This window comes from Parcubacteria group bacterium, assembly GCA_041660065.1.
Lineage (GTDB): Bacteria > Patescibacteriota > Minisyncoccia > Moranbacterales.
This window is the reverse complement of sequence record JBAZXC010000007.1, coordinates 1-46,976: the sequence shown is the minus strand read 5'-3', so window position 1 is coordinate 46,976 and position 46,976 is coordinate 1. Positions and strand designations below refer to the sequence as shown.

Annotated in this window: 44 protein-coding genes and 1 tRNA gene; 5 read left to right on the top strand and 40 right to left on the bottom strand. The window is 43.4% G+C overall.

Annotation, left to right across the window (positions count from 1 at the left end; translation table 11 throughout):
• The 5 genes from WC819_06190 to secG form a co-directional block, all read right to left on the bottom strand.
• Nucleotides 1–2,388 (bottom strand): hypothetical protein (locus WC819_06190; GenBank protein MFA5986906.1); only part of this gene is annotated, 2,388 nt, incomplete at its 3' end.
• 305 nt (nt 2,389–2,693) lie between these two features.
• The gene (locus WC819_06185) at nt 2,694–4,697 is read right to left on the bottom strand and encodes a ribonuclease J (protein ID MFA5986905.1); all 2,004 of its coding nucleotides are present in this window, start codon (nt 4,695–4,697) and stop codon (nt 2,694–2,696) included.
• 322 nt (nt 4,698–5,019) lie between these two features.
• A complete protein-coding gene (locus WC819_06180) occupies nt 5,020–6,048 on the bottom strand; it encodes a bifunctional phosphoglucose/phosphomannose isomerase (GenBank protein MFA5986904.1) in 1,029 nt (342 codons plus the stop codon).
• A gap of 14 nt (nt 6,049–6,062) precedes the next feature.
• Nucleotides 6,063–7,679 carry a peptide ABC transporter substrate-binding protein gene (locus WC819_06175; GenBank protein ID MFA5986903.1) on the bottom strand — a complete coding sequence of 539 codons (1,617 nt, stop codon included), beginning with the start codon at nt 7,677–7,679 and terminating at the stop codon, nt 6,063–6,065.
• A gap of 149 nt (nt 7,680–7,828) precedes the next feature.
• Nucleotides 7,829–8,044 (bottom strand): preprotein translocase subunit SecG, encoded by a 216-nt coding sequence (gene secG, locus WC819_06170; protein MFA5986902.1) that lies wholly within the window; start codon nt 8,042–8,044, stop codon nt 7,829–7,831.
• Nucleotides 8,045–8,297: 253 nt separating this feature from the next.
• On the opposite strand from secG, the gene WC819_06165 reads away from it, so the two are divergent.
• Nucleotides 8,298–8,546: a hypothetical protein gene (locus WC819_06165; protein ID MFA5986901.1), complete on the top strand. Its 249-nt coding sequence runs from the start codon at nt 8,298–8,300 to the stop codon at nt 8,544–8,546.
• 130 nt (nt 8,547–8,676) lie between these two features.
• Here WC819_06165 and rpsI read toward each other — a convergent pair whose 3' ends face one another.
• The 19 genes from rpsI to WC819_06070 form a co-directional block, all read right to left on the bottom strand.
• Nucleotides 8,677–9,126, bottom strand: a complete 450-nt coding sequence (rpsI, locus tag WC819_06160) for a 30S ribosomal protein S9 (GenBank protein MFA5986900.1) — start codon at nt 9,124–9,126, stop codon at nt 8,677–8,679.
• 32 nt (nt 9,127–9,158) lie between these two features.
• Nucleotides 9,159–9,548, bottom strand: coding sequence for a 50S ribosomal protein L13 (rplM, locus tag WC819_06155; protein MFA5986899.1), 390 nt, complete (start codon nt 9,546–9,548; stop codon nt 9,159–9,161).
• A gap of 30 nt (nt 9,549–9,578) precedes the next feature.
• Nucleotides 9,579–10,004, bottom strand: coding sequence for a 50S ribosomal protein L17 (gene rplQ, locus WC819_06150; protein ID MFA5986898.1), 426 nt, complete (start codon nt 10,002–10,004; stop codon nt 9,579–9,581).
• Between the two features lie 19 nt (nt 10,005–10,023).
• Nucleotides 10,024–10,731 (bottom strand): DNA-directed RNA polymerase subunit alpha, encoded by a 708-nt coding sequence (locus WC819_06145; GenBank protein ID MFA5986897.1) that lies wholly within the window; start codon nt 10,729–10,731, stop codon nt 10,024–10,026.
• 37 nt (nt 10,732–10,768) lie between these two features.
• Nucleotides 10,769–11,389: a 30S ribosomal protein S4 gene (gene rpsD, locus WC819_06140; protein ID MFA5986896.1), complete on the bottom strand. Its 621-nt coding sequence runs from the start codon at nt 11,387–11,389 to the stop codon at nt 10,769–10,771.
• A gap of 45 nt (nt 11,390–11,434) precedes the next feature.
• Nucleotides 11,435–11,917 carry a 30S ribosomal protein S11 gene (gene rpsK, locus WC819_06135; GenBank protein MFA5986895.1) on the bottom strand — a complete coding sequence of 161 codons (483 nt, stop codon included), beginning with the start codon at nt 11,915–11,917 and terminating at the stop codon, nt 11,435–11,437.
• 73 nt (nt 11,918–11,990) lie between these two features.
• Complete coding sequence (gene rpsM, locus WC819_06130) at nt 11,991–12,380, bottom strand: 30S ribosomal protein S13 (GenBank protein ID MFA5986894.1); 390 nt, start codon at nt 12,378–12,380, stop codon at nt 11,991–11,993.
• Nucleotides 12,381–12,400: 20 nt separating this feature from the next.
• Nucleotides 12,401–12,514: a 50S ribosomal protein L36 gene (gene rpmJ, locus WC819_06125; GenBank protein ID MFA5986893.1), complete on the bottom strand. Its 114-nt coding sequence runs from the start codon at nt 12,512–12,514 to the stop codon at nt 12,401–12,403.
• Between the two features lie 20 nt (nt 12,515–12,534).
• Nucleotides 12,535–12,750 carry a translation initiation factor IF-1 gene (gene infA / locus WC819_06120; protein MFA5986892.1) on the bottom strand — a complete coding sequence of 72 codons (216 nt, stop codon included), beginning with the start codon at nt 12,748–12,750 and terminating at the stop codon, nt 12,535–12,537.
• 194 nt (nt 12,751–12,944) lie between these two features.
• Entirely contained in the window at nt 12,945–15,089 is a 2,145-nt protein-coding gene (locus tag WC819_06115) for a hypothetical protein (protein ID MFA5986891.1), read from the bottom strand.
• A gap of 11 nt (nt 15,090–15,100) precedes the next feature.
• Complete coding sequence (locus WC819_06110) at nt 15,101–16,363, bottom strand: cell division FtsA domain-containing protein (GenBank protein ID MFA5986890.1); 1,263 nt, start codon at nt 16,361–16,363, stop codon at nt 15,101–15,103.
• Between the two features lie 9 nt (nt 16,364–16,372).
• Nucleotides 16,373–17,401 (bottom strand): carbohydrate kinase family protein, encoded by a 1,029-nt coding sequence (locus WC819_06105; GenBank protein ID MFA5986889.1) that lies wholly within the window; start codon nt 17,399–17,401, stop codon nt 16,373–16,375.
• A gap of 6 nt (nt 17,402–17,407) precedes the next feature.
• Nucleotides 17,408–18,658: a phosphopyruvate hydratase gene (eno, locus tag WC819_06100; GenBank protein ID MFA5986888.1), complete on the bottom strand. Its 1,251-nt coding sequence runs from the start codon at nt 18,656–18,658 to the stop codon at nt 17,408–17,410.
• A 208-nt stretch (nt 18,659–18,866) separates the two neighbouring features.
• The gene (locus tag WC819_06095; protein MFA5986887.1) at nt 18,867–19,916 is read right to left on the bottom strand and encodes a phosphoglycerate kinase; all 1,050 of its coding nucleotides are present in this window, start codon (nt 19,914–19,916) and stop codon (nt 18,867–18,869) included.
• Nucleotides 19,917–19,958: 42 nt separating this feature from the next.
• A complete protein-coding gene (locus WC819_06090) occupies nt 19,959–21,053 on the bottom strand; it encodes a hypothetical protein (protein MFA5986886.1) in 1,095 nt (364 codons plus the stop codon).
• Nucleotides 21,054–21,229: 176 nt separating this feature from the next.
• Nucleotides 21,230–22,303, bottom strand: coding sequence for a serine hydrolase (locus tag WC819_06085; GenBank protein MFA5986885.1), 1,074 nt, complete (start codon nt 22,301–22,303; stop codon nt 21,230–21,232).
• Nucleotides 22,304–22,333: 30 nt separating this feature from the next.
• Complete coding sequence (gene scpB, locus WC819_06080) at nt 22,334–22,909, bottom strand: SMC-Scp complex subunit ScpB (GenBank protein MFA5986884.1); 576 nt, start codon at nt 22,907–22,909, stop codon at nt 22,334–22,336.
• 13 nt (nt 22,910–22,922) lie between these two features.
• Nucleotides 22,923–23,771 (bottom strand): segregation/condensation protein A, encoded by an 849-nt coding sequence (locus tag WC819_06075; protein MFA5986883.1) that lies wholly within the window; start codon nt 23,769–23,771, stop codon nt 22,923–22,925.
• A gap of 167 nt (nt 23,772–23,938) precedes the next feature.
• Nucleotides 23,939–24,760, bottom strand: a complete 822-nt coding sequence (locus tag WC819_06070; GenBank protein ID MFA5986882.1) for a hypothetical protein — start codon at nt 24,758–24,760, stop codon at nt 23,939–23,941.
• 453 nt (nt 24,761–25,213) lie between these two features.
• On the opposite strand from WC819_06070, the gene WC819_06065 reads away from it, so the two are divergent.
• Nucleotides 25,214–25,849 (top strand): hypothetical protein, encoded by a 636-nt coding sequence (locus WC819_06065; GenBank protein ID MFA5986881.1) that lies wholly within the window; start codon nt 25,214–25,216, stop codon nt 25,847–25,849.
• A gap of 54 nt (nt 25,850–25,903) precedes the next feature.
• Here the strand turns inward: WC819_06065 and WC819_06060 are convergent, their stop codons facing one another.
• A complete protein-coding gene (locus WC819_06060; GenBank protein MFA5986880.1) occupies nt 25,904–27,124 on the bottom strand; it encodes a replication-associated recombination protein A in 1,221 nt (406 codons plus the stop codon).
• Nucleotides 27,125–27,222: 98 nt separating this feature from the next.
• Between WC819_06060 and WC819_06055 the strand changes: the two genes are divergently transcribed.
• Complete coding sequence (locus WC819_06055) at nt 27,223–28,713, top strand: RelA/SpoT family protein (protein ID MFA5986879.1); 1,491 nt, start codon at nt 27,223–27,225, stop codon at nt 28,711–28,713.
• A 76-nt stretch (nt 28,714–28,789) separates the two neighbouring features.
• Here the strand turns inward: WC819_06055 and WC819_06050 are convergent, their stop codons facing one another.
• The 4 genes from WC819_06050 to WC819_06035 all read right to left on the bottom strand — a co-directional run bounded on the left by WC819_06050 (nt 28,790) and on the right by WC819_06035 (nt 31,522).
• Nucleotides 28,790–29,248 (bottom strand): hypothetical protein, encoded by a 459-nt coding sequence (locus WC819_06050; GenBank protein ID MFA5986878.1) that lies wholly within the window; start codon nt 29,246–29,248, stop codon nt 28,790–28,792.
• A 162-nt stretch (nt 29,249–29,410) separates the two neighbouring features.
• Entirely contained in the window at nt 29,411–29,764 is a 354-nt protein-coding gene (locus tag WC819_06045) for a hypothetical protein (GenBank protein ID MFA5986877.1), read from the bottom strand.
• A gap of 17 nt (nt 29,765–29,781) precedes the next feature.
• Entirely contained in the window at nt 29,782–30,750 is a 969-nt protein-coding gene (locus WC819_06040) for a ParB/RepB/Spo0J family partition protein (protein ID MFA5986876.1), read from the bottom strand.
• A gap of 7 nt (nt 30,751–30,757) precedes the next feature.
• Nucleotides 30,758–31,522 carry an AAA family ATPase gene (locus WC819_06035; GenBank protein ID MFA5986875.1) on the bottom strand — a complete coding sequence of 255 codons (765 nt, stop codon included), beginning with the start codon at nt 31,520–31,522 and terminating at the stop codon, nt 30,758–30,760.
• Nucleotides 31,523–31,704: 182 nt separating this feature from the next.
• On the opposite strand from WC819_06035, the gene WC819_06030 reads away from it, so the two are divergent.
• Both WC819_06030 and WC819_06025 read left to right on the top strand, forming a co-directional pair.
• A complete protein-coding gene (locus tag WC819_06030; protein ID MFA5986874.1) occupies nt 31,705–32,007 on the top strand; it encodes a GIY-YIG nuclease family protein in 303 nt (100 codons plus the stop codon).
• Nucleotides 32,008–32,011: 4 nt separating this feature from the next.
• A tRNA-Leu gene (locus WC819_06025) sits at nt 32,012–32,098 on the top strand.
• Nucleotides 32,099–32,192: 94 nt separating this feature from the next.
• Here the strand turns inward: WC819_06025 and WC819_06020 are convergent.
• The 11 genes from WC819_06020 to WC819_05970 form a co-directional block, all read right to left on the bottom strand.
• Entirely contained in the window at nt 32,193–32,516 is a 324-nt protein-coding gene (locus WC819_06020) for an AraC family ligand binding domain-containing protein (GenBank protein MFA5986873.1), read from the bottom strand.
• The gene (locus WC819_06015; protein MFA5986872.1) at nt 32,516–32,908 is read right to left on the bottom strand and encodes a nucleoside 2-deoxyribosyltransferase; all 393 of its coding nucleotides are present in this window, start codon (nt 32,906–32,908) and stop codon (nt 32,516–32,518) included. The genes WC819_06020 and WC819_06015 overlap by 1 nt, the downstream gene beginning before the upstream one ends.
• A gap of 29 nt (nt 32,909–32,937) precedes the next feature.
• Nucleotides 32,938–33,789, bottom strand: coding sequence for a bifunctional 5,10-methylenetetrahydrofolate dehydrogenase/5,10-methenyltetrahydrofolate cyclohydrolase (locus tag WC819_06010; protein MFA5986871.1), 852 nt, complete (start codon nt 33,787–33,789; stop codon nt 32,938–32,940).
• Complete coding sequence (gene uppP / locus WC819_06005) at nt 33,786–34,556, bottom strand: undecaprenyl-diphosphatase UppP (GenBank protein ID MFA5986870.1); 771 nt, start codon at nt 34,554–34,556, stop codon at nt 33,786–33,788. Before uppP ends, WC819_06010 begins: the two co-directional genes overlap by 4 nt.
• A gap of 295 nt (nt 34,557–34,851) precedes the next feature.
• Nucleotides 34,852–36,678 (bottom strand): glutamine--fructose-6-phosphate transaminase (isomerizing), encoded by a 1,827-nt coding sequence (glmS, locus tag WC819_06000; GenBank protein MFA5986869.1) that lies wholly within the window; start codon nt 36,676–36,678, stop codon nt 34,852–34,854.
• Nucleotides 36,679–36,758: 80 nt separating this feature from the next.
• Nucleotides 36,759–39,488, bottom strand: coding sequence for a cation-transporting P-type ATPase (locus WC819_05995; GenBank protein ID MFA5986868.1), 2,730 nt, complete (start codon nt 39,486–39,488; stop codon nt 36,759–36,761).
• Between the two features lie 199 nt (nt 39,489–39,687).
• Nucleotides 39,688–41,523, bottom strand: a complete 1,836-nt coding sequence (locus WC819_05990) for a hypothetical protein (GenBank protein MFA5986867.1) — start codon at nt 41,521–41,523, stop codon at nt 39,688–39,690.
• Between the two features lie 4 nt (nt 41,524–41,527).
• Complete coding sequence (locus WC819_05985) at nt 41,528–42,730, bottom strand: hypothetical protein (GenBank protein ID MFA5986866.1); 1,203 nt, start codon at nt 42,728–42,730, stop codon at nt 41,528–41,530.
• 92 nt (nt 42,731–42,822) lie between these two features.
• Nucleotides 42,823–44,907, bottom strand: a complete 2,085-nt coding sequence (locus tag WC819_05980; GenBank protein ID MFA5986865.1) for a PAS domain S-box protein — start codon at nt 44,905–44,907, stop codon at nt 42,823–42,825.
• A 159-nt stretch (nt 44,908–45,066) separates the two neighbouring features.
• A complete protein-coding gene (gene dnaJ / locus WC819_05975; GenBank protein ID MFA5986864.1) occupies nt 45,067–46,158 on the bottom strand; it encodes a molecular chaperone DnaJ in 1,092 nt (363 codons plus the stop codon).
• 393 nt (nt 46,159–46,551) lie between these two features.
• Nucleotides 46,552–46,976: hypothetical protein (locus tag WC819_05970; GenBank protein ID MFA5986863.1), on the bottom strand; the 425-nt coding region annotated here is incomplete at its 5' end.

The window sequence follows — 46,976 nt, the reverse complement described above, 5'->3', positions numbered from 1 at the left end:
GCATGTGGGGGTTGTGTGGGTGTACCATGTGGGATCTCCGTCGTTTTGGTAGAGGATGGCCATTTCCATGGTGTTGAATGCTGTGCCGACGTAGATCTGGAGGGTGATGTCTTCTGAGAAGTTGAGAGATTCTCCTGGGACGCCTACGTCTATAGCTACTCTGCTGGTGGGTTGTTCATCTCGCACTGCTTGTGTAACGTTTTGTGCTGTGAATTGTTGGAAATTGAAACTGCCGTCACCGGTGATTTGAGTGTTTTGTGGGAGCTCCATTTGAAAGGTGCCATCTTGTACTGTGACGTTTACTGTTGTGGTTGCTTGTGCGGTATCGGTGATGGAGCCGTTGTCTATGGTGATGTAGCCGTCTGTGACTGCATCCGATATTTTATCTGTATCCGGATCTTGAATTATGATCTCTTCTTGCAATGTGGTGAATGAAAGCTCGTCCCCATAAATAGTTCCCGCTGAGTTTGTTGCTTTCGCCCTTACGTAGTAAGTTGTGTTTGATGTGAGATTTGTTATCTGGCAACTATATGCGCCAATACTGCCTGTACCTGCAGAACATTCTTGTGCGCCCGTGTAGTTGTTGCTTGTAGTTGTATATTGAATTGCTCGCGTTGGATTTTCATTACCAGTTGATATGACTGTGGCATGTGCAGTCACTTGATCTTGTGAAATATCAGTTACTTGTTGTGTAGTTGCTCCTGGCATATCGATTGCCGCATATGAAATGGAAACGTCAGAAAGTATTGGGGTATTTTGCCCATCCATAGAACTGAGAGATACTTTGTATTGCACATATTGATCATTTGATTGATCTCTTTGTGTGTCATCAATCATTTCACCACCCATAGGATCAGTAAAATATGTGATTGAATTGCATAATCCACTCACGCCATCATCTGGTCCACACCAATTGCTCCAGCTCACACCGTTTGGCGATGTACGAATTTGGAATGCAATATCCGTATTTTGTGAAAAAACCTCAGTCCATTGAAGATCAGTGACAGTAATGCGATTTGATTGAGTATTAAATATATTTGAGGTAAGCTCTTGGATAGATGGAATGTAATGATAATTAAATGTAATATCATGTAAGATTGGCGTCACGACAGTATCTGTTGTAGAAAAATTCACACGATATTGTATATACCGATTACCAGAAAACGCACTGATATCCCCTCCGTTTACAATATTAGTCTGCCAAACCGTCCATGTTTCGTCCGGCATTATTGTGTTACCTGCACGCACATCTATTGTGATCGCTTGACCATTTAATGTTGTATTATATGCAAGTTCTGTAAATTGCGGATTTTGATTTGTATCAAGAACATCAGAGACATATGTACCTACACTTGGATATGCCGTTGACAAACCTGGAGAAGTACTGCCACTTGGAATCGTGCCAGAAAATGCATTGTATATCAACGTAATGATGCCAAATTCACCTTGAGGATACCCATTATTAGGGCTCGTTGCATCAATTAATCCATTATTAGTTATTGTCGCACTTGTTAAAACAATTTTTCCCCCAGCTCCATTGCCACCCATTTTACCAAAAACCCCTCCATTAGATGAGCCTCCCTTGGCAGTAAGCGTGCCTGTATTAGATATGACAATATTTTGATTTGAATTAATATATACCGTCCCGCCTCCGCCTCCGCCAAGGCTTCCAGATGTTGTGCCACCTCCACCGCCACCTCCTGCGGATTTTCCGCCCTGTTTGATAGCGCCTCCCGCCCCGCCTCCAGTCAATGATGCCCCTCCAGCACGATTGTATGTGCCACCATTGCCACCGCCTCCACCTCCGCCACACCAAAATTGTCCACACGCATAAACTTCATTGCCTCCCGCGAGATCCAAAACACCATCAATAGTAACATCTCCGGTAGCCTTAATTACCAAAGCATTTGAGCCGATCACTTTTACTATGGCTCCGGCAGAAATATCAAATGTTGTATAGTTGTATGTATTTGCCGTTAGGACACACGTACCCGTTGTACAAGCATAGCTACCATCGGATCCAGTACCTCCATCAATTGAGATCTCCTGTTGTAATTGTAAATTGGCATCCGTGCCCGACCCATAAATCGCCACACCAGAAAAAGCACCTGAACTGAAATCCAAGTCGCTTGTTTTTTCTATTATTGCAGAAACATCAGCAGAACTTAGCTCACTGCCGGATATGAGGTTACCATTTTTTGTACTATATTTTGTCCATCCCACACGATTAGTCTCATGCACAGCAACATCACCAGACTGTCCTCCACTCCAGTCTGTTTGTATAAATGTGTAATCAGCACTTTGTACAGTGCGTATTGTATAATAGATGCCTCCAACCACAACAAGAATTGCGATAACTGTAAGAAGTCTTTTATATTTTTTATTCATATTTTTATTTTTTATCCCGTTAAATTTGTTTTGCAACTATTTAACTAGGTTTATTTTTATTTTCTTCGAAAAAAAATCTCTTTGGTCTTGCGCCAGTTTTGCCATTCGACTCCACACACATCATGAGCAAACAATCATTTATGCTATGTGCAGATCATTGCCTCTAATTGTTGTTTTTATTATACCACACAGCACAATATTTGTATAAAAAAATATACTCCACGCAACATGGGCGTGGAGTATATTTTATCAGCAAATCTACTTGTCTAATTTGTCTACTGGTCTAGATGTCTATTCATCTAAACCTACACCTCGATCACTACAGGCAACACCATTGGACGGCGCTGTGTTTTTTGAAAGAGGTATTCACCGACACGATCGCGAATCTCATTTTCCACCTGTCGCCAATCCATTTTTGTGTCTTTGCTTGTGGATTTTTGGATCACCTTTTTGACATGCACTTTGGTTTCATTTACGAGATCAAAGTTATCTTTTACATAGATGAATCCACGCGATGTGATCTGCATATTACCTACCACTTCTTTTGTCTTGCTATCCACCAGCACCGTGATCACATACATACCATCCTCAGAAAGCATCTGTCGATCACGCAACACAACATGCCCGATATCACCGACACCCAGTCCATCGATAAAGATGTAACTTGCATCAGCCTTTTCCTTACGGATCCGTGACCCCTTCTTGCTAAACTCAATGATACTTCCATTATCAAGAATCGCGATCCTTTTTTCAGAGAATCCTACTTCCACAGCACGATTTGCCGCTTCTTTGAGCATAAAATAATTTGCATAGATCGGAATAAAATATTGCGGTTTGACCATTTTGATCACAGATTGAATGTCTTTTGCTGTCGCATGACCGCCCATGTGAATATCCATAATGTCAGAATGGATCACATGATCACATTTCCGATAGAGATTATCCTTGAGTCGCTGAATAGATCGTTCATTGCCGGGAATGATCGACGATGAAAACACGATCGTATCTGATTTTTTCAATTTGATAAATCGATGATTTCCGGTAACGATTCGATTCAAGACAGCATTGTGCTCTCCTTGTGCGCCCGTACACAGAACGATCACTTTATGGTCGGGATAACGCTCGATCTCATTGATCGGGATAAGGAGATCCTTGTGCACTTTGAGATAGCCCAGTTGCTGTGCCACTTCAACATTTGTACGCATAGAATACCCATCCAATGCCACCTTGCGACCAATTTTTTCCGCATATTGCAATAATAATTTGATCCTCTTGATCTGTGATGCAAATGTACCAATGATCATGCGACCCTTTGACTCGCGCACAAGCTGTTCCAAATTACCCTGCACGATCTTCTCACTGTGTGATTCTGTTTTGATCGAACCCAGACTCTCCAGCATCAAAATACGCGGTTCAGGAAATTTGCTCAATTGCTCATATGAAATAATCCCTCCTTCAACAGGATCATGACTGATCGTCCAATCACCCAAATGGATCGGCGTACCCACAGGCGTCACAAGAGCAACGCCCATCGAATCCATGATCGAGTGCTCCACTTCAAAGAAATTTGCCACAAATTCTCCAAGACGAATTTTTCGATCGATGTTTTTTACACTGATCGTACGGACCTTTTCCGCAGATCCCGGATCATAATCTTCCATTTTTTTCTTGATAAGTGCCAAGGTGAGATCGCGTGCGATCACCGGCGGGTATCCCAATTGTTTGAGTACGATCGGTGCAGCACCGATATGATCCAAATGACCATGTGTAAAGATCACGCCACGAATATTGCGTTCTTTCCCCTTGAGATAATTAGCGTTTGGTACGATATAATCCACGCCCGGCATATCCTCCTCCGGAAATTGCATGCCCATATCCACGATCACGATATCTTTCCCATATTCAAACACCACCATGTTGCGACCCACTTCTTCCTGTCCACCAAGTGGAATGATGCGTAATGTGTCATTTTCGATTTTTGGGACATGCGTGTTCTTTCTTTCTCCATTATTTTGTGTCGACGACACAATTCTCTCTGCATTTGTTTTTGGTCCTCCCTGCATACGATTCATCCGTTTTTTCTTCTGCTTTTTCACAGGAGTTTTATCATTGTTCTGCTCTGCAGTCTTTTTAAATTGTGTTTTCTTGTATGTACCTTTCTTCTTTGCGGAAGAGGTACGCACTTTTTCTACATTTTTTTGCGCTGTACGATTTACCACAGCATGGCCAACGCTCGCTTGTCTGCGCGCGCTACTTTTTTGATGAGGGTTTTCTTTTTGTCCTTGACCCCCTTGTTCATTGTTCATCATATAAATTTTTTATAAAGTTTCCTTGACATGATCACGAACCATATGTGTGTTTCACATCGCAGAATTGATTATTATTGTAATAGATTATTATTTTCATTGGTTACAAAACCAAAAAACTACAGTAACTGTACGTGTGTATAATAAAAAGTCCCATTTCTGCACACAAAGAAAGATCGCTTTTTATCGATCATGCGTTAACTCTTAACATGATCGGCAAGTAGTAATTCAGTCTTTCATTATAGCACGTTTTGCAAATAAATGCAAGTACCATGACTATCCCTCGCGTACCATACCTGTTTTCAAAATGTTTAGACAGCGAATATCAGCCCAAGGCTTTTTTCAGATCTTCTACCATATCTACCGGCGTAGGATCCTGCCCATATGCCAAAGCGAGATAGTACGAGATCCAATCTCCCAATGCAATTGTCGCGAAAATACGATACAAAGTGTCCCCTTCGGGAATATCAATAATCTCCGACTTTACACCTTTTTTTTTCAAAAATCGCGCCGTCACATCATATCGCAACAGATTGCGCGGATGATCTTTCTTATCACGTAGCATGAGTATATAAAATTGTGCCTGTGGATTTGTAAATCCGACAAACTCATTGTGATTCAATTCCGGAAAATAATTCCAAAAAGCCGGCACCTTGCTGTTTTCATTGATCTTGATCTTCCAGATCATTGCCAACGCTTTGAACTTTGTCGACGCATATATAACAGGTGTCTTTCCCACCAGACGCTTGGCAATTTTTTTTCCATTTTGCTCAATTTTCACGATCTCATCATGCAGTTTTTGCACCGCCGTATCAACCAACACTGCTTCTTTGGGCAATTTTCCCGCATTGACAAGCAATTGCACAAGCACTGAAATAAAATACCCCGTCGCCATCCGTGGCTGGAAATCGGCATACGGCATCGGTAATTTGATGTGTGGCACACCATGCTTTTTACACATTTTCTCCAGCGTCCCTCCTGCAGAGATGCCAATGCACGGCAATTTATTCTTTAGCACTTCCCCAAAAGATGCAATTGTTTCCTCTGTGTTTCCGGAGTGTGAACAGATGATATTCAAGCAATCATTATATGCCTCTGGTGGCAATTTATAAAATCGATTTTGATAAACAGCCAACCGCTTGTATTCCTTGTGACGATTGAAAAGGCTGTTGATATAAATACGCAAAACATTCGCCGGCCATGCACTTCCGCCCATGCCGGAAATCATCACTGCGGAAAAATCATTCTTAATGACAACGCCCTTCCCCAAGGCAAACCCTTCTGCGAATTGATCCGCACTTGATAAGATCACACGTCGTAAATTACTGCGATCGACATTTTTGTTCTTTTGCATAACTTTTTAAAAATTTATTTTTTTATACGTTTTTCTTTCACAAACCATTTATGTACATTTGTATACCGATCATACGACACGTTGACCTTGTGCACGTTGACCCCCTTGATCTTGTCACTGTGCATAAAAGAAATACGTGGCGCAAAAAGAAACACTGCCGGCACTTCTTTTTGCAATGCCTCCTGTTCCGCTGTGTAATGTGAATTTTGCTCATTGATATCTTTTGTTTTTGCAAAATTATCCAATGCTTCGTCCATATTTTTATCCGAAAAAAGTGCGTAGTTCATTCCGGGATCATTTTTTTCCCGTGAATGCCACAATGGCAATAGATCCGGTTCAAAGCGCATCTGATGTGCATATAGAATCGCATCATAATCTCGTGGTTGTATAATATTTTTTTCGAGATCATCTTTTTCGTGTTCTTGAATATTCACCTCTGCACCAACTTCCCGCCACTGTTCTTTCAATAATTCCGCTGTAAGAGATGACTGCGGCTGATTTGCACTAATATGTACTGTGATGCTCAAGCGGGTGCCGTCTTTTGCGCGAATGCCATCATCACCCTTTTTCCATCCCTTTTCTTCCAAAAGAACATTTGCTCCCTCACGATCAAATCCCGTTTGCTGTTTATCCGCATTGTATCCGACAACGCCCTCCGCAAAAGGTGATCGCCGCATATCAGCGTCCTCACCGAAAACATCTCCAATGATCACCTCGCGATCAGTTGCGCGCGACAATGCTTCACGCACCTCATCATATGCCAGAGGCACACTCTTCGTTTGATTAAAAAATACTGCAAAATAGTGCGGGAGTTCGATCGACTCTTTTTTTGCATTACTTTGCAAAAAATCAACATGCTCTTTTTTGTCAACGATAATGCCAGATACTTTCCCGTCATGATACGCGATGACAGCTTCATCGCGCGTTGCATAAAAATTGACCGTGAATCTCGTAATATATGGCTCACCGTCATAATATGACTTATTTGCACGAAGAATATATGAGGATATACCGTTATCATCAACATCATAATCAACAAATTCATACGGACCTGTTCCGATCGGTTTTTGATTGAATTCCGACAATTGAAACTGCTCCGGACTGATATTTTCCCAGATATGTTTTGGCAATATGCCTATATTTAAATTATGTAAGAACATGCTATTTGGTTCAGAGAGAACAAATTTTACCGTGAAATCATCAACCTTCTCCACATCCACATTTTGCCACAAGAGACGGGTCTCATTACTGACACCGACAGCTCCGTATGCAATATCCTGTGCGACACTTGTGGTATATATGACATCATCCGCCGTAAACGGCTGATGATCATGCCACTGTACGTTTTTTTTAAGGTAAATCGTATATTCCCTTGCATCATCACTGACATCAAAACGCTCAACAAGATCCGGTTGTAAAATACCATCTTCATTATAATCAAACAACCGACTAAAAATCAACTGTGACAAACTTCTATCCGTCGAGGAAGAATGTGCAAGAAGAGGATTGATATACCGCGGTTGACCAACAAAAGCCTCAATATACTGTCCGCCATACGTCGGCACGGGTACAGTAAAATAGCGATATAGCGAGATGCCCCACCATATGACACTTCCGATAATTATCGCCATCAAGAAAACAATGATGATTTTGTTTCTCAGGGAAAAACTCCTTGTGAGATGAAACAAATATCGCGGCGACAGAATTGTGACAAAAGAAAAGTATTTTATAAACGGATATTACACATTAAAACACCACTGCCCAATGCAGACATTATTCACTACCCGATCATGCCGGAAAGCAATGCAATGCCCAGAAACGCTACTGCCAGAACAACCGTTGAGCGAACCAAGAATTTTTCAAAACCTCTTTTTGTATGATAAGAACCGCTAAAATCACCGGCAACCACACCCAATCCCTCCCCCTTATTTTGCATAAGGATTGCAACAATGAGCAAAACGGAAATTATGACCTGTATGATCAACAATGCATTCATGAAATATACTTAAATAATTCTTATCCCATGCTACTACAGGAACAAAAAAAAGTCAAAGATATTTGTCGCGATTACGCACTGAATATTCAACCCTCTATTGTGCCGTATTTGTCCAAAAATAAACACTCTATGCGTAAATTTGCGATAATTTTGAAAATCTATACCTTTACATATTCTACAAAATATGCTATGAATATATCATTATCATACGGTGGCATACCTTAAAAAATACTTCCAAAAAAGGAGATCCTATATGCTTACCTGTTCATTTTGCGGAAAAAATGAAGATGCTGTCGAAAGAATTGTCACACGTTCTCAAAAACCGCATGTACATGAAGATGTGCAACAATTCGTCCACAACGGCGTAAGTGTCCTACTTTCGGTTTCAGTCCCCTCTCCCTGCATTTGCAATGAGTGCATAGATTCTATCAATACAACACTCGGCAAATGCATGGACAGCGTCATCATACTGGACATGTACAAAACATGGATAAATCCATAAAGAAGTGGCAAAGCCACATCATTAAAAAGGAGAATGCTCTTCTCCTTTTTTATTTACAGTCAAAAAACAAAAGAAGCAGGTTGCAAACCTGCTCTTGCAAATGTGGAATACCTTTTCCACGTTATCAAAACTAACGTTTTGCCCACTGAGGAGCACGTCGTGCCTTGCGAAGTCCCGGTTTTTTACGTTCAACTACACGTGCGTCACGTGTCAAAAATCCTTGTGCACGCAATACGGACCGCAGCGCATCATCATATTTTACCAAAGCACGTGCAATCCCTAGGCGTGCCGCATCCGCCTGACCCGATAAACCGCCACCTTTTACAACAACAGAGACAGAGCACTTTTCATACAAGCCGGTAACTTTTAATGCACCAAGAAATGATTCTTTTTGTGTATTTGTCATGAAGTATCGATCGAAAACTTTGCCATTCACCACCAAACCGGCGTTATCAACACCCACTTTATCGCAATATACGCGCACCTGTGCAACTGCAGCTTTTCTACGGCCAACGGCAAAATGATATACACCATCAAAAAACGTGTTTTTTGCCTCTTTTTCTTGTTTCTTCGTCACCATAAAATATTATTTCGAAAAATTACGTTTCTTTACTACGCATGTGTCACATCAATTTTTTCTGCGTATTCGCCATCGTTATAAATAAAAAGCCTCTTTTGCATCTGACTCCCCAATTTATTTTTTGGCAACATCCCAAAAACAGATCGTCGAATGATCTCTGTGGCATTTTTTTCTCGCAGTTCTCCCGCTGTCTTTTCTGTAATACCACCAGCATACCCGCTGAAATCAAAATATACTTTCTTCTTTTCCTTATTGCCTGTCAATGCAACGTTCTGCGCATTGATCACAACGACAGCATCTCCACCGTCGATGTGTGGAGCATAATCCACTTTGTCCTTGCCCATCAAAACGCGCGCAATTTTTGTTGATAATCGCCCCAGCACTTTGTTATTTGCGTCAAATAGATGATATTGCCGTTCCATGTTTTTGATTCAATCTTTAAAAAATACGATTTACTTTGCACTTTCTTTTACTTGCTTTTTCTCCGTGACTGTTTCTTTCTTTTTTGCTGTTTTTTTAGTCAAATCAACCAATTCGATCACTGCCACATGTGCACTATCGCTTTTGCGTGGCGCAAGTTTGATGACTCGTGCATATCCGCTCACACGCGCGTCAAATTTTTCCATATGACCCATGAGAGCTACGATCGCCTCTTGCGAAATGCTGCCGCTTAATTTACGTGTAATCTCCATACGCGAATCCACAGCACGCTTTGCTTTTGTGATAATCTTATCAATAGCATCTTTTGTTTCTTTTGCCTTTGCCTCTGTCGTTTCTATCCGCCCATGGATCAATAAACTACTCAAAAGTGAATGCATAAGAGCTTTTCTTTGCGAACGCACGCGTCCAAATTGTCTTCCGGTTTTTCGGTGTTTCATGACTCTATAATTAACCTATTTATTCTTCGATCACCGCCTGCGTATTGCCGGACGATAAAACGCTAAACTGTTCCACGAGAATATCAACGGCATGATCAAAGGCTTCTTGTGGTGTAATACTTCCATCTGTTACAATTTCCAGCGTCACTTTTTCATAATCCGTTCTTTTTCCGACACGCATATTCTCCACATTGTAATTTACCCGTTTTACCGGTGTATATACAGCATCGATCATAATGGCACCTACTTCTCGTTCATCAGCGCTATGCTGATCCGATGGTACATACCCGATACCCTTTTCAACTGCAAGCTCTATTTCAAGACTCGCTTTTTTGTCTGTTAGTGTTGCAATATGCTGTGTGCCATCCACCACTTCAAGTCCCGAAGATGTTTCAATATCCGCCGCAGTCACAGAACATTCTCCCTTCGCCTTTATTGTTGCGGTCATTTTTTCATCGCCATGCATATGAAAGCGCACGTGTTTGAGATTCAAAATGATCTGGACGACATCTTCCAATACACCATCAATCGCCGAAAATTCGTGCGATACACCCTTGATCTTTATGGAAGTAATCGCTGCACCCTCGATAGAAGACAGGAGAACGCGTCTGATTGCATTGCCAAGCGTCGTGCCATACCCAGGAAAACATGCGGGAATTTCTATTGTTCCCGTATTGTTTTTTCCTTCAGTATATTGTGATGCTTGTGGTACTGAAATGATTGACATATCTTTTTTTTAGCAAATTAATAAAAAGGTAAAAAAATTATTTGGAATAAAACTCAACGATCACCTGCACATTGATATTTGCATCAAAATCATCTTTCTTTGGCAATGCAACAACCTTTCCCACTGCCTTCTTTGCATCCAATGAGAGCCATCGTGAAACGTTTTTCTTGTTTGTAATATATTGTTCTTGATTTTTGAAATATCCGTTGTCTTTTTTTGTCGGATTGATTGTGATCTCATCACCAACCTTCACTTCATAGGATGGAATTGATACTTTCTTTCCGTTTACACAGATCATCGCATGATTGACAATTTGTCGCGCCTGCGGTCGTGTATTTGCAAAACCAAGACGATACACCACATTATCCAATCGTTGTTCCAAACGTGCAAGTAGCAATTCACCAGTCACACCTGGACGGTTTTTGACATCTTCATAGTGTTTGCGAAATTGTTTTTCCAATATACCATAGATATACTTCGCCTTTTGCTTCATGAGAAGCTGTCGTCCAAATTCGCTTTTGTTACGAGAAAAACTCTTTCCGTGCACTCCCGGTGCATAGTTTTTTCGCGCCAAAATACGATCATATTTCTCTGATCCATAAATATTCTCACCAAATCGACGACATATTTTTGCTTTTGATCCTCTATATCGGGCCATATCCTTGTATACTGTTTAAATTAAATATATGTTATAAAAATATCATTACACGCGACGCGGTTTGCGACGTCGACTGCCATTGTGTGCTACCGGCGTAAGATCTTTGATCAGTGTGATCTCAAAACCTTTTGCTGCAAAAGCACGAATTGCCGCATCACGACCTCCGCCAACACCTTTGACAAAGATCTGCAATTCTTTCATATTATTTTTTTGGATCTTTTCCACAACAGCATTGACGATTTGCGACGCTGCATACGGTGTGGATTTTTTTGCACCTTTGAAGCCCAGTGATCCTGCACTTGACCATCCCAACACAGCACCATTGAGGTCCGTAACTGTGATGATCGTATTGTTGTATGTGGACTGCACATGCGCCTGTCCTTTACGGATCTGTCGCGCACCACTCTTTTTTCGTCCGCCTACAGTTGGCACAACATCTTTCTCTGCGACGGCTTCTGTAGCAACATTCGTAGTCGATGCTCCTGCGACATGGCGTTTATCTTTTGTTGTCTTCATTTCATCACTCATGACTCTGTAATAATATAAATATAAAACCTTGTTTTTGATAAAAAATCACTATACGCATACTGCGTAAGCACGTTTATGTTTTCGATGCCGAAGATGCACGACCGCTTCCCATCGTCACACGCTTATTGCCACGCACTGTACGATTATTTGTTTTTGTCCGTTGTCCTCGCACAGGCAATCCGCGTTGATGTCGTGTACCGCGATAACAATTGATCTCTTTAAGCCGGCGAATATTCATTTTTCTCTCATGACGCAATTCTCCTTCTACACTGTACTGTTTTTCGATCACATCACGCAATCGATTTGAGTCTTTTTCAGAAACATCTTTTGTGCGGGTTGTTGGATCAATACCAAGCTCTGTAAGAATTTTTCTACTCGTAACGATACCAATGCCAAAAACATACGTCAATGACACATCGATACATTTTTCATCCGGTATATTTACGCCTGCGATACGAATCATAATATAAAAACCTCTAAAAATTACCCTTGTCGTTGTTTGTGTTTTGGGTTGACACAAATAACATACACGCGTCCGCGACGACGGACAACTTTACACTGCTTGCACATTTTTTTTGCTGATGCACGAACCTTCATCTTTTTCAAACTTAACAAATTTACAACCTCTGGGTTATACGACCTTTTGACAGGTCGTATGGACTCATCTCCACCAAAACACGATCTCCCGGAAGCAAGCGAATGTAATGCACACGCATGCGTCCCGATATATGTGCCAACACTTCGTGTCCATTATCCAACTTCACACGAAACATGGTACTCGGCAATGTTTCAATTATAATGCCTTCCAGCTTGATCGTATCCTTTTTCGCCATATTTTACGTAATATATTCTAAAAACATTTATAACAACAAAAAACAAGAGGGTATTATTCCGCACAATCTCATTCCTAAATCGTGACTATATACAACTGGAAAACCTCTTCGTGCTTATTGGTATAATATTTTCTCGAACATGTAGTATCCATACTACCAAACATCCAAAAATTGTCAAGAGCATTTCATTTTTGTCATTTTTCCTGCACGGATTGCATCCCTGACGGTTCGATCGATATTTGTGTCATGAAGCCAAAACGTGAGATTCTTTCTGCCAAAAACTGCGGTGCGCCGGGCACAACGCTCTTGATCGTGATCTTTTCAATGGTCTTTGCATATTTTTCCTTGATGATCGGTAATATCTCATCATGCTTTTTCCCAATAATGTCATTTTTGAAATCTTTTGCAGAAACATGTGCAACCATCGTGGCACTACCACGTGCACTAAATTTTATCATGTTATTTTCTTGATCCAATTTTACATCATTGAACGACAGTTGCATTTTTATGTCCTCTATGCCCACACCTTCCGGTATGGAAACACTTTTTGCAAGAATGGCAACCACATCTTCCTGTACGAAGACAATCGCTTGCACGTGTGCAACGACTTCGTACATGAATTGCTCTCCCATTGTTTTCGCACTTACACTTGATTCTGATCGAGAAATGGTCGACATAACCGCCTCTGGTAATAATATTTCACTTTCCGGACGGATCATTGTAGATAATTGTTCTTGCACATACTGCGACATCCCCGCCTCCATATCTTTTTGTGCGCGAGCAATATCGTCCTCACTGACCAATGCGACACCGTTTCCTCCTGTGCCACCGCCTGTCATCGCATGGTCGCTTATCGCATAAAATTTTTCCTTTTTCGGACCACTGCTAAACCCCGGTATAGAAAAACGTGTTGGACCAACATTGCCTTCCGTCCCCGCCTTGTCTGCCATAACCAATGCTTCCACCGTACCCGGTGATCCTTCTTTCATACCCGGCACAGTTGTTGTTTTTACCAAACGAAATAATATTCCATCCGACGACAAAAACCTCGTACTTGCCACAAGTTGCTGTGGCTGATCATCATACGCATTGTAAATAGTAATCGTTCCTTGCGCTTTCTGTGCACTCACGTCACCGCTACCTGTTGCATTAAAACTTTTTGTAAATGTGATATCCCGTTCGATCATACGCGCGGGGACAATACGACGATCACTGTCAAATACCATTTGATCCGTACGAGCAGTAACCTCTACCGTATCGTCAATAACAATATCTTTTGGCGTAACTGAGATCGATGTCTTCGGCAAGATCACCACCATTATAATAATCAAGATAAGGATAACACCACCCCACAATAAACTCTTCACCAAATATCGTGCAGGGCTGGACACATTGATCATATCCGAGCCACCTATTTTTTCCTTAGCATAAAATGATCTTTTTATCTGCATTGGGTGGTTATGTTTTGACGTATGATATTGTTGTGTATCATCAGATGCATAACTATTTTTTTGCGCAACAAGCTGTGGTGACGCGGCAATTTGCACGCGTGATTGTTTCAAAGCGCGCTCATATTGCACAATTTCATCATCAAGACGATCATGATCACTTTGTGTAAATGTGTTATGCTCTTGTGCTATGTGTTTTTTTTGTGTCGCTGTAGTATACATGCGATCACGTTGCGCAACAGTCTGTCCTCTGCCGTCGTGCATAACCCTCCGCTCGTCGATGCTATTCCTTTTTTTTACAGACATTTGTGCCGGATATCCGTAGACTTCATCTTGTGTGCGATCACCATTTTTTTGTTGTGCGAGCGTATCGGCACGCACAATTCGTTGCGAGGAATTCATAACCGTCGGTTGCCCGCTATCACGCCTCTCCACGGATTCATATTTCATTTGCGTATCACCGATATCAGCAGATACGAACGGCTCTCGTGCAAAAAAAACATCCGAGCCGATGCCTTTTTGCTTTCTCTTTTCTCTTATGTCACTATTCTGCACATGTTGCGATATATCACTCCTCTGTGATTTCACCGTTGGCGGTTGTTGTGCAACTGCGATCTCATCTTCCACAGAAAATGGTTGCGCACCAATTCCCGCACGTTGTGCAAAAGTAATACCCCCTTCATCTTGTGTAACAATGACAATTTTTTTGTGCATTTTTTGTGCTTCTTGCGCCAGGAGCTTCAAATTTACCACACTTTGCAAAATTACTGCTCGCTGTGGCACGACCAGTACGATGTTATTACTACGTGCATAACGAAGATGATCGATCACGGTTGTGATCTCCTCGTCAGCATCAACGATAATTTTCTTCTGTCCAACATCATTAGGCATAAATTTGTCGTTTATTTCTGCACATCGCGCATCGCGCGCTGAAGGATCTGTGAAATCGCCTTTTCTTTTGTGGATGTTTCCACAACGAGATTTGCCAGTGCCATCGGCGTAACATCTTGCGGATTATCCAACTCCCCCGTTTGATCGATTATATTGATCACATCCTTTGGCTGTAAAAAGTTTACGCGCGGTTTTTTGGTGAATGGCAATTTTTTTGCCCATTCTTCACTCAGAAGCACTTGTCCGATTTCCGGTAACGCACTGCCTCCCCCACACAGATAGATATTTGCCGGCAACAGATCTTTTTCCGCGAATTCCATCAGTGACAACTCCACGCCACCCAACCACACTTTGCTATCTTGAAGTAATATTCTCGCAAATTGTTCAGAAACGTTCTGGGGCAGTTTACCATACGCATACTTCATCTTCAATACCTCAGCCTCCTCATAAGGTATACGGAGCATTTGTGCCAACCGTTTTGAAAAAGCACGTCCTCCCAAAGCAAACATCTTTGTCCCCTCCAACCCGCCATTGCGCACAACGGCAATGTCAGTCGTACCCCCACCAATATCAATAAAAATTCCATTGAAGTCCAAAATGTCCTCATACCCGACAGATGCGGAAACAGCATATGGCTCTGCCGCCACACGGATCAATTCCAAGCCTAATTCCTCCGCAATCGTATCAACCGCCCCCAAATGCATCATCGGTGCATACGCATTGAATACGCTGATTGACAAACTCTTGCCCTGAAAATTCAATGGGTTTGTCACACGATAACCATCGATACGCACATCAACAATTGCCGCATTGATCAATTTTACATCCGTAGAACGTCCAATTTCCCATTCCATCTGCTCTTTGATGCGCTCAAACGTTTTCCATTGCACGCGCTGAATGATCTCTTTAAGCTCCGGCAATTCAATGCGCACATATGGATTGGCACGTTCATAATGTACTGTCGTTGTCGTTCCTTTGACCAACTCTCCCGCAACACCCATAACTGCCGGCGACACATCTTTTATGTTTGCTTTTTTCTTGGCTTGATCGATCGCTTTTTGACATGTTTTGATCACACCGCCAATATCCGAAATTGCACCACTCTGCATGTTGCCACGATCTTGTTTTTCTCGTCCCACACCGATCACGATACCTTTTTTCTCTTTTTTATCCAACGTAAAAACAAGCGCCTTTACAACCTCCGTGCCGATATCCAGCGCGAGATAATAATTTTTATCCATTTTCAATTGTGCGATTTTGCCAAATAAACCCATGAAGATATTTTACTTTTTCACCACAAACGTCTGTGAACGCTCCTCTATTATATCATACAGCAATAAACCCTCTTGTGCACCGTAATAATCGATAACAGCATCACTGTTTGCACTCCCCCATTGCATACATTTTTCCACTGAAAAACCCTGCAAAAACCCTGCAAAAAAACCACTCGCAAAAGCATCTCCCGCACCCGTTGCATCACACACCTTTTTTTCAATCACTTCCGTATGCACGATATATTCTCCGTTATACGCCCACGCGCCATTGCGTCCATCCGTCAATACAACCACACCATTGTCACTCTTCATATGCTGTTTGATCGTGTGAGTGAGAAACGTTTCATCGTGCTGATCATCCACATTATGCGGCAAATTAAATTGTGCCACAATGTCTCGTGCCTCTGAACGATTCACAAAAACAACATATGCATGGTGGATGAGATCCAAAACAACATCGGTATCATGTGCAATATTACTGCCTCCGGGATTATATGCCAACTTTACCGACTGTTCCACCAGAGCGCGATGTACAACACGCATATTTTCTTGAATATGTTCACCATACAAAGAGCCCATATAACACCACTGCTCACCGGAAATATCCTGTGCGTTGATCACAAGTTTTTCCCCCACGTCACGATTGACAAAGATCGTTCGTTCTCCTATGGTGCTATCCACCAAAATCATCGACAAATCAGTTTTGGCATCATCGACAGTACGGATCTTTTCTGTAAAAACACGCGCATTTTTCAAAAACTCCGTGATCCATCGCCCCTCCGCATCATTGCCGACATTGCCGCACGCTGAAGCAGAGATCCCCAAGCGTGACAATCCCACCGACACATTGCATGCACAACCTCCCAATGCGCTAAAACGGTCTTCCACATGGATTTTGCTTCCATAGGCAAAACGAAACCATTTTGCCTGCGTATCAGAGCAATGTGCGTCATGTGGCAACTGCGTCGGATCAATGGGGAAAAAAATATCTTTTCCCATACTGCCGATGCAGAGAACTTTCTGTTGATCGTGCATCATATTTTTTTATAGTTGTTCTTCAATTGTCAATAAGCGATTATATTTACACAATCGCTCACCGCGAGAAAGCGACCCCGTCTTGATAAAATCCGCACCAGCACCCACTGAAAGATCCGCAATAAAATCATCAACCGTTTCCCCGCTACGATGCGATACGATCACGCGCATATTATTCTTTTGCGCGAGCGCAATACATTGCAACGTTTCTGATACCGTACCGATCTGATTTGGTTTGATGAGTACGGCATTGCAGGATTTTTCATCGATCGCCCGTTGCAATCGCTTTGTATTGGTTACGAGCAAGTCATCACCGATAAGCATAATGCGCTCATTGAATTTTTCGTACATCTCATGCCACCCTGTCCAGTCATACTCCGTCAAACCATCCTCAATGCTAAACACATGATCGTTGGCGACCCATTCATCATAGCGTGCGAGAAGTTGCTCTTTGGTGAGTGACTCATCCTCCAGTTCAAATTTATATTGTTTGCAATCCTGACAATAAAAAGAATTTGCCGCGGCATCGATCGCGATACTGATTTGGGTACCCATCGCATACCCCGCTTTTTCTGCAGCATTTTTGATCTCCACAAGCGGTGCATGATTGCTTTCCAGGCGCGGTGCAAAGCCACCCTCATCTCCAACTCCTGTAGATAATTTTTTTTCAGAAAGATTTTTTTGCAATGCATGAAAAATCTCCGCGCCCGCACGATATTGCTCTTTGAACGTCTTGATGCCACGTGGCACGACCTTGTACTCCTGGATCGACAAGCCACTGTCTGCATGTTTGCCACCGTTGATCACATTGAACATCGGCACAGGCATCCGCACAGTTTTTCCACCATGGATCTGTGTAATATATTTGTATAATGGTTGTCCAACGGCGATTGCACCGGCACGACACACAGCAAGTGACACGCTAAGAATTGCATTTGCACCCAAGCGCGCCTTGTTTTCCGTGCCGTCAAGCGCGATCATCGCCTCATCGATCGCCAATTGCTCCTGTACATCCATACCAACGATCTTTCCCGCAATCTCTCCATTTACATGCTCCACCGCTTTCAACACGCCTTTACCATCAAAACGCCTTGCATCTCCATCGCGCAATTCCAGCGCTTCAAATTCACCAGTTGATGCCCCGCTTGGTACTTGTGACCATGCTTTTGTCCCATCCTCAAGGTGGACTTCCGCCTCAACCGTCGGATTACCACGAGAATCCAAGATCTCCCGCGCCATAATTTTTGTAATTTTTGTCATTGTTTTTTTTATTTTATTATTTTCAATTTATATGAACCTCGTTATTTTATAGTACCATAATTACAAAAATGATTCCAAAAATCAAATCACTAAAATATTTTTCTCTCATTTTATCATTGTACCATTCATTCAAAACCTGCCTGCCGCCTGCCTGCCGGTAGGCAGGGTAGGCAAGGTTCAGAATTTTAAATTCAAAATTCTTGATCATCTATTTCATCAATACATCAATCCCTGGCATTTCCTCACCGCCCAAGTACACAAGCGTTGCACCACCACCCGTAGACACAAAAGAGAATTTTTCTATCAATCCGCTTTCCTCTGCCATTTGCACACTCTCTCCACCACCGATCAAACTGTATGCTTCCGTATTTGCAGTAATCTGCTCGATAAGTGCAAGCGTGCCTTTTTTGTATTCGTCATCCTCGATCTTCCCCATCGGTCCGTTCCATACGATCGTTCGTGCAGTAGCGATCTCCTGACAAAATCGCTCGATCGTCTGTGGACCAATGTCATAAAATTGATCCATAAAATCGACAGGAAATATGACATTATCCCCCAGCACCAACTTTTGCTCTTGCGCTTCAACAGCAGTGCGACCCCCGACGAGAACTTTATCGTATTTTTTTGCCAATTCGTTGATCACGGGAATTTTTGTTTCGATCTTTGCACCACCGATGATCGCCACTGCCGGATGCTGCGGATCATTTTTTACCTTTTCCAAATTGTCCAGTTCTTTCTGCAACCACAAGCCGGCATACGCATCAAGACACCGTGTGATCGCATGCACGGACGCATGCTTCCTGTGACTCACAGCAAATGCTTCATTGACATAGATATCAAATGGCGCGCACAATGCCGATGCAAATGACGCATCATCAGTCTCCTCCTCTGCATAAAAACGGACATTCTCCAAAAGCAAAATTGTGCCAGGATCAGTTGCGGTAAGAGCATCAACGACTTTTTCACCGATGCAGTCTGACACAAAAACGATCTTCCGCCCCAAAATGCGCTCTGCATCATCCGCAATATTTTGCACAGAATTATCCGGATCATCTTTTGCATCCGGACGTCCGAAGTGTGTCAAAAGCGCCACATGCGTTGCTCCACTGCGCAAAAGATGTTCGATCGTCTCTTGCGCCGCACGCAGTTTATATGAAGACTTCACGTCCTTTGTGTCATCGATCGATATATTGAAATCCACGCGCACAATTACGTTTTTCCCTTGGACATCGGCATCTTGTATTTTTTTGATATTCATAATTATTTGTATTTTTACACTATATATTATTTATTCCATAAATTATCCTTTGCCGATAATACCGATGATCAGACCGAGGATTGCCATTACTGCTGTGAAGATCCATGCTCGCATCGTGATTTTTGGCTCCGGCCATCCCATCGCTTCAAAATGATGGTGGATTGGCGCCGCAAGAAAGATCTTCCGTTTGAAAAACTTTTTTGACGTCATTTGCATAAGTGCGCTTCCTGATTCCAAAACATACACAAAAACAATGATAAAAAGAACAACGACAGAATTGGTTAACAATGCCACAACACCAAGCGTTGCACCAAGACTGATTGCACCGGTATCCCCCATAAAAAATCGTGCCGGATACACATTGAACCAAAGAAATGCCAGAAGCGCGCCCGTAATCGCAGCACAAAATGATGCCAGATCAACTTTGTTGTGCAAAAAAGCGATCATTGTAAAGGTGGCAAATGCCATCATCAGGATCCCGCCATTCAGTCCGTCCAGTCCGTCCGTTTCATTGGAAGAAAAAGCGGCAAAGATAATGATAAATATAAAAAGTGGCACATACCACAGACCGATGTTAAAATCTCCCATTGCCGGGATATGGATCATATCCCATCCAAGTTTGTAGTAAAACCACCATGCACCCATCCCCGCAATAACGAAAAGCCATCCAAACCGTGCGGCAAAACGCATGCCACCGCCTTTGTTGCCACCCCATCCGCGCACGCTCATTATATCATCAAAAAGTCCCAAAATACCGGTTGCCACAAGTGCAAAAAGTGGAAGATATGTCTGCTTGCGTGATAAAAAATCCAATCGTTCCAGAAACGCACTATCTACAAGATGTGCAATCATCGGAAAGATATATTGTGACGCAAAAATAAAAAGGAGAACGGTCACCCACACGATCACGCCACCCATCGTTGGCGTGCCTGACTTATTGGCATGTAAAACATTGATATATTGCAACGTCTCTCCTTGCACGCCATGTTCTTTGATCTTGATCCCCAGTTTGTATTTATACAAAAAGTGCGTCCAGATCGGCGTAATCAAAAACGCAAAAACGAAAGCAATGATCCCGGTCAGCATGACCTTGATCACATCTTGTATTTCCGGTTCCGCGTAAATCCAATCGATCATAATAACTGATTTAATATAAATGTTATTTTTATATAAGCGATTATTGAAAGCAAACTTCTGTCATCCTGAACTTGTTTCAGGACCTCACGCTTATGCTATATATAGATACTGAAACAAGTTCAGTATGACATGAGAATTAAATGGTCTCATATATGATTATTATACCACATACATACTTACTGCCACGTATAATTGGCAAATGCCCACGCACTCATCATCTCCACATCATCAAAACGATGGTAATCATCCAAAACAACCGTAACCACATGATGTTTGCCAGACGGATCCGATGCCGCAAGAGCAAGACAATATCCGGCACGTGGCGTAAAACCCGTTTTTGCGCCGACAAGATTTGACATCCCTCCGATCAAACGATCGGTATTTTTTAACTCATGCGTCACACTGCCATCCACAGAAGAAAATGTCGTTTCATCCGTACGCATGATCTCCCATAATACATCATATTTGTCATGTTGCAACAAATGCGCCATCACACGCGCAATATCATATGCACTGGAATAGCAGGATTCCTCGTTGACGTCCAGCTCCAATCCCGACGGACGACAAAAATGCGTATTCCCCGCACCCAGTTCCTTCATGCGCGCATTCATCAAAATGGCAAATTCTTCTTCACTGCCGGCGACATGCATACCCAAAACCGTTGCCGCATCATTTGCACTATACATGAGCATTGCTGACAACAAATCTTTGATCCGCACCTTTTCCCCCGGATACAACCGTGGTGAATTGCAGATCACGGATGTCGGACACCCCACCTTCGTCCCCTCAATACCCATGACGCTTTCCGGAATTGTCACGACTTCATTCAGATCACGCATGCGATCGATCACAACCATTGCCGTCACGAGTTTTGTGATCGACGCAAGAGACCTTTTTTCTGTTGCATTTTTTTGCCACAAGATCGTCCCCGACTCTGCGTCGAGTACGATTGCCGCATGTGCATTTTCCACAGCCAGATCTTGTGCATTTTTGTTTTTTATCGGCTGGTAAATGACGCGTGCCGTTGCATCATTTTGCTTTGCTAAAATTTCTTGCACACGCTGTTGTTTTTCTTGTTGTATTTTCGGATCACTCTGCACAATCACTTTTTCCGTATGATCAGCAACCGGTTGCATATAGATCTGATGCACATACACGCTCACACTCACCAAAAAACCAAAAAACACCAATATCGCGATCGGATATGTGGCAAAGATCTCCCGTTGTTTTTTCGTCAATTTTTCTATCATGAAATCATTACACAAAACATACCCTCTCCATTATGCTTCCTGCGTACCGCTTTGCTCGCTGTAAAGAATCGCATCGATCCGCTTGTCTGTTGATAATTCGATAAATTCCGGCAGATCCTCCACAGTTGCAATCCCGAGAATGCGCAAAAAGTCCATCGTCACCTGATACCGCTGTGCACGCCGTCCCTCATCAACACGCACGTGTTCGATCAGACCGCGCCGTACCAGATTGCGCAACGTAAACGAACAATTCACACCGCGAATCGCCTCAATATCCACCTTGCCGATCGGACCGCGATACGCAATGATCGACAATACCTCCATCGCGACAGGCGTCAGCGGACCTTCGATTTCCTTTTTTGTGATCTGTTCGATCATGTCAGCGACTGCAGGATGTGTGACCATCTGCACATGATCGTCTTTGATCATGATCTGCAACCCACCGTCGCGCGATGCATAAATTTCTTGCAATTTTAATACCTGCTCCTTGACCGCATCTTCCGTGCCTTCCACGAGTTCCGCAATGCGTGCAAAACTCACATCCTTGCCATACATAAAGAGAATTGCTTCGATCATCGCGATCATTTGTCCTTCGTTTTTGCTCATATATAAAAATCATTTACGAGTTAATCGTTTTTTCATTTTTCAAAATAATATCATCAAAAAGCCCCTTCTGTCTGACAATGATGATCCTTTGCTTGACGAGCTCAAGCAGTGCCAAAAATGACACAACTACTTCCGCGCGATCTTTGGCGTTCGCCGTCAATTCTGAAAAAGCCATCTCGGCACGCTCTTGCACGCTCTTTTGGATCGACATGATCCGCCGTTCCAGCGTGATCACATCGCTCATGATCTTTTCTTCCAACGCTTCCAATCGCGGGATCGTATGCAGAGATGACAGAAACGCCCCACGCAGATCCTGCACAGTGATGCCTTCCGGCGGACAAAAAAATGCTTCTTGTCCCCAGATGCCTTTGTTCCCGTAAGCGCTTCGCGCCTGCACAAAAAATTGCGTGAATTTTTCACTATGATCCTTGAACACTTTGAGCGCCGCAAGTTGCTTTTCCAGTTCTTGCAAATCGTCTTCCTCATCATCATCCAATTTGAGAAGTGGCAAAAGCGCTTGCGATTTGATGAGAATCAATTTCGCCGCAACGGTCAAAAAATCCGCCAAATTGTGCAGAGAGATGATTTCTTTCTTGCCGATATAGTCAAGATATTGATCTGTGATACGCGCAAGTGACACACGCGTGATATCCACCCGCTCTTTCTCGATCAAGTCTAAAAGAAGATCCAACGGACCTTCAAACTGCTCTGTTTTTACCTGATAAGTCATGGAAATATTATAGCACAAACCCAAAAATTGTGAATTTAAGGCGCTGTTATGTTCTTTTTCAAAAAAACCAATCAGTTTCACGTCATTGCGCCTGTCCGCCTTTGGCGGGAGGAGCGAAACGAAATATAGCAACGAAGCAATGACATAAAGCTTATGACACCCGACACTACTATACTTGCGCAGTATAGTAGTGCGTGCAACGCATACATTAATTTTTTTATATAAAAAAGACCCCGCGAAATTTTTTAGATTTTACGGGGTCAAAGTCTCAAAGAGCCAAAGGATCTTGGCTCTAAGAATCAGAGGGAATCGCGGGAGAAGACCTGAGAGCCATCATCCCACTCATCCGGATCATCGACGGAGTAGGCACGCACGCCCCACCCATCGTCATACCAGCGACAGCGGACCGCACAAAGGTCACCTTTGTCATCGCGAATAAAGAAAATATTCGCAGAGCCGTTGGTACGTAAAGATCCACTCTCACCGTTTCCCTGTTTTTCCAGCATAAAAAACATTTCATACAGGGTGGTTTCAAGCTTGTCATCACGATCAAGCTCTTCACGGATTTGTTTGCTTGTCAATCTTCTCAATAACTTACAACCGTACACTATGGATGATGCACATGGCTTTTCTTTCTTGGACAGAAAGTTATTCTCAAAATTTGCCCCAAGACCAGATATTTTTACCTTTGCATCATCACGGGTATTCACCACAAATTTTTCTTTTGCGATGAACGGCTCAGACGAAGCGGGTATTTCTACACCAACGTCGGCACAGTAAAACCACGCTTCAAGTGGCGCGAGACCGAGCAATTTACGAATTGCATCGCGATCAACCAAATGCATATTCCCATCGCGAATATCCGTCAGCAAGCCCGATTCGAGAATGTCTTGCACTTTTTTTGACGGCAAGTTTTCAAAAATGGCAATGAACTTTTTCAATTGCCTCACTGTCATTGTTTCAACGGGTTTTAGGGTTGCTTTTTTCATCGCAAGTCCTCCTTGTGTGGTCGCATGATACGCGGCACAATAAAAAGTTTCGCTGTTTTGACTCCACCGCAACGCCTCCCTTCCGGCAGACAAGGTTTTGCCACAGCCAAAAATTGCCTTCAAAATCAACAAAATGAAGCCTCTTTTGGCTGTAGCAAACAATAAGTTGTAAAATGACTATAGTTGAATATTATACACCTAAATTACCATTTTGTCAAGATTTTTTTCAAGAAAGCAAGTTTGAAAATCTCATTTTTGCTGAAAATACATCATCATTCTACTATTTTTCCACATACGATCATTTTGTCATTCCCGTAAAGTTTGTCCTCGAAAAATCGGAATGGGAATGCCGATACTAGATTCCCGCCCTGCCTACCGGCAGGCAGGCTTCGCGGGAATGACAAAGGGTTTTCACGCTCGCAATTTGAACAATCTTTCACATTTTTACGTCTACCCTTCCACCGATCTAAAAAATCCACCCTTCTGCCTTTTTTCTATATATTGTAAAAACACACGTATGGTGCTACAGTGAGGGCACAATATCGTTGTTTAACATTTACAACAACTTCAAAAAAGGAGGAGGCGATGAAACCGCAATCATTTTCGATAGGCATTAATGCCGTTGTGGAGCGATGTACAGAGGAACTTAATCGTCTCCTACGCATCGTGAGACCGAAAGAGTCAGATCAAACGTGGGCGTATTGGCAGTCACTGCGAAAACATGGCTACATCATCACGTGTCATGATGACTCAAAAGGTGCTGTGATCATAGGCGTGATCGTTGTCACTCCCATTAAAACGAAATTCGAACATCTCTATCACATACATCTCTTGTCCATAGACACAACGTATGAAACTTCTGTCAAAAAGATGATTCGAAACAATCTCATACGCGTCTGCGCCGAGACAGTTGAAAAAGTAGATTGGGATCAGGTTCCTCTCACTCACTATTACAAGGATATCTGTGGAAATGATATGAGAACTGCTTTGGAGGTTCTTGCACAAGAGTGTAAAGAGCCTGAGATCTTACTCGAAGCATCATCCATCGTCCTCGCGCTCGCGACAGGTAAACACGTCGACAAGGACTATGTCAACACCATTCTACAACAAGCAGAGGGTGCCCTGCGAGAAATTTCTGATACGGAGCACATCCCAACATTACGAGAGATCGTATACGGTGCATACGATCGTGCCACAGTCATTCTTCAGCACCATCAATAAAAAAATCTCCCACGTTCTTTTAAAAAAGCGTTGTGAAAACATCACAGCGCTTTTTCATATATATTTTTTTCCTTTGAGTTTTTCCGGCAAAAATTCTTGTTGCGCGTTCTCCTCATCTGTTGCCAGCGGTGTGTATTTATAATTTTTGCCATAATTTAATTCTTTCATCAGTTTTGTCGGCGCATTGCGCAGGTGTAGTGGCACCGGCAAGTTTCCTTTGTCGCGCACATCCTGCATCGCCGCAGTATACCCTTCGTACACGGCGATGCTTTTTTTACTCTTTGCCATATAGACAACTGCTTGCGCGAGATTCACGCCACATTCCGGCATTCCGATAAATCGACACGCATCATATGCCGCCACGGCTTGCGGGAGCGCAAAAGAATTTGCCATGCCGACGTCTTCGGAGGCAAAGCGCACGATGCGCCGCGCAAGGTATAGCGGATCCTCTCCGCCCTCCAGCATCCGCGCGAGATAATAGATCGCCGCATCCGCGTCCCCGCCACGCATGGATTTGTGCAGTGCGGAGATGAGATTGTAATGTTCTTCCCCATTTTTGTCATAGAGCAAATTTGTCTTTTGGATCGCTTGCTCGATGTGTTTTTTGAGAATGGTGTTTTTTTTCTTTTCCATTTGCGCTAACTGCACAGCGACTTCCAACGCATTGAGCATCGTACGCGCATCACCATTGGCAAGTGCACACAGATACTCTGTCGTCTCATCGGAGATCGTGATCTTTTTGCGCCCGAAAAATTTTTCACTCCTTTCCAAGACATTCGCAACGATCTTTTTGAGCGATGCAAGAGACAACGCCTCCAAAACAAAAACCCGTGCGCGTGATAGCAATGCGCCGTTTACCTCAAAACTCGGGTTTTCCGTCGTTGCGCCGATGAGTATGATCGTGCCATCTTCCACGCTCGGCAAGAACGCATCTTGTTGCATCTTGTTAAATCGATGCACCTCATCGATAAAAAGGATGGTCTTTGTCCCCAAGCGCGCATAACTCCGCGCATCCTCAATCGCCTTACGCACATCTTTTACCCCGACGTTGATCGCGGACATTTGCACGAAATGCGCCGCCGTCTCATTGGCGATAATCCGCGCAAGCGTGGTTTTTCCCGTCCCCGGCGGACCCCAAAGGATCATTGAGGGGACCTGATCTTTGCGGATCAGAGAATGCAAAACCGCACCATGCGAAACGAGATGCTCTTGTCCATGGAAATCTTCAATTGTCTTAGGACGCATGCGCTCCGCCAGTGGTGTGTATACTGTCATATGCACCCATTATGACACATCCCCGCGCAGTGACAACTCCGTCGTCAAAAACACACCTTGTCAACTCACGCATCAAGCCGTATAGTAAATATAGTTTTATGGAACAAAAAATCCTTACAATTGATGATGTATTTCGTGCATTCAAAACACCGCTCGGACATAACGGACGCAAGCTTATTTCACAGGCCTTTGAATTTGCCGATGCTGCGCACAAAGATCAAATACGCGTAAGTGGCGTGCCCTATATCCAACATTGTCTTGCTACAGCGAGAATCCTTGCAAAGCTCGGTATGGATGCCCGCACTGTCGCCGCAGGACTCATGCATGATATTCCGGAGGACACACCGGAAACCCTTGTGACCATCACCAAAAAATTCGGTCCGGATATCGCACAAATGATCGAGGGCATCACCAAACTCGGCAAGATCAAATTGCGTGGCACGAAGGAAGAATACAAACTGGAAAACTGGCGACGCATGTTTCTCGCAATGGGATCCGACATCCGCACTGTCATCATCAAACTCGCAGACCGTCTGCACAATATGCAGACACTGGAATACCTTCCTGCAGAAAAACGCAAGCGAATCGCCAATGAAACAATGGAAATCTACGTCCCCATCGCAAACAGACTCGGTATCGGAGGATTGCGCAGTGAACTTACCGATCTCTGTTTCATGCATCTCCACCCCGATAAATACAACAGCACAAAGAACATCAGCAAAGAAAAAGTCAAAGAAAAAGAATTCTACGTACAAAAAGCGATTCGTGAACTCAAAAAGGCTCTCAAAGACGAAGGGATCACCGTCGTTGATGTACATGGTCGTGCAAAAGGCATTCACAGTCTTTATCAGAAATTATTGCGCTACGACATGGACATCAATCGCGTCTATGATCTGATCGCCGTACGCGTCATCGTCAAAGACATCGCCGCATGTTATGAAACGCTCGGCATCGTCCACAAAAAATACCATCCGATGATCGGCCGCATCAAAGACTACATTTCCCTCCCAAAGCCAAACGGCTATCAATCGATCCACACGACAGTATTTGGTCCTGATGGGCGCGTCCTCGAAGTGCAGATCCGCACACAAAAAATGCACGACGAAGCAGAATTCGGTATTGCCGCCCACTGGCTCTATGAATCACGCAAAAACAAGAGTTGGAAGGATTATTTCCTCCCCAAAAAAGACGAGGTTTCAAAAAAAGAAGTGGAATGGGTGATGCAACTCCAGGAATGGCAGAAAGAACTCGGCAATAATCCGGAAGAATTCATCGAGGGGTTGAAGGTGGACTTTCTCAAAAATCATATTTTCGCTTTCACGCCGATGGGCGACATCATCGAATTGCCTGAGGGCGCGAGTATCGTTGATTTTGCCTATGCCATCCACACCGATATCGGCAATTCAGCAACCGGCGCACGCGTCAACGGCAAAATGACCGCCCTTGACTCCACAGTACACAACGGGCAGATCATTGACATCATCACGGATAAAAACCGAAAAAAACCAAATGCCGATTGGCTGGACTTCGTAAAAACATCCAACGCAAAAGGCGCGATCCGCCGTGCGATCAAACGCACACGGACGTAATATGAGATCATTTTTTAGCATAATAAAAACCCCTGCAAAAAATTTGCGGGGGTTTTGTGTTCTCATTGATCCGCCCCTAGCTGTTAGTACGAGCAGGTAATTTATATGCTGCTCTGAATATTTGGAGAAATACTTTATCCATATCCAAGGTGATCTCCATGCTATTGCACACCTTCGTGAGAATTCCTTGGACATCTTCCTTATACTGAGCGAAACTCAATATTCCATCAAGAGCTTCCGTTCTATACTGTTTCATGTTGCCATCGCAAAAAGAAAACCACGACCACCAGTCTTCTTTTGTCTTAAAAACGGCACATGCATGACGCATGATCTCGTCATCACTCAAGGCATATTCGCCAAGCAGGACGGAATCATAATGATAGAAGATATTTGCACAGATCTCGTCAGATGTGGTCGCTGTTGCGAGCCACTGGCGCACGATAATTGCCAACTCCGCACCATGCACACCCCGTTGCCTCGCCTCAAAATACTCTTTTTCCTTCTCTATAAAAGGCATATTTTGGTATCCGCCCATAGCTTATCCTCCTTATATGATCATATGTTTTTTGCTTTTAAATAACTTTTTGCTCTACTGGATCAACAAAAGACTATACCACAGTTTCTTAATCTTGTCCAGACCAGAAAACCATCCTTCCTATATAGGCATAAATGATCACATATCCGTATATTTTAGAACTCATATGGATTCGAAACGGATGTTGACATTTGTCATTCCCGTCGGCAATTCCACCATTTGAACAACAAGTGCCCCTTTAGTATTTCCATCGAATACCACGCTCACCGTACCGCCGTTTTGCACGGTCAACAATGTGCGCTCCGTCAACCCTTGTCCGCTAAAAGCTTGCCGATAAAAATCCAACAGCTTCGCACTACTCATGTTTGTCTGAAAGTTGATTGCATCACCTTCTGATTGTTCTGTGAAATTCTCCACTTTCTCCGGCAACGGAAATTGTGATGAGATCTTTTGACCGCAACCAACGAGAAAAAACGACATACTGATAACACACAGGAGACCTATAATTTTTTTCATAAAATTATGTTAATTGATTATACTAATTTTAAACGTGTGAGAATATTTTTTAATTCTTCTTCTGAAAAATATGATACCGTGATATTTCCTCCGCCATTGCTTTCACTCACACGTACACGCGTGCCAAAATACCGCGTCAATTGATCTTCCAGTCGCCGTGCATGCGGTGTTTTGTCACCGGTTCTACGCATATGTTTTGTTTGCTCAGCGAGATGCGCTTTATCCTCCGCCTGTCGTACGGTAAGTTTTTGCGCAAGGATCATGTGATAGAGTGCCAGCTGTTTTTGTGGCATCGTGAGACTGAGGATCACTTTGGCATGTCCTTCCGTGATCTCCCCCGCGATCAATCCTTTTTGCACTTCGATCGGCAAACCTGTCAGTCGCATACGATTGGCAACCGTCGGTCGACTTTTGCCGGAACGTACAGCGATCTCTTCTTGAGACAAGCCAAACTCATCCGCAAGACGATTATATGATTTTGCCTCTTCGATCACATTGAGATCATGCCGTTGAATATTCTCAATAAGCGCAAGCTCCAATTTCCTCTGATCGCCGAGATTGATGTCCTGTTTGATAATTACCGGCACAGTTTCACATCCCGCTTTTTTAGATGCGCGCAAACGACGTTCACCGGCGATGAGTTCGTAATGATCTCCTTTGTGAATCACGATAAGCGGTTGCAAGACGCCATGTGTTTTGATCGAGTGTGCCAACTCGTCCAGTTTCTCCTCATCAAAATACATGCGCGGTTGTTGCGCATTGGCGCGCACCATGCCGATCGGCACGTCTTTGACAAAATCACGATCATCATCAATACGGTCTTCTGTTTGTTTGTGTGTCGACGCAGATGCACCATCATTACGCGATGTTCGAAAAGTCGGCTGCACACTGTGTGACGCGATCCTCTGCGGTTCGTTCTGTGATGATGTGTTTTTTTGTGGGATCAGTGAGGAAAGTCCTCGGCCCAGTCCATGCCGCTGTATCATAATAATTTTATTTTTCTAATGCAATTATTTCTTTCGCAAGAGCCTTGTACGCTTTTGCGCCTTTGTTGAAATTATCAAACAACGTGATCGACTGCCCAAAGCTCGGTGCTTCCGCCAGACGAATACTGCGCGGGATAATACTTTCAAAAACTCGCCCCGGGAAATGTTGCCGCATCTCACGCACGACTTGCCGCGCCAAACGATTGCGCCTGTCATAGAGCGTGATTACCGCGCCCATGATATCCAATTGTGGCTGTAAATTATTTTGCACCAATTGGATCGTTTCGAGCAATTGCCCCAATCCTTCCAACGCATAATATTCCGCTTGCACGGGAATGATAACACTATCCGATGCCACGAGACCGTTGATCGTGAGAAGTCCCAAGCTCGGCGGCGAGTCAATGATGATATAATCATAATCCATGCGAATTTGTCTGAGCACATCATATAGACGGAACTCACGATTTTCCATTTCCACCAGATCGATATTTGCACCGGCGAGATCTGCCGTTGCCGGGATCAAACTCAATCCTTCCATCCCCACGCCGATGATCGCATCGCGTACATTACCGCCACCCACCATTGTGGAATATAGACTATGTTGCACTTGTCGCAGATCAACCCCCAATCCTGATGAAGCATTGCCCTGCGGATCCAAATCCACCAATAGGACAAACTTGCCCATGTCCGCCAAATAACTTGCCGTATTGACCGCACTCGTCGTCTTGCCCACTCCGCCTTTTTGATTGATAAATGAAATAATTTGTGCCATTACACGTAATTTAAGATTAAAAAGCCACACGGAAAAACCCCGTCTTGATTTACTACAATAATTATACTATACTAGCACAAGTACTCCAAAAATTAGACTGCTAGACGAGTAGAAAGGTAGACATGTAGACCTCACTATTTACTTTACAAACTTTATACTTTCTACTTTATAAACTCAATAAAATGCCTCGGTGGCGGAACCTGCCTGCCGGCAGGCAGGTTGGTAGACAATATTATAACAATATGGCATATTACGTCTATGTTATTTCCAGCAATACAAAATCGTATATTTATGTTGGCATAACAAATAATATCCAACGAAGGATGGAGGAACACAACTGTGGACAAAATAAAACCACAAGGCCGTATGCACCATTTAATACTGTTTTAACAGAAAAGTATAACGATAGACCGACTGCACGTTTGCGAGAAAAGTTTCTCAAAAGTGGCTGTGGCAAAGAGTGGATAAAACGAAACATAAAATAATTATGCCTCGGTGGCGGAATTGGTAGACGCGCTGGACTCAAAATCCAGTATTCGCAAGGATGTGAGAGTTCGAGTCTCTCCCGAGGCACCACAAATCAAAAAACAGAGTCATTCATACTCTGTTTTTTGTCATCTTCATATACTTATAATCAAACACCCCCCTATCTCTTTTGTCCGTATTTTACCTAATTATCCCACAATTCCATAAACAATATGACTTTCAATGTTTCCTCATTTGTCGGCCAATAATCATATGTTGTATGTGGCGGAACAGTCAAAACGTCCCCCGCTTCTACATGGACATTTTCTCCTCCAATGTTAAATTCTCCTGCACCGCTTAGAATATAATATACTCTCTCAACACTTCCCGTCGCGACTTCCCCGTGGATCCCATCAAGCTCAGCATAAACAACTGATTGATAGTTGTCCTTCAAATCTTTCAGTTTATAATTCCAACTCCTCACATGATCCCAATCTGCTCGACTGGCTTCAATTTTTTTGATTTTCATTATATTAATTTAATGATCTCATGGATCGCGGACTCCAACTTAGATTTCAAATCGTTTTCATCTTTGTAGCTGATAATCGTGGTGTCTGGCATACCTTGCGCCAATTTGGTGACAGACTTATTCTCATCGATCAACAATATTCTTTTGAGTCCGAGACAGTACGACATGCCGATCTCGATGCCCACACCGTGACTTCTCTCCGACACATCAGCAATGATCAGATCGCTGTCTTTGATATTGGAATGATCACGATGAAATATTTCATCCGGCGTGCCACCGATCTCAAACACAAAAGACTCTATTCCGTTACTTTCTACAACGGACTTGATCGTGGGCAATAAATGTAATTTATCCCGAGAGTGCGTGCATGGACATGTGATATAGGCTTTCATAACATGTAAAAATATCTTATAGCCTTTTTTTATAATTCTCTTTGCTTCTGTGCCAATTCTACCGCGTTTTCCAGCAAACATGCAATCGTTACCGGACCGACGCCACCGGGTACCGGCGAGAGGATAATATCGCGGTCTTTACATGTTTTTTGTGCGATATCGCCCATGATCTTTTCCCCCTTCTTACTGATCCCACCATCAATGACGATCGTGTCGTCTTTGATCAAGTCGCATGATACGAACTCCGGCATACCGGCCGCTGTCACGATGATGTCTGCGCTGTTGATCAGTTCTTTTTCTTTTGGAGAAAAGTCCTTTTTGTCCACACAACGGATAAACTGCGTTTCACACCCACGTTGTACGAGCGCATGCGTCATCACACGATCGAACACATCACTCTTCCCCAGCACCACAGCATTTTTTCCCCTCAGATCATCACCGCACGAATCGATCAAACTCATGATCGCACGAGGAAAAACCGGAAAAACACCTTCCTCATCTGCGAGAAATTTTTCTTGATTGACCCGATGAAATCCGTCCGCGTCTTTTTGCGGATCGATCATGTTTACGATCTCATCTGCATCCAAATGATCCGGGAGCGGTAATTGTACGATGATCCCATGCGTGTCAGGATCCGCATTGAGAAAATTGATACTCTGCACGATCTCATCTCGCGGCGTGAGCGCTTCACAAAAATACGTACGCAATTCAACACCCACTTCCTTGGCGGCTTTTTGTTTCAATTTTACATACAGATGTGATGCCGGATCATCCCCCACGAGCACCACGGCAAGCGCAGGCGTTAGATCTTTGTTTTCAATCGTTTCTTTCACTGTAAGAAGTTTTTGTACAGCGATCATTTTTCCATCAATTAATTTCATACAAAAAATAATATAAAAAATACAATTGCAATGATCATGCGATACACGCCAAACGATGCAAAAGAATGTTTCTGAATATATACCAAGAAGAATTTGATCCCCAGTATTGCAGTGATAAATGCAGTGATAAAACCGATTGCAAGCACGTGTGATTGTGAAGCGGAAAAAGATGACACATTTTTCACCAGATCAAGACCCGTCGCGGCAACCATTGTCGGCATTGCCAAGAGAAATGAAAATTTCACGATCGTCTCACGCTTGAAGCCCATCACAAGTCCGCCGATAATTGTCGCCGCAGAACGCGACACGCCGGGGATCATGGCGATTGACTGAAATACGCCGATCGCCAGACATTTTTTATAAGAAATGGTTGCAATATCATTGAGAGCATCAGATTTTTCAGTGTGCCACTTTTCAAACAAGATCAGAAACAATCCGCCAAAAAACAACGCCCCGAGGATCACCGCATCATTATCCATGAGATATTTTTTGACCACATGATAAAAAACCACCCCCAACACGCCCGTCGGGATAAATGCCACGATCAATCGCTTGAGTATTTCCACATTCAACAACTGTTTCCAATACAAAGCAACCACCGCCAGAATTGCACCCAGCTGAATAATGATCTCAAAACTCTTCATAAAATCCGTCTGTACGATGTGCATCACGTGCGATATGAGAATGAGGTGTGCTGTCGATGAGATCGGCAAAAACTCCGTCACACCTTCGATGCAACCCAATATCAATGCCTGTATCCACGTCATATCGATCATAAAGTTCTTATAAAAATTCATGAACTCTGCATCACAGTATATCCCCTTTTATCAATGCGCGCAATGTAAGTAACTGTCTAACATCTCAACGCCAAAAAATGGCTTGTCGGCTGAAATGCCAAAATTTCGGCTGCAAAAAACGCAAGTTTCGTCGGGTTATCACCCGATAGCCCTCCTTCAACTTTCGTTTTTTTCGCTCGAAATTTTGGCATTTCAACTCGACATGAGATATTATACAGTTACTAAAGACTCACCTACGTTTACATGCCATTTAACAGGGTTGCGTCTATTCCACCGTCACACTTTTTGCCAAATTGCGCGGTTTATCCACATCATATCCTTTTGCACAACCGGCATAATACGCCAAGAGTTGAAGTGGCACAACCGTCACAAGTGGCATGAGCATTTCCAGCGTCTTTGGCACAATGATCACATCATCCGCCACTTTGATCACATCAACAGCATCATGCGTCGTCACTGCAATGACTTTACCACCTCGTGCACGAATCTCCGCAATTGCCGATGACGTCTTTTCATATACGCTATCATACGGCGCGATCACTACGGAAGGGAAATTTTTATCGATCAGTGCAATCGGACCGTGTTTCATTTCGCCGGATGCATATCCCTCTGCGTGAATATAAGAAATTTCTTTGATCTTGAGCGCGCCCTCCAATGCGATCGCATAATTATATTTTCGTCCCAAATAGAACATGCTGTGTGCATCACGATATTTTCTGGCAATTTTTTTGATCTTTTTTTCCTCCGCAAAAACCTCTTCGATCTTCCCGGGAATTGCACGCAACTCTGTCAATATCCTCCGACCCATTGTCATCGACATGTCGCGTTGCCGACCGAGATAAACTGTGAGGAGTGCGAGGATCGTCAACTGCGACGTAAATGCTTTGGTACTTGCCACACCAATCTCCGGACCGGCATGATTATACACGCCGGCATCCGTCTCACGCGCGATTGTCGATCCGACAGTATTGATAATGCCCAACGTCAACGCACCTTTGTTTTTTGCTTCACGAATTGCCGCACGCGTATCTGCAGTTTCTCCTGACTGTGAGATCGCGATCACCGCAGTTTTTTGATCAATAAGCGGTTTACGATAACGAAATTCCGATGCATACTCCACCTCCGTTGGAATGTTCGCATATTCTTCTAGCATGTATTCACCCACTAATCCCGCATGATATGATGTGCCACATGATACGATCACAATGCGATTGATTTTGCGCAATTGTTTTTCTACTGCAGAGAGTCCACCCAATCGTGCAAGACCCTCTTTGACGATCACGCGTCCGCGCATTGCATCTTCTACCGCATGCGGTTGCTCAAAGATCTCTTTGAGCATAAAGTGTGGATACCCTTCTTTTTGCGCTTCACTTTCATCCCAATCAAGCATGTATTCTTTCTTGTATTTTTTTTGACCGCGAAAATTCATGATCACATGATGATCCGGCATCACCACGATCATTTCCCCATCATCGAGATATAGTACGCGATCCGTATACGCAATAATTGCCGACGCATCAGACGCAATGATGTATTCATCCTTGCCCACACCTACAACAAGCGGAGAACTATTGCGTACTGCGATCAATTTTTCCGGTTCATCTTCATGTATGACCACCAAAGCATATGCACCGCAAATTTGCGCCAACGCATGCTGTACCGCCTCTTCAAAGTTATGCCTTTTACTTGCTTCATCGATCAAATGAGCTACGATCTCGCTGTCTGTTTCACTTGTAAATATATGTCCTTTTTTGATCAGGGAATTTTTCAATGATTGATAATTCTCAATGATCCCATTATGCACCACATGCACTTTACCACTTCTGTGCGGATGAGCATTCGCCACACTCGGCTTACCGTGTGTCGCCCATCGCGTATGTGCGATGCCGATCTGTGCACAGAGATCTTTGTCACCGATTTTTGTTTCCAAGGCAGACACTTTTCCCACTGCACGAAATGTTTTACATTTTTTGCCACTTATCACACAGAGTCCTGCGCTGTCATATCCACGATATTCCAATCGATGCAGTCCATCCAAAAGCACGTGTTGCGCTCTTTTACTTTTCCCGATATACCCGACAATTCCACACATAATTTTTGTATGAATGCTTACACCGACAGTATACCATCCCTCCCCTCCTTGATGAAACCTATTATGTATTTCAAAAAGGCTTATTTTACAAACCACACTTTACGGATGTTTTCAAAGAGATATACGGCAAAAGTTGTGACAACTACAACAATCCAATCCTGCCATACAATTGGACGCATGCCGAGATATGTCTGAAAAAACGGCACGTACATAAACATGAGAAGGATGCCAAATGAGATGCCAATTGATCCAATCACATATTTGTTTTTGAAAAATCCCAGCGCAAACGGTGATAATGTCTCACTGCGTGATTGCACGAGATTTGCCATCTGTGACATCGCAAGCACCGCATACGCTGCCGTCGTCGCCATCACATATACTTCACTATTCTCATCAAACGGTTGTCCATAGACCCACCCACTGCGCACCATTGACCAATAAAACGCAGTAGCCGCACCAACTGCCATAATACTTCCCAAATAGATCAGTCGTCGCACCCCTTGCCAACTGATGATCGATTCTTTGGAATTTGCAACCTTTCCACTTTGATGTGCTTCCGCCGGCTCAAGACTGAGTGAAAATGACGGAAAAATATCTGTTGCCAGATCAATCGCAAGAATTTGAATTGCCGTAATCGGCGATGGCAAATGAAATAATACACCGATAATTACTGTAAAAAGCTCGCTCACATTGGACGTAAAGACGTAGTGCACAAATTTGCGCAAATTGTGATAGATCGTGCGTCCTTCTTTCACACCGTGAACAATTGATGCGAAGCGGTCGTCCATAAGGATCATGTCTGCCGCCTGTTTGGATACATCCGTACCGATGATACCCATTGCCACACCGACATCCGCCTTCTTTAATGCCGGTGCGTCATTGACACCGTCACCCGTCATCGCAATCACCTGATGATGATTTTTGAGAATTGTTGCAATCCGTAACTTTTGCTCCGGAGCGATACGCGCAAATATCACATCCTTTTTCATTACCTTGCTATATACATCACGATCAGATAATTCATGCAACATTTTACCGTTGATCACCTCATACGTTCCCTCACCGTCAATCAGTCCGATATTGCGTGCGATTGCGCGTGCTGTAATTTCATAATCTCCCGTGATCATGATTACCTTGATCCCCAAATCCTTGCATTCCTGCACCGCTTGCGCAACGTCTGCTCGTGGCGGATCGATCATTGCCATCATACCTGTCCACGTCAAACCCTTTTCCGCTTCATCAAGATAATGTCGCGCGTCGACATCGTTGAGATTGCGATACGCAAATCCCAAGACACGCAATGCGTCAGCAGACATGGCATTATACAACTCCTTGATCCGCGTTTTTTGTTCTGTTGTAAATGGCACAACCTGATCATCTTGCACAATAAAATCACACAAGTCAATCATGACATCTGGCGATCCTTTGACAAAAGACATCGTGTCACGGTTTTTGTATACCACGCTCATGCGCATGCGATCAGAAGAGAAGGGATTCTCTGTAATTTTTGTTTCACCGATGCTATAATAATTCTCTTTTGGATTATATTTCTCTCCCGCAACAACAATCGCTCCTTCTGTCGGATCACCCACAACTGTACGTACGCCATCTTTCAGTATGATGTTTGCATCGTTACACAATGTACCAATCCGAAAAAGTAATTCCAAATTCTTCACTTGAGCAGGATTGACCACAGTGCTATCAATGTAAAAATGTCCCTCGGGACTATATCCCGTACCACTGACTGTGATCATGCGGCCATTGATCACAATATGTGTCACAGTCAACTCATTTTTTGTGATCGTTCCCGTTTTATCCGTACAAATGATCGATACTGATCCGAGTGTTTCTACAGCACTTAATTTTTTGGCTAAAACTTTGACAGAAAGAAGTCTCTTCATCCCAAGTGACAATGCCACAGAAATAGCAGCCGGAAGTCCCTCTGGCACAACAGATACTGCCAAAGCCAGTGCAAAAAGAAAACTATGGTATGCAGACATTTCAAAATAATTTCCGATGATCATCACACATGTGCCAATCGACACAGCAACAATCGTAATATTTTTACTGAGCCTTTGCATCTGCTTTTGCATCGGTGTCGGTGCTTCTTTGATCTCCCCGGTCAAGTGTGCAATACGCCCCAATTCCGTTTGCATGCCCGTCCCCGTTACAATATATCGCGCCTCTCCCGTTGTGATCGTCTCTCCCATAAAAAGCATATTGTCGATATCGGCAAGCGCCACATTTTCCCCATGAATCGTTTTGACAGATTTGGCCTCCGGCTTGGATTCTCCTGTAAAAATAAAGCTGTTCACCTTGAGATCATAACTCTCCACGAGATAACCATCCGCCGGCGCACGATCACCGGACGACACAAAAACCACATCGCCTGGCACGAGAAAACGCGCATCGATCTCCTGTTTTTTACCGTCACGAATCACTTGTGTCTGATCGGTTGTGAGCTTTGTAATGCTTTCCAAAATCTTCTCCGCTTTGAATTCTTGTAAAAATCCAATAATTGCGTTGATGCCCACAATAATAAGAATGATGATCACGTCACGCGTTTCACCAAAGAAAAAAGCCAGAATTGCAGCAACAAGCAATATCCATACGAGCGCATCTTTGAACTGATTGACAATCAATGCGAGCCATTTCCAACTCCGTTTTTGCGCAAGTTGATTGCGTCCATATTGCTTGAGTCGCAATTGCACCTCTCCTGCAGTAAGCCCACGATGTTCCGACGTGCGAAATTCACTGGCAATCTCCTGCACCGTATATGCATAGATCTTTTTTTGTTGTTTTTGTATCATAATAACTTTTTTATTTCTTCTCCCAGTATACCACAAACAAAAATAGCCATATGCGTTTTTTTAATATTATTTAATGTGTTGCGATATGACATGAAATTTTCAATCATCCTCAAAAAGACAAAACCCTCTCACCATACCAGTGCGAGGGTTCTCCTTTTGTCATCCCAGAAATTCCTTTTACATCTCCACATCGCATTTTTTACGGTCGCGTTTCGATCATGCGACCCTTGGAACAATCTGCATCAGAATTGCATGTACTTTTGCATGCCTGTGCTGTATTTGCCGCTTGTGGCAATGCCTGACATTCCCCCTGACTTCTGCACGAACGTGCAGTACACATCGTGCTGATCGTTCGTCCCGGATGGTATGATATTTTCGGCTCATTGCTGTCATTAGTGCGATTGTGGTCATTGTCAAACCAGCATTCGGCAGGATAAGAACGACTTCCCGGAAATACAGGGATCAGACCTGCTGCAGGATCGCTATTACAGACAGTTATTGCACCGTTACTGCTATCAATAGCACAGCAGACATTTGGACACGTGACGGTTGCCACAGCATTATTTGGATTGCCATCAGAGTTAAAATATACGTATGGCTGGAGATCGACCGGCATAGTTGTAAGACATGATGGCGCTTCACAATTTACCGCAAGCGACCCTGATTCTACGCTGGTATGCGTGCATGTCCAATGCCAATTACCTCTTGCGTCAAATGTGACCTCACTTGACGTGCTATCCGCACTACAAAGCCCCGGATCGGTCGGTCGATTATTTACTAATACACCGTTATCGGGTCCACATGACGGCATCGTGTATTCACATTTTCTCACATCAGTACACGATGTCACTTGTTGCCATGCTGTATCCGCTGTGAGACCTGCATTGTCATCTGTGCACCATATCGCACCTTGCGGTGGATTGCCACCGGTACAAGAATACGATGGCATGATATATTCACATTTTGTCGCATCAGTACACGATGCCACTTGTTGCCATGCAGTATTAGCTGTAAGACCTGTGTCATCGCCTGCACACCACATTGCGCCTTGTGGTGGATTGCCACCGGTACAAGAGTACGATGGCATCATGTATTCACATTTTGTCGCATCAGTACACGATGTCACTTGTTGCCATGCAGTATTAGCTGTAAGACCTGTGTCATCGCCAGAACATCTCAAAGCATCTTGTGGCGGTGTACCCGTACAGGTATATACAACAGGTAAAGCACGATATGCTACACACCACGCTTGAGAGCCCATTGCATCGGTACACTGCCACCCGGTACTACCCCCTTGTGCCGGGAATGCTGGAGAAGCGGGAATAGAATATCCTCCGCCACAAAACGTACCAGTTCCCCACGCTGTATCAGTTGCGAGATATGTCCTCCCATTTAAGGTGCCACACATTACCGTGATTTTGCCTGCACCACACCCTTGACTTGATCCCCCGCCCGAACCACTGCACCACCAAGACCATCCATCCCACAATGTAGCCACTCCCATGTCCATAACAGTCCCTGCTGCACATAAACCATATGTTGGTTGTGTTTGATAGCTACCACCATTTGCTGGCCCGCACACACCATTAACTACTGGTGGCGGTTTTGTCGCTGAACAATTTATTACTTTGAGACTATAGGGGCTCGCTTGACATGTCCACTTCCATTTAGAACCAACAAGCGTAACCGCACTTGCACCATTACGCCATTCACCACACAGTGGTTGAGGTCCCCATGTCGCAGCATAGTTCGCAGTGGTGGCCACGGGCGCAGTTGTAAATGTTCCACCATTTGCAGTACCGCATTTTGGGAAATTGCAGTTACCACACGGTTCATTGACACATTGGTTGCTTCCATCATAATAAAAGCGCTTCGTATTTCCACTGGCACACCAACCGAGATCCTCATAATTGCCCGTACACCATGCACGCGCATTTTCTGTGCCGATCAGTACTCCGACAAAAAGAATACTGACAAATAATATTGCGCCAAAGATATTGCATTGTTTTTTGATGATCATATTTTTGTATGTCATAGAGTTATTTAGTATCACGCAAAAATGTTCTCGTATCCAATACTACACCATCCTTTCCGCGGATCGTTGCCACGATAAAAGGATTGGCACATTCTCTTGTTGCATTCATTACAATATTTGTATCAACGATCTTTTCCGTACTGAGATCAGTGATCTTTTCTTCTGCCAGACAACTTTGACCTGCTTGATTGCGCACATCGATCTCTGCAGTTAATTTTTCATTTTTTGTGCCACCGAGTCGTGCGCCATCAAAATTGTCCGCTGAACCGCCATAGGATATCGTTGCTGTGATCGGTGTGTTTTGCGCATAATGATCGCTGTCCAGTGTTGCATTGAGAATGCGTGCGCTTTCTCCTGCAATGACATAGTGAAAGTATGCCATGTTTGAGATCTGTGTGCCGGAAGTATCCGTGAGATAAAGACCGACATCATATGCTTGTGGCACAAGTGCCTTTGCGATTGAGAGAGAAATGTTTTTTGTTACATCTGCATCAAATGAAACCGTGCTGAAAGTTAATCCTTCCTGCTCCACAGACTCGTTTAATTCATGCGTGATAAAAAAGTTTTTAAATTTTACATTGGTAGTCACTTCTTTATCAAAATGGTTTTTTACAGTGCAGGTGACAATGATGTTTTCGTCCCTTTTGATATCAACACCTTGTCCATTGGCGTGATTGATATTTGGATCTTCTCCTTCTACTTGGAGAAAACATGTATCTGGAAGGATCTCAAGAAAACCGGTGTTTTGACTTTGTAAATTGACATTGCCCACGATAAAAGAATCGATCTGATTACCGGATTCTGCAAGATAATTCACAACCAGTACATACTTTCCATCAAGATAATCCGGCGCAACGTATGATATGTTTTTTGTGATAGATTTTCCATCATTTTTGCCGATAATGATGTGATCATCATAGCTCTTTGTATCCATCGGAGAATCTCCCATAATCTCCCCATTGTCACTGACTTTATAGAGGAGAGCAACATACCTGATACTGGAAATGCCAGGTTTGTCTCCACCATTAAATACAAGGTTTAGTGTAAATTCATTGTTGTTTTGCGAAATGAGAGAAACGCCATTTGGCTTGAATTGATTTGCGATATTTTCTTTGTTATTTTTGTGGGCGATAAAAAAATAGGTGGCAAAAAAAGCCACAATAGCAAGCGTTCCTATTGCGATCATTTTGATCTTTGTATTTTCCATTTTTTTAGATTTATTTTTATGATGACATTATATCACTTTTTTTAAAAAAAAGAAAAACCACTGTCGCATATGTATGCAACAGTGGTTTGATATTATCGTCCATTCACGACAACATCAATCAACTCTTTCATCTTCGAAATATTAAATGGTTTCTGCAAAAATATCTCCTTATACTCCTCAGGCAGATTTTTCGCATATCCCGATGTAATGATAAATTTTACGTTCTTATCATAGTTTCGCAGTTTTTCTATGAGTTCCAAGCCACCCATTCCACCAGGAATCGTGAGGTTTGTAATAACCAGATCAAAACACTTCCCTGTCTCACACGCGCTTTTGTACAATGGAAGTGCCATTGATCCATCGACAACTGATTCACAACTATGCCCAAACGCGTGTAATATTTCCACCATCAAATCTCCATTGGCATCCTGATCCTCCACGTGAAGTATAGAGAGGGATCTATTGCGACCCTCTTTTTCTTTTACCACTACCACACCCAATTCTTTCGATGTGGTGGCGGGTAGATAAACATGAAATGTCGTTCCTTCACCAAGAGCTGATTCCACGCTGATATATCCTCCGTGTTCTTTGATGATAGAATATGCCACCGTAAGACCAAGTCCTGTGCCTTCTCTTGAACCTTTTGTTGTGAAATATGGCTCAAAGATCTTTGAAAGATATTTGTGTGCAATTCCTATACCAGAATCTTGTACAGAGAATTGCACATACTCTCCCGGATTAATCAATAACTGATTTTCTTCATCGATCTTCACATTTTTTCCAACGACACGAATAATTCCTCCGTTCGGCATCGCATGACTTGCGTTGATCAGGAGATTTTGAAAGACCTGCCCGATCTGCTTTGGATCTACAAAGGAATCCTTGAGATCGTTTGCAAAATCACAATCACAACGACTTGGTGAATTGGAGCCAAGTACCAAACTTGCGGTTTCCCTGATCACTCGCGCAACAGAAGTTACCTCTTTGACTGAAACGCCCCCTTTTGCAAAAGTACGTAACTGTTGCGTCAAAGCCACAGACCGTTGTACTGCCGTCATGATGCTTTCCAGATGTCTATCAGCATCTTTTAGACCATTCATTTTGAGCATTGATGCATGTCCTTCGATGACCATGAGCAAGTTATTGAAATCATGTGCGATTCCTCCTGCCATGACACCGATAGATTGCATCCGTTCTTCTTGTGATCTCTTTTCGTCCAATTCCAACCGATCGGAAATCACTCGCGCCACACCGAGAACTTTTTGTTTACCTCCTTCCACAAATGGCACGGCGACAATTTCCACCGGCACGTCCGCATTGTCCTCATCTATTTTTCGTAAATGATAGACTTGCGGAGATAATACGCGTTGTGTTTTGATCGCCAGCTCGATTCTCCTGCGTGCGATTTTCTGATCATCATCACTTAAAATTTCGGAAAAATGTACATTGCCACGCCTCTCCATTGGCACGCCAACCAAGTCATGTGCCACTGCATTGGCATAACTGATCCTGCCATCATCTTCGATCACAAAAACAAGATCATGCAAAGCGCTGAGAATCCTATCAAGCTTCTCCTGACTGTCTCGCAGATCATTTTCCGCACAATATTTTTGTGTGATATCTTGCACGAGAGAATACACTGATAAAATACATCCAGTCCGCTCCTTGATCGGTGTATTGATCCATTCACAATAGATTATGCGACCATCTTTCGTGATGTTTTTAAAAATATTTTCTTGTCCAAGACCTCCTTTGAGCAAATTATCACCAACTGCCACGATTTTGTCCTGATGGCACACCGGCACAAGACACTTTGCATGCTTACCGATCATCTCCTGTGCGCAATATCCAAAAATCTCCTGCGCCTTATCATTCCATGACCGTACGGTAAAATCCAAATTCCATTCAATTACCGCAAGCGGTGTGTGTAAAAAATAGATCTCCAGTTGACTTTTGTTGCACGAAACTGTGTTTTCCTGCAGTTGCCTGATGATGTTTTCATGTTCTTTTTTTTCCTTTTCTCTTCTTGTACACAAGAATGAGATTATGACACCACTCAAGAGAGTAATGCCTAAAAAAAATTCACCTGTGAATGTCTCATAGCGATCATGGACAATCCAGGTTGCAATGCCAAAGACCATCGCACTTACCATAATGACGAAAATTTTTTTCTTCATCACATCTTCCTCCCGATGCTTCCCGCATCATTATATCGACAATGACCACTTAATAAATTTTCAGTTGTTAAAAAACGAAGAATGTGTATCCTACATCAAAAACACAAAAAAGTCAATGAATTGCAATAAAATCCCCCTTTATGAAAGGGGGATAGAAAATTATAGATCGCGTAATTGTTCAATAAGTCTTTTTTCTTCTCGCGACAATTTCGTCGGCACATCCACGACCACTTCAACAAGATGATCTCCGCGACCGATCCCACGTAATTTTGGCACGCCTTTGCCGCGCATACGATATATCTCGCCGGATTGCGTGCCGGAAGGAATTTTCATCTTTACGTCGCCGTCAACTGTCTCCACCATTACCTTATCGCCCAGTGCCGCTTGCGCAAAAGAAATATGTTTTTTTGTGCGAATGTCATTGCCGTCCCGCATGAATTTCCGATCTTGCACCACATGCACCGACACGATCAGATCACCCGCCATCGTACCACCCTCACCGATCTCACCGTGACCCGAGATCGCAATCGCTTGTCCATCATGAATGCCGGCAGGGATCTCCACTGTCTCGCGCACTTCCTCACGATAATGTCCGACACCTTTGCATTTTGTACATTTCTTTTCAAATGTCTTCCCTTTGCCATGGCATGTATCGCATATCACCGTCTGTGCGATCGTTCCAAGAATTGTTTGCATCCGCTTTTGGATGTGCCCACTCCCTTTGCATGTACCGCATGTATTTTCTCCACTTCCCGGCTCACCGCCTTTGCCATCACAATGACTGCACCATACGGATTTGTATATGGAAATCTCCTTTTTCACCCCATGGATCATCTCCATAAAACTGATCTCGACGTCAACTTGCACATCGCGTCCGCGACGACTACGACGACCACCCCCGCCAAACATCTCTGAGAAAATATCCCCCATCCCATCCCCGCCAAAATTGAATTCAAAACCCTGCCCTCCAGCGCCTTGTTGGAATTGTGAAAAGTCCCAGCCCGAGGCTGGTCCGCCTTGGGCGGAAAATCCGCCGGCATTATTGAACGTCTGACCAAATTGATCATATTGTGCACGTTTTTCTTTGTTTGACAACACTTGATAGGCTTCATTAACTTCTTTGAACTTTGCCTCATTGCCACCATTTTTATCGGGATGATATTTGTGCGCCATTGTCCGATATGCTTTTTTGATCTCGCTCTCAGAAGCACTCTTTGATATACCGAGAATGTCATAGTAATTTTTTGCCATATATTGCGTTATGGAATAGTAAGTTTAGAGTGATTTTTTGTATACACTACGGCACATCATATCACACAAAACAAAAATTAGCAATCTCATATCAAGAGTGCTAATTTTTTGAAGATCACACGTTGCAACAATTATGTGTGACCTTTGCTACATTGCAGGAGCACAGTTGTACTGTGCTTCATATATTTTTTGTACGAAATAAAATGAAAGGAGCAGGCTACAAGCCTACTCCTGCAAAAAAACTGCAAGACTACTGGGAACTTATGGATCCCCAATCGAGTTGGGGATGACAAGGGGAAAGTTGAAAATGACGAAAAAAAAGTTTTGCAGAATCGATCAACATGTCATTCCCGCGAAGGCGGGAATCCACAGTGACCGCAAAATCAAGGGATTTTATTGCGCACTCCTCACCACAAACCAATCAAAGATCACATCATCTTTTTTTGCTTCCGGGATACGCACTGTACATGCACCTTTCTCAACATCCGTCACGGTAAGTGTCACGTCCACTGCCTGATCGCCACGCACCGTCACAAACACCCTGCTATCCTCTGTGATGGCGGTTGTTTGTACTGTGATCTCTGTTTCATTTGCAGGAATTGTCGCTGTCCCCACAGATGCGGCATTGATCTCTTCTTCGTTTTCATCCGTTGTTGTGACGTTGTCATCGATGGTGAGTTTCTTTGTCTGCACATCCTCTGCAACGAGTGTGTCTGTTGTCATGATGCCTGTGATGGTGACATCACCTTCTTCTGTTGCGACAATAATTTTGTTTGGATCGATCGCAAGCATATCAGCCAATCGAAGTACATCATTTT

Excerpts from the sequence above, each read along its gene's own strand:
- WC819_06185 (MFA5986905.1), bottom strand. The coding sequence starts at position 4,697 with ATGATGAACAATGAACAAGGGGGTCAAGGACAAAAAGAAAACCCTCAT.
- WC819_06180 (MFA5986904.1), bottom strand. The coding sequence starts at position 6,048 with ATGCAAAAGAACAAAAATGTCGATCGCAGTAATTTACGACGTGTGATC.
- WC819_06175 (MFA5986903.1), bottom strand. The coding sequence starts at position 7,679 with ATGGCGATAATTATCGGAAGTGTCATATGGTGGGGCATCTCGCTATAT.
- secG (MFA5986902.1), bottom strand. The coding sequence starts at position 8,044 with ATGAATGCATTGTTGATCATACAGGTCATAATTTCCGTTTTGCTCATT.
- WC819_06165 (MFA5986901.1), top strand. The coding sequence starts at position 8,298 with ATGCTTACCTGTTCATTTTGCGGAAAAAATGAAGATGCTGTCGAAAGA.
- rpsI (MFA5986900.1), bottom strand. The coding sequence starts at position 9,126 with ATGGTGACGAAGAAACAAGAAAAAGAGGCAAAAAACACGTTTTTTGAT.
- rplM (MFA5986899.1), bottom strand. The coding sequence starts at position 9,548 with ATGGAACGGCAATATCATCTATTTGACGCAAATAACAAAGTGCTGGGG.
- rplQ (MFA5986898.1), bottom strand. The coding sequence starts at position 10,004 with ATGAAACACCGAAAAACCGGAAGACAATTTGGACGCGTGCGTTCGCAA.
- WC819_06145 (MFA5986897.1), bottom strand. The coding sequence starts at position 10,731 with ATGTCAATCATTTCAGTACCACAAGCATCACAATATACTGAAGGAAAA.
- rpsD (MFA5986896.1), bottom strand. The coding sequence starts at position 11,389 with ATGGCCCGATATAGAGGATCAAAAGCAAAAATATGTCGTCGATTTGGT.
- rpsK (MFA5986895.1), bottom strand. The coding sequence starts at position 11,917 with ATGAGTGATGAAATGAAGACAACAAAAGATAAACGCCATGTCGCAGGA.
- rpsM (MFA5986894.1), bottom strand. The coding sequence starts at position 12,380 with ATGATTCGTATCGCAGGCGTAAATATACCGGATGAAAAATGTATCGAT.
- rpmJ (MFA5986893.1), bottom strand. The coding sequence starts at position 12,514 with ATGAAGGTTCGTGCATCAGCAAAAAAAATGTGCAAGCAGTGTAAAGTT.
- infA (MFA5986892.1), bottom strand. The coding sequence starts at position 12,750 with ATGGCGAAAAAGGATACGATCAAGCTGGAAGGCATTATAATTGAAACA.
- WC819_06115 (MFA5986891.1), bottom strand. The coding sequence starts at position 15,089 with ATGCCTAATGATGTTGGACAGAAGAAAATTATCGTTGATGCTGACGAG.
- WC819_06110 (MFA5986890.1), bottom strand. The coding sequence starts at position 16,363 with ATGGGTTTATTTGGCAAAATCGCACAATTGAAAATGGATAAAAATTAT.
- WC819_06105 (MFA5986889.1), bottom strand. The coding sequence starts at position 17,401 with ATGATGCACGATCAACAGAAAGTTCTCTGCATCGGCAGTATGGGAAAA.
- eno (MFA5986888.1), bottom strand. The coding sequence starts at position 18,658 with ATGACAAAAATTACAAAAATTATGGCGCGGGAGATCTTGGATTCTCGT.
- WC819_06095 (MFA5986887.1), bottom strand. The coding sequence starts at position 19,916 with ATGAATATCAAAAAAATACAAGATGCCGATGTCCAAGGGAAAAACGTA.
- WC819_06090 (MFA5986886.1), bottom strand. The coding sequence starts at position 21,053 with ATGATCGATTGGATTTACGCGGAACCGGAAATACAAGATGTGATCAAG.
- WC819_06085 (MFA5986885.1), bottom strand. The coding sequence starts at position 22,303 with ATGATAGAAAAATTGACGAAAAAACAACGGGAGATCTTTGCCACATAT.
- scpB (MFA5986884.1), bottom strand. The coding sequence starts at position 22,909 with ATGAGCAAAAACGAAGGACAAATGATCGCGATGATCGAAGCAATTCTC.
- WC819_06065 (MFA5986881.1), top strand. The coding sequence starts at position 25,214 with ATGAAACCGCAATCATTTTCGATAGGCATTAATGCCGTTGTGGAGCGA.
- WC819_06060 (MFA5986880.1), bottom strand. The coding sequence starts at position 27,124 with ATGACAGTATACACACCACTGGCGGAGCGCATGCGTCCTAAGACAATT.
- WC819_06055 (MFA5986879.1), top strand. The coding sequence starts at position 27,223 with ATGGAACAAAAAATCCTTACAATTGATGATGTATTTCGTGCATTCAAA.
- WC819_06050 (MFA5986878.1), bottom strand. The coding sequence starts at position 29,248 with ATGGGCGGATACCAAAATATGCCTTTTATAGAGAAGGAAAAAGAGTAT.
- WC819_06045 (MFA5986877.1), bottom strand. The coding sequence starts at position 29,764 with ATGAAAAAAATTATAGGTCTCCTGTGTGTTATCAGTATGTCGTTTTTT.
- WC819_06040 (MFA5986876.1), bottom strand. The coding sequence starts at position 30,750 with ATGATACAGCGGCATGGACTGGGCCGAGGACTTTCCTCACTGATCCCA.
- WC819_06035 (MFA5986875.1), bottom strand. The coding sequence starts at position 31,522 with ATGGCACAAATTATTTCATTTATCAATCAAAAAGGCGGAGTGGGCAAG.
- WC819_06030 (MFA5986874.1), top strand. The coding sequence starts at position 31,705 with ATGCCTCGGTGGCGGAACCTGCCTGCCGGCAGGCAGGTTGGTAGACAA.
- WC819_06020 (MFA5986873.1), bottom strand. The coding sequence starts at position 32,516 with ATGAAAATCAAAAAAATTGAAGCCAGTCGAGCAGATTGGGATCATGTG.
- WC819_06015 (MFA5986872.1), bottom strand. The coding sequence starts at position 32,908 with ATGAAAGCCTATATCACATGTCCATGCACGCACTCTCGGGATAAATTA.
- WC819_06010 (MFA5986871.1), bottom strand. The coding sequence starts at position 33,789 with ATGAAATTAATTGATGGAAAAATGATCGCTGTACAAAAACTTCTTACA.
- uppP (MFA5986870.1), bottom strand. The coding sequence starts at position 34,556 with ATGACGTGGATACAGGCATTGATATTGGGTTGCATCGAAGGTGTGACG.
- glmS (MFA5986869.1), bottom strand. The coding sequence starts at position 36,678 with ATGTGTGGAATTGTCGGGTATATCGGGAAAAGTAAAAGAGCGCAACAC.
- WC819_05995 (MFA5986868.1), bottom strand. The coding sequence starts at position 39,488 with ATGATACAAAAACAACAAAAAAAGATCTATGCATATACGGTGCAGGAG.
- WC819_05990 (MFA5986867.1), bottom strand. The coding sequence starts at position 41,523 with ATGACATACAAAAATATGATCATCAAAAAACAATGCAATATCTTTGGC.
- WC819_05985 (MFA5986866.1), bottom strand. The coding sequence starts at position 42,730 with ATGGAAAATACAAAGATCAAAATGATCGCAATAGGAACGCTTGCTATT.
- WC819_05980 (MFA5986865.1), bottom strand. The coding sequence starts at position 44,907 with ATGAAGAAAAAAATTTTCGTCATTATGGTAAGTGCGATGGTCTTTGGC.
- dnaJ (MFA5986864.1), bottom strand. The coding sequence starts at position 46,158 with ATGGCAAAAAATTACTATGACATTCTCGGTATATCAAAGAGTGCTTCT.